We start from the raw sequence: 57,671 nt of genomic DNA on the forward strand, positions 1-57,671 counted from the left end.
CCCTCGACGGCGACCTGAAGCCCACGGTGGTGGTGACCGGACAGGACTTGGCGCAGGCCGGCCTCAAGGGCCCGCCCTTCTATGCCGGCGACCTCCTGTGCCCGGTGGGCACCACCCCGCTCTATCTCGGCCAGCCGGCGGCGCTGCTGCTGTTCGAGCGCTTCGACGCCTTCGACCGCGCCCGCGTCCTGTTGCGCGAGAAGAGCCCGCTCGTCTTCGGCGCCGAGACCGGGGCGCTGGCCCGGCCCAATTATGCCGCCATGCGCTTCACCCGCGTCGCCGGCCCGACGCCCGACGCGCCGGACGTCTATTCCCCGCTGATGGAGGGCTGGATCAGCCCCGGCGTCTTCGAGGCCGGAGGGCGGCCGGTCTGGCAGCCTCTGCCCATCGCGGAAGGCGGACAGTACAAGAAGGGCGCCACCTACGGCGAGGCGATCCGCGCCGGCATCGCCGCCGCCGATCCGGCCGCTCTGGTGCTCGACCGCAGCTTCCGCACCCAGTCCATCGACCCCATGTTCCTGGAGCCGGAATGCGGCCTCGCCTGGTACGATCCCAAGGCGAGGGCGCTCCGGCTGGCGCTCGGCGTGCAGTCGCCGCTGGAGGCGGCGGAGGCGCTGGGCGACATGTTCGGCGCCGCCAAGGAGGGGGTCCGGCCGAAGAGCATCGACACGCGCTTCGCCCATCTCGGCGGCGGCTTCGGCGGGCGCGACCACACCCCCTTCCCGCTCTATGTGGCGCTCGCCGCCATTTTCCTGCCGAACCGCCCGATCCGGCTCGCCCATGACCGGTTCCAGCAGTTCCAGGGCGGCATCAAGCGCCACGCCTTCGACATCCGCTCCAAGGTGGCGTTCGAGCGCGCCACGGGGCGCATCCGCGCCTTCGCCGCCGACCACGTGCTCGACGGCGGCGGGCTCGCCAACTATTCGGCCAGCGTCGCGGTGGTCTCCGCCACCTCCGCCATCGGCGCCTACGACGTGCCCAAGGTGGACGTCACCACGGTGGCCGAGCACACGCGCGGCGTCACCGCCGGCTCCATGCGCGGCTACGGCGTGGTGCAGACCACCGTCGCGCTCGAAACGCTGATGGACGAGGCGGCGGCCGCGCTCGGCATCGACCCCGTCACCCTGCGCCGGCGCAACCTGCTGAAGACGGGCGGGCGCTCCATGGCCGGCAATCCCTGGACGGTCTCGGTGCGCACCCCGGAGCTGCTCGACAAGATGGAGGCCCACGCGCTGTGGCGCGGCCGCGCCGCGGCGAAGGCGGCGGCGCCCGCCGGAACCCTCGTCGGCACCGGCCTTGCTCTGTGCGTGAAGGACTACGGCACCGGCGCCGACTGCGCGCTCGGCCGGGTGGAGCTGGAGCCGGACGGGCGCGTGCGCATCGTCTGCGACGCGGTGGAGATGGGCAACGGCATCGGCACCGCCATGGCGAACCGGGTGGCGCAGTATCTCGGCCGGGTGGCGGACGAGGTCTCGGTGGCGCGCATCGACGCGTTCGGCGCGCTCGGCCTCGTCACCTCGGGCGATCCCTACACCATCACCCAGGCGGCGCAGGACAAGGCGGCGAAGAACCCGCGCTGGGTGCCGGCCATCTCCTCCGCCACCAGCGCCTCCATCGGCGCCCATGTGGGCACCCAGGCGGCCGGCGAGGCGGCGCGCATCCTCCTGCGCTTCGGCCTGTGGCCGGCGGCGCTGGCGATGTGGGGCATCCGGAAGAACGACCCGCGCCGCTTCCTGTGGGAGGAGGCCTACTGGCAGGACGGCATGCTCATCATGTCCGGCCTGCCGCCTCTGGCGCAGCCGGACCTTGCCGCCAAGGCCCACGCCATGGGCGCGCTCACCGGCACCATGGCCCACGCCTTCTCGCGCTGGGCCTGGGCGCAGGCGGCGTTCCCGCTCGACGGCTTCAACTGGGCGGCCGACCTCGACGCGCTCGCGGTGCGCCGCGGCAAGGGGCCGTTCAAGGTGCTCGACCGCAGCTTCGTCGCCTTCCCGCCGGCGAGCTACAACCGCATCGGCACCGCCTTCGTCTCGGGCTGCGGCACGCTGGTCAGGGTCGAGATCGACCGGGCGAGCGGCGCCGTACGGGTTGCGCGCGGCTACAGCGTGCTCGAATGCGGCCACGCTTTGGCGCCCGAAGTGGTGCGCGGCCAGGCCCATGGCGGCTTCGCCATGGGGCTCGGCCAGGCGCTGCTGGAGAACCTGCCGCCGTTCGAGGACGGCCCCGGCAACGGCCGCTGGAACCTCGGCGACTATGTGGTCGCCCGCGGCTCGGACCTGCCGGTCCATGCCCTGGAGGTGGAGATCCTGCCGCCGGTCGCGCCCAACGAGCCGCCCAAGGGCATGGCCGAGGTGGTGATGATCCCGGTGGTCCCGGCGATCCTGAACGCCATCGCCGACGCCACCGGAAAGCGCTTTTCCGCATTGCCCGTGACGCCGGACGACGTCCGGCGCGTCCTGTGAGGGGAGGCTGCCTGTGCCCGCGATCTCGCTGACCATCAACGGCCGCGCCCACGGACCCATCGAGGTGCGCGCCGACCTGTCCATGAACGACTTCCTGCGGGAGGTGCTGGGCCTCACCGGCACCAAGTTCGGCTGCGGCGCCGCCCAGTGCCTGAGCTGCGCGGTGATCGTCGATGCCGGCGACGGCACCAGCGCCACCATGCCCACCTGCGTGATCGCCGCCACCGACTTTGACGGCAAGGCGATCCGCACCGTGGAGGGGCACGCCAAGGACGGCGCGCTGACGCCGCTCCAGCAGAGCTTCATCAGCCATTTCGCGTTCCAGTGCGGCTATTGCACGCCCGGCTTCCTCAATGAGGGGCAGGTGCTGCTGGAGCGGCTGGAGAAGGCGCCGATCCCGCGCGCCGAGCTGGAGCGCACCGTCACCGAGGCGCTCGACGGGCACCTGTGCCGATGTTCGGGCTATGTGAAGTACCACGAGGCGGTGCGCGACGTGATCCTGGCCGATCCCGGCCGGTTCCTGACCTGAGGGGCGGCGCATGACACCCCTCCTGCGCATGGCGCTTCTCGCACTGGCCGCCGCCCTGCTGCTCCCGGCGCAGGGCCGCGCCGCCTCTCCGCCCGGCGGCACGCTGGCCGCGCCGGAGGCGTTCGCCGGCATCGCCGACCCCGAAGCGCGCTCGGCCGCCTATTTCAGCGAGCTGAGCAAGGTGCTCACCAGCCCGCGCTGCACCAACTGTCATCCCGCCACCGACCGGCCGCGCCAGGGCGACGCTGCCCGCCTGCACCAGCCGCCGGTGTTCCGCGGGCCGGACGGGCAGGGCCTCGCCAGCCTCCGGTGCTCCATGTGCCATCGCGAGAGCGGCTTCAAGCCGGCCGGCATGCCGGGTCATCCGCACTGGCAGCTCGCCCCCGCCTCCATGGCCTGGGAGGGCAAGACCGTCCGCGAGATCTGCCTCCAGATCAAGGACCCCGCGCGCAATGGCGGGCGCTCGGTCGACGATTTGATCGCCCATATCGGCGACGACACGCTGGTGGGCTGGGCCTGGGCGCCGGGCGGCGACCGCACGCCCGCCCCCGGCACGCAGGAAGAGGCCAAGGCCCTGGTCAAGGCGTGGGCGCAGACCGGGGCCGCCTGCCCGAACTGATCGAGACGAGGAGGAAACGATGACACGCTTACCTGTCGCGCTGGCGCTCGCTACGGCGCTCGCCGCGGCGCCCTTCGCCGGCGCCAAAGCCGCCGAGCTGCCGGCCTACATGAAGCCGATCTCCGGGCAGCTGAAGCCGCCCACGGCGCAGGAGCTCGCCAACCGCGACGTGCTCCAGCTGAACATCTCCATGTTCGAGCTTTACGCCAATGCGGGGAAGATCTTCCGCTCGAACATCCTCGACCAGCACCCGGTGATCCTGGCCCTGTTCTCGGGCGCGGGCGGGCGGATGATCCTCTACCGGCCCGGCAAGCCGCCGCTGGAGGCGCCCTCGGTGCCGAAGGTGTACCAGGTGATGAAGTCGCTGGGCCACAGCACCATGGCGGTGTCCGAGGTGGTGCTGCCGTTCATCGACAATCCGCAGGACAAGAGCTGGGTCGCGCCCATGCGCGCCTACCTCACCGAGATGAAGAGCGCGCTCGACGGCATCGGCGCGGCCGAGATGCCGGACGAGTGGCGCGCCAATTCGCGCGCCATCCTGGAGAACAATATCGCCTTCATGGAGGACCGCATCGCCAAGGGCGTGATCACGCTCGATGCGGTCCAGGCGTTCGCCAAGAAGCAGGCGCCGGTGCTCGGCCACGCCATCTCCTGGGCGGCGCAGACGCAGGTGAAGCACTGGATGGGCGTGCTCGACGGCTGGAAGCAGGAGCTGGGCGGCAATTTCGACAACGTCTATGCCGCGAGCAACACCATCTACGTGGCGCGCCAGAACAACGTGCTGTTCAGCGTGCTGGCCCAGTATTTCGGGCCGGAGGCGATCAACGACCGGCTGATGCTGATCGAGACCATCTCCTTCACCACCACGCCGGACGACATGCTCACCTCCCTGGTGCGCATCATCTCCGACCGCACGGTGGGCGGCCTGTTCTTCAACAGCGACCGGCTGATGGACTACGAGCTGATGGGAGGCGACGCGCGCAAGACCATCATCTCGGAAATGAAGGCGCGCGGCAGGGAGCCGTTCCTGCCCCCCGCGGTGCCGTTCGGCTCCAAGCAGTGGCCGACGCTGATCTCCGGCGGCTCCGGCCCCGCCTCGCTCGACGACCTGCGCTGACCGTTCCGCCCGGGGGTCGCGCGCTCCCGGGCATTCCCCCCCGTGCCGAGGCCTGACCCATGCGCCTGCGCACCCTCGCTCTCCTCCTCGCCGCTCTGCTGGCGCCCGCCTCCGCCTGCGCCCAGAGCGGGCCGGACTGGATCACCGGCCTGCCGCGCCAGGACATCGCCGTCGCCTCCTGGCCCGGCGGCAAGAAGGTGGCGGTGGTGTTCGTGCTCTATGTGGAGGTGTGGGGCCAGGGCCAGGGGCCGAACTTCCGGCCCGACATGACCTCCCGCAAGCCCGACCTCGTGGACGAAGGCTTCCGGCAGTACGCGATCAATTTCGGCCTGCCGCGCGCCGGCCGGTTGTTCCAGGAGATGGGGGTTCCGCTCAGCCTGGCGCTGAACGCCCAGTTCCCCACCGCCCAGCCGCAGACCTGGAAGACGCTGCGCGCGCTGGTGCCGCAGGCGCCGATCCTCGCCCACGGGCTCAACAATTCCACCGATTTGCTGCCGCTCGCCGAGGGCCCGGCCGCCCAGCGCGCTTATATCCGCAAGACCCTCGACATGATCGAGGCGGCGACCGGCGTGCGCGCCATGGGCTGGTCGAGCCCGAGCGTCTATCCCGACGCCGAGACGTTCGCCGCCACCGCCGCCGAGGGCATCCGCTACACGCTCGACGGCATGGATTCGGACCTGCTCTCCCGGCTCGACACCAGGCCGGCGCCGCTGGTGCTCATCCCCTACCCGCCGAGCGTCGTGGACATGGGCCAGTACCTCTCGCGCTTCAAGGAGGCGAGCGATCTGGAGCGGCTGTGGATCGACTATGTGGGCGAGATGGCACGCGAGGCGAAGGCCGATCCCGGCCGCCCGGCGACCATCGTCGCCATCGGCCTGCATCCGTTCGTGATCGGCACGCCGGCGGGCGCCGCCGCCATGCGCCGGGTGCTGGAGGCGCTCAAGGGGATGGATCAGGTCTGGCTCGCCGACACCGAGGCGGTGATGCGGGCCGCCGGCCAGCCGTTTTAGGCGCCGGCCGGCCGAACCCAGGAGAACATAGCCCATGGCATCCCGCACGATGATGGCCGCCTTTATGGCGACGGCGCTCTGGTCGCCGCCGCTGCACGCGCAGCTGATCGTCCACAAGGACCTTTCGCTCGCGGCGGCGCTGACCATCGCCACCACCGCCGCCGAGCGCTGCTCGACGCAGGGCTACAAGGTCGCTGTCGCCGTGGTGGGGCGCGACGGACAGATCCTGGTGCATCTTCGCGGCGACGGCGCGCCGCCGCACGCGATCGAGAACAGCTACCGGCGCGCGTTCACGGCGCTGACTTACCGCCGGCCCTCGGCCGCCGTCGAGCAGCGGGTGCGCAAGGACTCCGGCGACATGCTGGTGCTGCTCACGCACATCATGCCGGCGCAAGGCGGCCTTCCGATCATGTTGGACGGCGACGCGCTGGGTGCGGTGGCGGTGTCCGGCTCGCCCGGCGGCGCGACCGACGAGGCCTGCGCCCAGGCGGGCCTCGACGCCGCCGCCGCGTTGCTGAAATAGGGATCGTCAACAGGCATCGGCGCCGGCGCGCCGCGGCTCAGTTCGCGAAGCCGTGGCTCTGCTGCTGGGCGAGGCCGTGGGCCGAGATGAAGTCCAGCAGCGCTTCCTCGGTCATGGGGCGGCCGAGGAAGAAGCCCTGCACCTCGTCGCACTCGTCGTTGCGCAGGCATTCGAGCTGACTCTCGGTCTCGACGCCCTCCGCCACCACCTGCATGCCGAGCGCCCGGCCGAGCCCGACGATGGCCTGGACAATGGCGAGCGCGCCGCGGCTCTGGTCGAGGTCGCCGACGAAGCGGCGGTCGATCTTGAGCGCGTCGAACGGGAAGGTGCGCAGATAGCCGAGCGAGGAATAGCCGGTGCCGAAATCGTCCATGGACAGGCGCACGCCCAGGCCCTTGAGGCGGATCAGGATGTCCAGCGCCTTGTCGGTGTTCTCGATCAGGACGCTCTCGGTGATTTCGAGCTCCAGCCGGTGGGCCGGCAGGTCGAACGCCTTGAGCGCGGCTTCCACCGCGCCGACCAGCTCGCCGCCGCGGAACTGCACCACCGAGACGTTCACCGAGACATTGAGCTGAGGCAGGCGCGAAATCGTGTCGCAGGCCTTGCGCAGCACCCATTCGCCGAGCGGGACCACCAGCCCGCTCTTTTCGGCCAGTGGTACGAACTCGTCCGGCGCGAGCCGGCCGAGCTGGGGATGGTCCCAGCGGATCAGCGCCTCGACGCCGAGGATTTCCAGGGTCTTCGTGTTCCAGCGCGGCTGGAACAGCAGCACGAACTGGTCCGAGGTGATGGCGCGCCGCAGGTCGCCCTCCAGCGAGCGCAGGCCGCTCGCCTCGTCGTTCATGTCGGCGGAATAGAAGCGCCAGACGCCCGGCCCGTCGGACTTGGCGCGCTCCAACGCCCGCTCGGCGCTGCGCACCAGCTCGTCCGCATCGAGCCCGTCCAGCGGCGCGAGCGAGATGCCGATGGCCACCTGGGGATAGGAGGTACCCTCGGACAGGTTCACCGGCACGTTGATGGCGTCCTGGAGCCGGCGGCACAGGCCTTCGATGGTCTTCAGGCCGGTCACGCCGGTAGCGATGAGCACGAACTCGTCCGGGCCGGTGCGCGCCACCAGGTCGTTGTCGCGCACGCAGCGGCGCAGGCGCCGCGCGATCTCGGACAGGATGGCGTCGCCGGCATTGAGGCCGAAGCTCTCATTGATGGCGCGGAAATTGTCGAGGTCGATGGCGAGCACCGCGACCGTCCGATCGCCCTCGCTGGCCGTGCCGAGGGCGCCCGAAAGGAACTCCATCATCAGGAGCCGGTTCGGCAGGTTGGTCAGGGGGTCGTGCAGGGCCAGATATTCCGACCGCCACGGTCCTCCCAGCTGCTCTGTGGCCTCGGTCGCCATTCTCCTCGCTCGATCCGTTTGTTGGGCCGCCATGCCGATCGTCCGGCGGCTCGCTTGCTCGACGGTGTGGCCGCCGGTCCTGATCCTGCGGCCGGACGTCGGCGCTCCACGCTCCTGGACAGCGCCAAGTATCGAGCCCAAGACTTCCGTCAATGATTCGAGCCCGGGACTCGAACCGACGCACACCGACCTAATTGTCCCATGGTGGGCTGTGGCCGTCCATGTGGCAAGCGCGGATATCGGTCGCGCCGGTGCCGAGGTCAAGCCTCATGCCCGCCCTGCGCCGGGCTCAAATTCCGGTGCGCTTTCTTAACAGGTTGTTACCGGGCGGCTTTTCGCGTCTCCGGCGGCGGTGCCGGCCGGGATTGGGCCGCGCGAGTGCGGCCGCTTTTTGTGCAGGGCTACCCCCGAATGTCACCGGTGGCCGGCTGCCGCCGGTGGCGCAAGGTCGATCGCGACCCGCATGATGGAGGGGTCCTCGCTGCCCGGCCGCATCCGGAAGCCGAGGTCCTCGGCCATGTGCAGCATGGGCAGATTCTCCCGCATCACGTCGCCGAACACGCGCTTCAGGCCGCGCTTGCGCGCATGGTCGAGGATCTCGGTCATGAGGCGGTAGCCGAGGCCGCGGCCCTTCATGTCCGAGCGCACCATGATGGCGTATTCGGCCTCCTCATTGTCCGGATCGGCGATGATGCGCACCACGCCGCAGATCTCGCCCGACGGCTCGATCGCCACGTAGGCCATCTCCCGGTCGTAATCGATCTGCGACAGGCGCGCCGCCATCAGGTGCGGGAAGTCCTTCACCGAGCCGAGGAAGCGCATGCGCACGTCCTGCGGGTCGGAGCGGCGCACCACGTCCACGAGGCCCGGCTCGTCCTCCGGCCGGATCGGCCGCAGCGCCAGGACCTGCCCGTCGGCCAGCACGATCTGGCGCTGCTGGCCCGCCGGATAGGGGCGGATGGCGAAGCGGTCGGTGCCGTTCACCTTCGCCTCGTGCACGACGATGCGCGCGTCCAGGGCGATCACGCCGTGCTCGTCGGCGAGCAGCGGGTTGATGTCCAGCTCGGCGATCTGCGGCAGGTCGGCGAGCAGCTCGCCGACCTTGATGAGCGTGCCGGCGATGGCGTCGATGTCGGCGGGGGGATGGTCGCGGTAGCCGGCCAGCAGCTTGGCGACGCGGGTGCGCTCGATCATCTCGCGGGCCAGCACGCCGTTCAGCGGCGGCAGCGCCACCGCCCGGTCGGCGATCACCTCCACCGCGGTTCCGCCCTGGCCGAACAGGACCACCGGACCGAAGGTGGGGTCGTTGGCGATGCCGGCGATCAGCTCCTGCGCGTTCGGCCGGCGGATCATCTGCTGCACCGTGAAGCCCTCCACCCGCGCGCCGGGCTTCCTCTCCTCCACCGAGGCGAGGATGGCGCGGCAGGCGTCCTCCACGGCGGCGGGGCTGTGCAGATCGAGCCGCACGCCGCCCACGTCGGACTTGTGGGTGATGTCGTGCGAGATCACCTTCACCACCACCGGCCAGCCGATCTCCTCGGCGAGCCGCCCGGCCTCCTCGGGCGTGGCCGCGATGCGGGTGTCCACCACCGGAATGTCGTAGGCGGCGAGCACCGCCTTGGCCTCGAACTCGGTGAGCGCGCTGCGGCCCGTGGCGAGCACCGCGTCCACCACCTGGCGCGCCCGGCCCCGGTCCGGCTCCTCGAACGTGCGGGCCGGGGGCGTCTCCATCAGCAGGGTCTGGTTGCGCTGGTAGGAGACGAGGTGGGCGAAGGCGCGCACCGCCTCGTCCGGGGTCTCGTAGGTGGGGATCTTCCGGGCCGCGAACTTGCGCCGCACCTGCGCCACCGTCTGTTCGCCGAGCCAGCAGGTGAGCACCGGCGCGCGCGGGCGCGTCTCCAGCAGGCCCATCACCGCCTCCGCGGCCGCACCGCTGTCGGTCACCGCGGTGGGGCAGTGGAGCACCAGGATGGCGTCCGATCCCTTGTCCGCCAGGAGCGCCGCCAGCGCGTCGCGATAGCGCACGCCCGGTCCGTCGCCGCCGATGTCGACCGGGTTGGCGTGCGACCAGCCCGCCGGGAGCACCGTGTCGAGCGCCTCCATGGTGGCGGGGGAGAGGCTGCCGAGGCGCCCCGGCGTGCCCTCCAGCGCGTCCACCGCCAGCACTCCGGCGCCGCCGCCATTGGTGAGCACCGCCAGCCGGTCGCCGGCGAGGCGGATGCCGCAGGAGAGCGTCGTCACCGCCTCGAACAGCTCGCGCAGCTCGCTCACGCGCAGCATGCCGGCGCGCCGGAAGGCGGCGTCGTAGACCGCATCCGCGCCGGCCAGCGCGCCGGTGTGGGACTGCGCCGCCTTGGCGCCGGCGGCGGTGCGCCCGGCCTTGATGACGATCACCGGCTTGGCGCGCGCGGCGATCCGCCCGGCGGACATGAACTTGCGGGCATCGGTGATGCTCTCGACATAGAGCAGGATGGCGCGGGTGGAATTGTCGAGCGCGAGGAAATCGAGCAGGTCGCCGAAATCCACGTCCGCCTTGTCGCCCAGCGAGACGATGTGGGAGAAGCCGAACCCGCGCGCGCTCGCCCAGTCGAGCACCGAGGTGGCCATGGCGCCGGACTGGGAGACGAAGGCCACGTCGCCCTTCGCCGGCATCAGGTGGGCGAAGCTGGCATTGATGCGCGGGCCGGTGGAGATGAAGCCGAGGCAGTTCGGGCCGACGATGCGCAGCAGGTGCGGCCGTGCCGCATCGAGCATTCTCTGGCGCAGGCCCGGTCCATCGGCCGGCGCGCCTTCACCGAAATCGGCGGTGATGACCACCGCGGCGCGGCAGCCCTTCTCGCCGAGATGGGCGATCACGCCCGGCACCGTCTCCGGCGGCGTCGCCACCACCGCGAGATCCACCGCGATGGGCAGGTCCGCCACCGAGGCATAGTTCAGCGACGAGCGGATCGCCCGTTCCTTGGGATTGACCGTGAGGATCGGCCCCTGGAACCCCGCTTCGAACAGGTTCCGGGCGATCACCGCGCCGATGGATCCGGGCCGGTTGCTGCCGCCCACCAGGGCGATGGCGCCCGGATGGAACAAGGCGTCGAGATTGCGCGTGGTCATGTCTCGCCTCGCTGGTGCGGCGGCGCGGCCGCCGGCATTGGCGCTCGGACTATGCCCCAAAGGTAAGACGGCCGTGCGTGCGTGTCCGCACGATTTGCCCTTGAGGAAGCTCAAGGGCCGGCAGCGACCGCCTGCGCGGCAGTACGGCGGCGGCGTTTCCTGGACTTCGGCTTCTGGGCAGCGCGTTCTCGGGGCGCGCTTTGGTTGAACCCGGGTTTCCTGCCGGCGGCGCTAGCAGGGGCGCGAGCGGCAATAGCTGTCGCGCACCGCCTCGCTGAGCTGGTTGCCGAGCAGGGGTTTCTCGATGATCGCGACACCCTGGTGGTCGGCGCGGCGCCGCACATGGGCGGCCGGATTCGAAGTGATGAGGAAGCTCGGCAGCTTCACGTCGCGCCGGTCCAGCTCGTTGAGAAGGTCGAGCCCGTTCAGACCCGGGAGATTGTAGTCGACGATCATGCAGCCGCGGCACGAAATCTCGGCGTCGAGCAGCTCCCGCGAGCTGGCATAGGTGCGCACGCAGAAGCCTTCGATCTCCAGGGCGAACTTCAGGGAACTGCAGACCGCCATGTCATCGTCCACCACGTGGACAATCCAGCACTTCGCCTCGCCGGTCATCGCCTCTCATCCCTTCCCACGACCCGCTCGTAGGGTTGCACGTGGCCGGTGAAGGCAAACAGGTAGCGTCCGGCAAAACCGCGCGCCTTGCGGCAGATCAACGGGGTTCACGCGCCGCGCGGGACGATGCCGGCGAGCAGCGCCATGCGCACCAGTTCCGACAGGCTCTGCGCCTTCATCTTGGTCATCACGTTGGCGCGGTAGACCTCGACGGTGCGCGGGCTGATGCCGAGGTCGTAGGCGATCATCTTGTTGGCCTGGCCGGCGACCAGCAATTCCAGCACCTGGCGCTCGCGCTGGGACAAGGCGGCGATCCGCTCGGCCGCCTCGCCGCGCAAGGCGTCGTGCTGGTGGGTCTTCTCGCGCCGGGCGAGCGCCGACTTCACCACGTCGATGATCGCCACGTCGTCGAACGGCTTCTCCAGGAAGTCGGCGGCGCCGAGCTTCATGGCCGTCACCGCCAGCGGCACGTCGCCATGCCCGGTGATGACCACCACCGGCACGGCGGAGCCCTTGTCCTTTAGGTGCTGCAGCAGGTCGATGCCGGTCATGTCCGGCATGCGCACGTCGGTGATGATGCAGCCGGCGGCGGGGTCCACCGCCGGCAGGCCGGCGTCCACGAACGCGCGCGCCGAGGGATGCTCGCGCACCTCGTAGCCGACGGTCGCGAGCAGGAAGGCGAGGGATTGGCGCACCGCGTCGTCGTCATCGATCACATGGATGACCGCCGTCTCAGTCATCGACCGTCGCCTCCTCGTCCACGGCGCGCAGGGTGAAGCGGAACACGGAGCCGCCCTCCGGGTTGGGATCGGCCCAGATGCGCCCGCCATGGGCCTCGATGATGGTGCGCGAGATGGACAGCCCGACCCCCATGCCGTGGCGCTTGGTTGTAAGGAACGGCGTGAACAATTGCGCGCTCACCTCCGGACTGATCCCGTGGCCGGTGTCGGACACGCTGATGAGAACCATGTCGTCCTCCGCCGGTTCGGTCCGGACCATGAGCTCGCGGCGCGGCGTCTCCATCATCGCCTCCACCGCGTTGCGCATCAAGTTGAGTAATACCTGCTGCACCTGGACCTTGTCCGCAAGCACGAGGTCGCATTTCTGGCCGAACTGAAACCGGACCTGGATACCGTGTTCCTTGGCGCCCACCAAGGCCAGGGCGCTGGCCTCCTCCACCAGCTTGGAGAGGCTCTCCAGCCGCCGCTCGCTCTCCCCGCGGGAGACGAAGTCCCTGAGCCGGCGGATGATCTGGCCCGCGCGCAGCGCCTGCTCGCCGGCCTTCTCCAGCGCGTCCTGCATCATCTCCACGCGCGGCGGGTCGCTCTCCAGCAGCCGGCGCGAGCCCTTGATGTAGTTGGCGATGGCCGACAGCGGCTGGTTCAGCTCGTGGGCCAGCGTCGAGGCCATCTCGCCCATGGCGGTGAGGCGCGAGATGTGGACCAGCTCCGCCTGCAGCTCCTGGAGTCGCGCCTCGGTCTCCTGGCGCTCGGTGAGGTCGCGGATGAAGCCGGTGAAGAAGCGTTCGGAGGCGGACTTCATCTCGCCGACGGACAGCTCCATGGGGAAGGTGGTGCCATCCTTGCGCTCGCCCACCACCACGCGGCCGATGCCGATGATGCGCCGCTCGCCGGTGGTCAGGTAGCGCTGGATGTAGCCGTCATGGGCGGTGCGGTAGGGTTCGGGCATGAGCGCGGAGACGTTGCGCCCCACCGCCTCTGCGGCGACGAGGCCGAACAGGCGCTCCGCGGCGGACGAGAAGGAGCGGATCACGCCCCGCGCGTCGATCACCACCATGGCGTCGGGCACGGTGTCGAGGATCGAGGAGAGATGTGCCTCCCGCGCCATCAGGTCGCGATTGTGCGCCACCGCGTCGGAGGTGGAGCGGCGCAGCCGCTCGCCCATGGCGCAGATGCCGAGGCCGCAGGCGGCGAACAGAGCGGCGGCGGCCGGGTCGAAGGCGGCATCCGGCACGAGGGCGGCCGTGATCGCCGCGCCGGCGATGCCGGCGATGAGCGCCGCGATGCCGGCCGGAAGGCCGCGCGCGCTCACCGCCACCACGGCGCCGAGCAGCACCGGCAGGCCGTGGGCGCCGAGCGGGGGCACCGCGAACAGCCGGCACGCCACAAGCGCCGCCGCGGCCACCGCCACGCCGGCGACCGCCTGCCGCGCCGAGGCCCATGCCGCCGCGCCTGTTGCCGACCCTGCCTTGGTCTCGCTCACGTTTGCACCTCGTTCACGGGGTCCCGATCCGGTTTAGGCGCGTCCGAGCGCCTCCGTAATTCTACCTAAGGGGACGGACTTAAGTGTAAGAGCCGAATTTATCGTTTTCCGGCAAGCGCCTATCCAAAACGGGCCTCCCGAGCGAGGCGCATTGCAGGAGGTAACGATGCCGACCCCCGCCGCCGCGATCGCCACCAGAGCTTATGCGCCGCTCCCGCCCTCGGGGAAGTGGAAGGATGACGCGGACACCCACCGGCCTGTCAGCATCCTCTCGGCGCTGGGCGCCGTGGTCGGCTACGACCGCAATGCGGAAATCTACGGCGAGGACGCCAGCGCCGAGCACGTGTTCGTGGTTCTCTCCGGCGCGGTGCGCATCTGCAAGCTTATGGGCGACGGCCGCCGCCAGATCGAGGCGTTCTGCCTGCCGGGCGACGTGTTCGGCTGGGAGGCTTCCGGCCGGCACCGCTTCTCGGCCGAATCGGTTTGCGACACCAAGGTGGTGCGCATCAAGCGCTCGATCCTGTTCGCCCGCGCCTCGGACGACGCCGAGCTGGCCCACGCTCTGTGGTCGCTGACCGTCGCCGAGCTGCACCGCGCACAGAACCATCTGCTGGTGCTCGGCCGCAAGAATGCCCAGGAGCGCGTCGCGACCTTCCTGGTCGACATCGCCGCCCGTTCCGGCACCGGCACCGACGAGGTGCTGCTGCCCATGTCGCGCCAGGACATCGCCGACTATCTCGGCCTCACCATCGAGACGGTCTCGCGCACCCTGACCCATCTGGAGGAGCGCGGCGCCATCGCTTTGCCGTCCTCGCGGCGGGTGGTCCTGCGCGACCGCCATGCGCTGCGCCAGCTGAATTCCTGATCGATCCTTCTCCCGGAGTCCGGCGGTCTGGTTCCCCCGCCGGCGCTCTCCGCCTCGGCACGCGTGATGGCCCTCGTCAGACGGCCGCCGCGTGCCGCATTTTTTGTGCCCCCTCGGCGGCCTCTGCCGCCCTCTGGGCGACGAGGCGCGCATCGAAGCGGGCGCAGGCGACGCGGGTGAAGGCGCGCGCCGGTTCCGGAATCCGCACCACCGCGCCGTCCACCTCGGCGAGCCCATCGGCGACGAGGTCCGCCATGCCGGCAAGCTCGGCGGCGAAGGTGCCGCGCGCGAAGCCGTGGCGCGCGCATGCGGCGTCGAGGTCCACCTCCAGGTCGCACATCAAGCGCTCGATCACGTCGCGGCGCAGGCGGTCCTCGGCCGTGACGGCGATGCCGCGCGCCACCGGCAGCCGGCCTTCCGCCACCGCCTTGTGCCAGAGCGGCGTCGACGCAATGTTCTGCACGTAGCCCTGGGGCAGGGCGCCGATGGCCGAGGTGCCGAAGCCGAGCAGCAGCGGCGCGTCGTCGGTGGTGTAGCCCTGGAAGTTGCGCTTGAGGGTGCCGGCGCGGGCGCGCGCCGCCATGGCGTCGGCGGCCTTGGCGAAATGATCGAGCCCGACCGCCGCATAGCCGTGGCCGGCCAGCAGCGCCGCCACCGCCTCGGCCTGGGCGAGGCGCGCCTCGGGGCCGGGCAGGTGGGCCTCGGGGAGGAGCGCCTGGTGCTTCTTCATCCACGGCACGTGGGCGTAGCCGAACACGGCGATGCGGCTCGGATCGAGCGTCAGCGCGGCCTCCACCGTGCGCTGCACGGAGGCGACGTCCTGGTGCGGCAGGCCGTACATGAGGTCGAGATTGATGGCGCCGATGCCCGCGCGCCTGAGCCCCTCGGCCACCGCGCGCGTGGTCTCGAACGACTGGACGCGGCCGATGGCGGCCTGCACCTTCGGCTCGAAATCCTGCACCCCGAGGCTGGCGCGGTTGAAGCCCTCGCGCGCCAGCACGCGGACCTTCTGCGCGTCCATCACGCGCGGATCGATCTCGATGGCGATCTCGGCGTCGCGCGCGAAGTCGAAGGCCCCCCGCAAGGCGCCCATGACCGCTGCGAAGTCCGCGTCCGCCAGCATGGTGGGCGTGCCGCCGCCGAAGTGCAGGTGGGTGAGCCGCCGCCGGCCCGGCACGCGCGCGGCGACGAGGCGGATTTCCTCCACCAGCCGGCGGGCATAGGCCTCCACCGGCACGCGCGCGCGCGCCACCTGGGTGTGGCAGCCGCAATAAAGGCACAGCTCGGCGCAGAACGGCACGTGGACATAGGCCGAGACGGCGGCATCCGCGGGCGCTGCGGCGAGCCAGCGTTCATAGGTCTCGCTGTCCAGGGCGCCGAAGTGGGGCGCGGTGGGATAGCTGGTGTAGCGCGGCACCGGGCGGGAATAGCGGGCGAGCAGGTCCTGTCTCATGTCCGATGCATCGCGCCGCCCGGCCGCGCGCGCCTTGACGTGGCGCAACGCCGGCCCGCGGCATGCGGGCCGGCGTCGATGAAATCCCTGCGCCCCCGGTCAGTAGGACAGGAAGGCGCCGGCGAAGATGCCCTCGGCGCGGTCGTCGCCGGCGAGCTTGAAGCGGTACTGGAGCGTGAGGTCGAGATACGACATGGGCGCCGTGTACTCGTCCTCGCGGAACCAGTAGCGCAGGGTCGCTCCGGGTCCGGCGCCGAGCGCGAACGGGGTGTCCACGCTGTTGTCGTAGCTGCCGCCGATGGCGAGGAAGGGCCACAGCACCAGCCGGTTGCTGATGGCGTCGAGGCGGAACGATTCGCCGTACCGCGCCTCGAAGCTCGACACCGTCTGACCCGACATGGCGAAGTAGTTGTAGTCGGCGTAGATCTGCCAGGTCCGCCAGTGCGGCACGTCCACCCGAAGGTCGGTGCCCTCGCCCTTGGAGTAGGCGGCGCGCAGCAGCCAGTCCTGGCGGGCGGCCTGTCCCACCGGGAACAGGTAGGCGGTCTCGAAGATCAGGTTCTGGTCCTTGATCGGCTTCCAGCGCGCGCCGACGCTGCCCTGGACGGTGTCCCAGCCGGCGCCGCCGCCCTCCGAATAGGCCGTGCCGTAGCCGCGCACGAACAGCTCGAAGATCGCGCCGTCGCGGTAGCCGATGCCCGGCGGCCGCCAGTAGATCTCGCCGCCGATGCCCAGCGCGCGATTGGCGCTGATCGGCAGCGGCGCGAGCGGCGAGGACGGCGCGATGCCAGCCGAGGAGCCATAGCTCGCCGACAGATAGGCGCCCCAGGTGCGGCTCAGCTCCGCCACCTCGCGGCGCAGGCCGAACAGGTATTGCGGGTCCATCGGCAGCTTGCCCTCGCGGTGCTCGTCGATGGCGCGCTTGAAATAGCCGATGGCCTCGTTGTTGTGGTAGGTGCGCCGGGCGTTGTAGGCGGCGTCGATCAGCGTCGTGCCGCGCAGCTGCCACTTGGCGTCGGCCTCGGTGAAGTAGTCGTAGGCGATCTGGTCCTCGCCCACTTGGCCGGCGAGCACGGCAAGGTCGACCGCCTTCATGCCGCGCAACTCGCCGCGATTGTAGGCCTCGAGGAAGATCTGCTTCGCCTCGTCCTTGCGGCCGAGCTGCACCAGCACGCCGATCCGGGCGGAGAGCATGGTGCGCCGCTGCTGCGCCGTGGTGGCGTAGACCGCGGCCTCGGAGAAGGCGGCGAGCGCGCTCTCCTTGTCTTCGAGCGCCAGATAGGCGTAGCCCAGCCGCGCCTGGACGTCGTAGCTGCGCTCGTTGGCCATGGGCTTCAACGTGGCGAGCGCGATCTCCGGCTGCTTGGCGGCGAGCGCCGCGTCGGCGAGCGACAGGCGCACCGCGCGATACTGCGACACCGGCAGGTTTCCGGAGGCGAGCGCCGCGCGATAGTCGCGGATGGCGCCGGTATAGTCCTTGGCGCTGAGGCGCAGGCCGCCGCGCTGGACCAGCAGCGTCGCGTCGCGCGGGCTGCGGGCGAGCAGATAGCTGGCGATCTGCTCGGCCTCGGCATACTTGCCGCGCGCGGTGAGCACCTGCATGAGCAGCAGGCGGTAGCCGCGATTGTCGGGATCGGCCGCCACCGCGCGGCGGGCGGCCGCCTCGGCGCGGGGATAGTCGCGCTTGGCCAGCGCCGCATAGGCCTCGGTGCCGTCGGCATAGCCGGGGGCGCTGGCATCGCCGCCCCCGCCGCCGCCCTGGTTCGCGAACACCGAGCAGATGACGCCATAGGTGGTGGGCTGGCAGAACACCTGCGGCGCCTGCAGCGCGGGGCGCTTCGCGGTGGCGCTCTTCAGCATGGCCTGGGCGGCCTTGCGGACCTCGTCGATCTCGCGGTTCTTCGGGTCCTCGATCGGCTCGATGAGGCTGAGCGCCTCCTCCGCCTGGCCGTTGGCGAGCGCCGCATTGGCGGCGATCAGGCGGTAATTGACGTTTTCGAGGTCGGTGAGGATGTTCGACCCGATCACCGCGTCGAAATCCTTGCGCGCCTGGAGCGTCTTGCCGGTCTTCTGGAGCAGATAGCCGCGCACCATGCGGGGCAGCGGATCGTTCTCGTCCATCTGCACCGCGGCGTTGGCGGCGGCGAGCGCCTCCTCGGTCTGGTCGGCGGCAAGCAGCGCCTGGAGCTGCACGACGCGGTAGACCATGGCGTCGGGCGCGCGGTCCACCGCGCGCTTGGCGGCGGCGACGGCGGCCTTGGTCTTGCCGGCGGCCACGTCCTTGATCGCCTGCACCGCGTCGGGCTCGGCAAGGCGCTTGTCGGTCACGGCCTTGCGGGCGACCAGAGCGGGATCGGTGTCGCCGAGCGCGATCGCCTCGCGGATCGCGGTGGCGAGGTCTTCGAGCTTGTTGGCGCGGTCGAGCGTGTCGATCAGCAGCCGGCGCCAGGCGAGGTTGCCCGGGCTCGCCTGGAGCGCCTCGCGGATGCGCGTCTCGGCGAGCTTATTGTCGCCGTCGCGATAGGCGTTGAACGCCTCCAGCGCCTCGATGTAGCCGGGCGTGTCGGAGACGCCGGCGCCGGGCGGCGTGGTGGCGGGCACCAGGCTGCACACCGGGCCATAGGGCGTGTCGATGCACTTCTGGTAGGGCACCGGCAGCGTCTGGTTGGCATTGTCCGGGACGATCTGTGGCTTGTCCTTCTGGGCATTGGCCACCTGGCGCCGGGCGGCGACGCCGGGCTCCTTGGCGTCCAGCCCCTCCAGCACCCGCAAAGCGCGCTCGGGATGGCCGGCGGCGATCGCCGCGTCGGCGATGACGATGCGCACGTCGCGATTGGTGTCGCCGGTGAGCACCTCGTCCTTGAGCGCCTCGTCGAAATCGGCCTCCGCCGCCTCGATCTGGCCGAGCCGCTCGCGCAGATAGCCGCGCATGGTGCGGGGCAGGAACGAGCGCGGGTCGGCCTCGATGGCCTGGGATGCCGCCTTCTCCGCCGCCTCGATCTGGCCGTCCGCGATCAGCGAATAGACCAGCAGCATGCGGTAGCTGAGATCGTCCGGCACCAGCGCGATGGCGCGGCTCGCCGCCTCGATGGCGGCCTTGGGATTGTGGTCGGCGAGCGCCTTGTTGGCGGCCAATGACGGACCCTGGGCGAGGATACGGCTCTGGGCGCGCAGGCGCGCGATCACGGTCGGGTCCTTGATGCCGGCGGCGACCGCCTCGGACGCCGCCGCCACCGATTCGGCGAGGCGGTTCTGCGCCTCCAGCGAATCCATCAGCAGCAGCCAGAGCCGCGGCACGTCGGGGCGCAGCTTCAGCGCCTCGCGGGCGAGCGCGGACGCCTGGGCGTAGTTCTTGTCGCGATGGGCCTTGTAGGCCATGTCGGCGGTGCGCCAGGCCTCGCCGGTCAGCTCCGGCGGCTCGATCACGGGGGGCGGCGCCGGCTGGGCGGAGAGCGCCGGCGGGGGTGCGGCGGCCGGACCGCCGGGCAGCGGCGGCGCGGCCGCAGGCGGGGCGACCACCGAGGTCGTGGGCTGGGGCGGCGCCACGGAGGGCAGCGACGGCATCGACTGCGCCAGCCGCGGCGGCGCCGCAAGGCGCGGCGGCTCGGAGGGCTGCGCCGGCGCCCCGCCCGAGAACGCGAGGGACATCGCGCCTGCGGAGGCGGCCACCATCAGGCCCAAGGCGATCCGCCTCAGGAGCTTCGTCCGCGGCCGGAGACGGGCGGAGGACACGGTTCGGAGATCGAGCGCGGTGGTCATGGCGTCACCGTCGCCGGAAATGCTTAAATAGCAGTTAACCTTAACATGGCGACAACTTGGTTGTTCCAAGTATTCATGTTTCGTTTACTATTATGACGCGATTGCATTTGCGGTAGCGGGATGCGCCCGGGTTTCAGCGAAGGCGACGCGGCCGAGGAAAAAATCATTTTATTACAATATATTGATGCGGGGGCCGCCGGCGGTGCAGGCGCCGGTTTGGCGTGTGGAGCCCGGCGCGCGCCCGCCGTTTCCGGCGCAAGCCCCTGCCGGGCTTGGGCTCGCAGTGTGGCGCCGGGGCCACCAAGTATTCATGGTTTGTTTACTATCGGAGCGCGCTGCGCGCGACCGCCCGGACGCGCCCGCGCGCCCGCGCGCCGGAAAATGAAAAAGGCCGGGGCTCCGGGCCTTTTCGCCCCGGAGCCCCGGCCTTTCGCTCACCTCAAGACTGAGAACGCGGTCCGATCCGCCTGCGGTGCACGCTGATCTGCACGTTCTCTAGCGCCGGACGCCCTGCTGCATGCGGTCGCGGAAGGTCTGCGGGCTCATCAGCGAGGCGGTGTCCCATTGATCCGGCGATTCGGGGCCGGAATGGAACGGCCCCTCGTTGAACTGCCAGATCACGATCTGCGGCGGGGCGCGCTGGAAGTCGGGCGTCGCCAGGAACTGGAGCAGGGTGGCATACGGCCCCACATTGCCCGGCTGCCAGGTGAGGGAGACCGGCCGGTCGATCACGCTGGAGAGCTTCTGCGGGAAGCCGAGATAGGGCTGCACGAAGCTGTTGCCCACCACGTGCACCGGCGCCGGGCCGGAGCCGAGCAGGCCGCCGCCGCTCTGGCCGGAGGCGCGCACCGTGAACAGGTCCGGTCCCACCTGGCGCTGCTGCTCGGGGGTGAGGAAGCGCTGGGCGAGGTCGCCGAGATTGCGCTGGGTGATCCACTGGCCGAGCTTGTCGCCGGTGCCCGGCTGGCCGCCGAGGCGCGGGAACTTCTGCTTGATGAGCTGGCCCACCGCGTCCGCGGCCGCCTCGGCGGCCCAGGCGGTCCAGTGGTAGTCGGCCCGGTAGAAGGCGGTCTGCTTGCCGGTCTCCACCGACTTCAGCGCCGGGCGCAGGTCCAGCGTCTCAATGCCCGCCTGGCGGAGCTGGCCGAGGATATAGTCGTACTGGCCCTCGATCTCGGGCGAGAGGCGCGTGCCGTCCGGCAGGTTGGCGGCGTAGGAGCGCGCCTTGAGTGGCACCACCGGCACGATCAGGGCGATGTTGCGCCCGGCGAGCGCGGCCTTGGTGTCGGCGATCAGGCCGACCACCTTGTCGATGCCGGGCTTGTCGAGCGTGGTCAGGCTCTCCCAGCCGGGGAACAGCCATCCGCCCTTGCCGATGATGACGGTGTTCTGCGCCTGCGCCGGCGCGGCGAAGGACGCGGCGACCAGGAGGCTCGCGGCGGCGGCGCCCAAGGCGCGCCGGGTGAGGGCGCCGGGGCGCAGGGGGGGCAGCGTCATTTCTCGTCTCCCAGGAAGCGGCGCTCGGCCTCGGTCAGGGGGTAGGTCAGCGTGCGGACCGGCAGCTCCCACACCACGAGGCGCGTGCCGTCCAGGACATGGGGATTGTTGAGCAGGATCTCCAGCATGGCGCCGGCGAACGCGCCGCCCTCGCGGCTCTTCTGGCCCACCTCGCGCGAGAGCGCGGCGGCGAGGAAGTCGGGGAAGCCCGAGCGCAGCGAGAAGGACGTGCCGATCAGCACCACGCTCGGCGGCGGCACGTCGTCCAGCAGGCCGCCGGAGCGGATGATGCGGCTCGACACCTCGCCTTGCATGTCCGGCGCCGGGCCGGACCAGGTGTAGGACCGGTTGAGGCCGGACAGGGTCATCAGGTCGCCGATGCGCGGCTGGGGCGCGCCGACCGTGACCTCCACCTTCTCGCTGCCCGGCCCGAGCCGGGCGGTGATGGCGGCGGCGAGCTTCTCGGCGGCGTAGCGCGCGCCCGCGGAATTCCAGTGGGTGTCGGTGCGCAGATAGCCGTCGGCCGGGAAGCCGGTGATGACGTCCACCTGCTGGAGGCCGAGGTCGGCGGTTCCCGCGCGCCAGGCGGCGAGGCGCCCCTGCGCCTGGCGCGACACCGGCAGGCCGCAGCTGCCGTCGCGCGAGACCGAGATCTTGTCGGGAACCGGCATCACCAGCATCTCGACGCCGCGCGCCTTCATCACGTCGCGGACCTTGGCGGCGATCTTCAGCCGCGCCGCGAGGTTGGCGTCGCCGCCCTTCTGGAAGGCGATCTCCTCGGTGATGAAGAGCCAGCCCGGGCAGCCGGCGCGCACCTGCGGGCCGGCGTCGTCGAGGACCAGATAGGTGAGGCCCGCCATCAGCCCGTCGAGGGCCGGCGTGCCCGGAAGGGCGCCCACCACCTGCTTGTCCACCACGGCGGTGACGCGGCCGTCGATCAGGTTCTTGCCGTGGGCGGCGGCGACGATCGGCTCCTTGGCGGGACCGGCCAGGTGCGCCACCACGAAGCCGAAGCCGGGAAAGATCAGCGCGAAGAAGCCGAGGGTGGCGATGGTGCGGAACAGGTCTGCCATGCGCTCCCCCTAGAACTGGAAATAGAGGAAGGGGACGACCGTGCGCCCCTGCAGCACCCAGACCGCGAACAGGAACAGCGGCAGGGCGGAAACGGCGCGCACCGTGTGGCCCGGCTCGGGGGCGGACGGGTCGATGCGCATCAGCTTCGGCAGGTAGATGAGGGCGATGCCGACGACGAATGTCATCATCTCCACCGGCCGCAGAACCGCGCCCATGCCGGGGGAGAGGCCGAAGCCGTGCTCGCCGAGCAGGCCGCTGGTCATCAGCCCGGCCTCGGCCCAGCTCTGCGAGCGGAACAGGATCCAGCCGAGATTGATGAAGACGATCGCCAGGATGTGGCCGACCAGCGGCGGCACCTTGGGCCAGCCCGAGACGTCCCACAGTTTCTCGAACACCAAAGCCGCGCCGTGCCACAGGCCCCAGACCATGTAGGTCCAGCTCGCCCCGTGCCACAGGCCGCCCAGCCCCATGGTGATGAGCAGGTTCGCGCACACCCGCGGCAGCTTCGCCCGGCTGCCGCCGAGCGGGATGAACAGATAGTCGCGCAGCCAGGACGACAGCGAGATGTGCCAGCGTCGCCAGAAGTCGCCGATCGACGTGCACAGATAGGGATTGTCGAAGTTCTCGGGAAACTTCAGGCCCACCATCAGGCCGAGGCCGATGGCCATGGCGCTGTAGCCGGCGAAGTCGAAATAGAGCTGGAGCGAATAGCCGACGATGGAGACGACCACGTCCACGGTCGAGGGGTCGGGCAGGTGATAGCCGGCATCCACCACCGGGGCGAGGGTGTCGGCGATGAGCACCTTCATCGCGAAGCCCATCATGAAGCGCTCGACGCCGAACATGAATTCGGCGCGGTGGAAGGTGCGCTCCTTGAGCCGCTCCGCCACCCACTTGTAGCGCACCACCGGGCCGGCCACGAGGTGGCCGAACATGGACTGGTAGGTGGCGTAGTTGATGAACGAGGGCTCCGCCGGCACGGTGCGGCGGTAGACGTCCATCGAATAGGAGATGGCGCCGAACACGAAGAAGCTGAGCCCGATGGGCAGCAGCACCTCGGCCCACCACCACGTCACGTCGGTGCCCACCACTTCGGTCGTGTGCACCAGCATGTTGGCGTACTTGAACCAGATCAGCGAGGCGAGCGGCCAGGCGATGCCCACCAGCAGCGCGCGGTGGCGCTCCGGCTCCTCGGCGCGCGCGATCCACAGGCCGGTGAGCCAGGACCAGACCGCGATCGACACGATGAGCGGCAGGAAGTCCACCCGCCACCAGGCATAGAACAGCCAGGAGAAGGAGAGGATGCAGAGGTTCCGCAGCGCCGCCGGGCTCAGCGCATAGGCGATGAGGAAGGCGGGCAGGAACAGGAACAGGAAGCTGTCCGAAGCGAAGACCATGTGGGCGCCGTCAGTTCGCGGTGCCGCGATAGGGTTCCGTCTCGTCCCGCTGCCCCATCAGGGCAAGGCCCGAAGGCCCCGGCACCAGGAACAGGCTGAAATTGTCCCCCGCCTTCAGCGGCGGCAGCTTGAGCGCCGCCGTCGTGGCCCCGCCGCAGCGGCCGGAAAGGCTCGCCTCGATGGGGTTGATGACCCGCTGGCGGGTGCCGAAGGTGGCGACGTCCTCGAACACGGTCGGGCCGTCGACCACCGCCACGGCGCCGGCGCAGCCGGGCGCGAAATTGTAGAAGCGCAGCTGCGCCTTCAGGTCGTTTCGGCCCTCGGTGGAGTCGGAAATGATGAGCGCCGGCGCGCCGCCGGGCGGGATCACCACCGTGGAGAAGCCGTCCGCGGCGGGGACCAGGTCTCCGGCGACCGGCTTGCCGTCCCGCGTCAGCGCGAGCGGAACGCCGCCCTTCACGATGCGGAACAGGGTCGCCACCTCGCCGTCGGCCACCTTGGCGGCGGGGCCGGTGCCGAAGCTGAAGCTCGCGGGCGTTCCGGAGAGGTCGACCACCCGCACGAAGGCCGATCCCGGCGGGGGCTTGGGGGCGTAGAGGCGGGCCACCTCGCCCGCCGCATGGGCGCCGGTCGTCAGCGTCGATGCCGCAACGGCAAGGGCGGCGAGTATGAGGGCGAATCGTCCGGTCGAGCGCATCGGTGAACCTTAAGGACGGCGCGCCGGGGAGCGGCCCGTCGCGCATGGCGGCCTGGCTCCCCTCCTCGGCGGCGCGCGGCCCGAAGCTGGCGCTCCGCCGCCGGCCTGATCGGCGCACCATGGAATGGGAGAACGCTGAACAAGGTCGAGGCGCCGCTCGCGCCTGCAATCCGTGCTCTAGGGCGCAAACGCGGGCATTGCAACAGCCGCGGCCATCACAGCGCCGCCAGAACCGCTGATTGAGCCGTATTCCGGTCGCCCGACGCGCCCGCCGGAGCCGGTCCGCGCCATCGGCGGCGCGGCCCCGGCCGGCCCGCGAACGCGGTTCCGGCGGCGTGTTGCACCGCCCGCGCGGGGATTCACGTCGCGTTAAGCATGATTGCAGGTCTGTCGCCCCGCCGCCGTATGTTTCTTTGTTTGCGGCCGGGGCGTGGGCGGTGCCTGCGTCAGGATGCCGGCTTGGCGTCGCGGAACGGCTTGAGGAAGTCGCTGCCCCGCAGCGAGGGATGGCAGCGCTCATACGGGTGGGGGAAATAGACGTTGGCGCCGAGCGCCTCCGCCGCATGCCAGGCCCAGCGGGGGTTGTAGAGCATGCCGCGGCCGAGGGCGACGAGGTCGGCCTTGCCCCCGCTCACGATGTCCTCCGCCTGGCCGGGCTCGGTGATGAGGCCCACCGCGATGGTCGCAATGCCGGCCTCGGTGCGGATGCGCTCGGCGAGCGGCACCTGGTAGCCCGGCCCGATCGGGATCTTCTGTTCCGGCGTGCTGCCGCCGCTCGACGCGCAGACATAGTCACAGCCGCGCGCCTTCAGCTGCTGCGCGAACACCACCGATTCCTCGATCGTCCAGCCGCCGTCCGCCCAGTCGGTGGATGTGATTCGCACCCCGAGCGGCCGGTCCGCCGGCCACGCGGCGCGCACCGCGTCGAACACTTCGAGCGGGAAGCGCATGCGCCCTTCGAGCGCGCCGCCATAGGCATCGGTGCGGGCATTGGCGAGCGGCGTCAGGAAGGAATGCAGCAGGTAGCCGTGGGCGTTGTGGATCTCGAGCAGGTCGAAGTCGAGCGCTGCCGCCCGGCGCGCCGCCGCCGCGAAGGCGTCGCGGATCTCGGCCAGTTCGTCGACGCTCAAGGCATGGGGCACCGGCCGGCCCGGATAGGCGATGGGCGATGCGCTCTTGAGCTGCCACCCGCCATTGGTCGCGTCGAGGGCGACCTGCTTCTCCCACGGCACCGAGACCGAGCCCTTGCGTCCGGCATGGGCGAGCTGCATGCCCATCGAGGCTCCGCCATGGCGCCGGCAGAAGGCCAGGGCCGCCCGCAGCGGGGCGATGTGGTCGTCGGACCAGATGCCGAGGCAGGCGCTGGAAACGCGCCCTGCCGGCTCCACCGCTGTCGCCTCGGTGATGACGAGGCCGGCGCCGGACACGGCAAGATGGCCGAGATGCATCAGGTGCCAGTCGGTGGCGAACCCTTCCGGCGTGGCGGAATACTGCCCCATGGGCGACACCACGATGCGGTTCGGCAGTTCCAGGCCGCGCATTCGGAAGGGCGAGAAGAGAACCGGCTCGGTCATGGGCGTCCCTTGGGGCTGTTGTGGTCCGTGCGCAGAGGCCCCTCCCGCGCGCGGCGTTTCGGCGCTTCAGGCGTCAAGCGTGAGATCGGATGTGGGCACCGCGCGGCAGGTGAAGCACAGGCCCTCCTCCAGGCCGGCGACCTCGGACAGATGGGCGATCCGGCCCGAGACGACGCCGACCGCGCAGCTCTCGCACTGGCCGACGCGGCAGCCGTTCGGCAGATCGAGCCCGCCGGCCTCGGCGCAGGCGAGGATGGTTCCCTTCTCCGGCGTCCAGTCCATGGAGCGGCCGGAACGGGCGAAGACGATGCGGTGGGTGCCGCCGGGCATGGCGCCGATGGCCTCCCCGCTCCAGAAGCGCTCCTGGAAGATCTCGAAGCGCGGCACGCCGCGCGCCAGCAGCCCGTGCGTCACCTGCCGCATCATGGCGTCCGGCCCGCACAGATAGAATCGGGCGCGGGCGGCGATCAGCGCGTCGTCGATGGCCGCGTCCGTGATCCGGCCCACGGCATCGGGTTTGTCTCCCGGCGTCGGGCGGGAGAGATGCCGGCGCACGGCGAGGTTGGGCAGCCGCGCCGCCAGCGCCCTCAGCTCCGCTCCGAATGCCTCGGATGCCCCATCCCGGCTGCCGTAGTGGAGAACCACGCGCGGCTCGCCGGGGGCGCCGGAGAGCGTCCGCAGATAGGAGATGAAGGGCGTGATGCCGACGCCGGCGGCTACCAGCACCACCGGGAACTCGTTCTGCAACGGCAGCGCGAACAGGCCGCCGGGCGCCTGGCACTCGACCTCGCCGCCGGGCGCGAGGTCCGTCACCAGGGGCGAGAACGCGCCGCCTTCGAGCCGCCGCACCGTCACCTCGTAGGCGACGGGTGCCGGATCGGCCGCCGAGGACAGCGAATAGGAGCGCGCAAGGCCGCCGCGATGGAGCGTGAGGTGTTGGCCTGGCCGGAAACCGGGCAGGCTCCCGCCGTCGCAGGGCGCGAGCCGCAGGGTGACGACGCCGTCGCACTCTTCCCGGCGCGCCGCCACGCGGAACTTGCGTCTACCGATCCAGGCGCCGGCGCTCTCGCGCGCCACCTCGCAGGCGAAGGAGCGCAGGCCCGGCGCGCCGCTCACCGGGTCGCCGTCGGCATTGGCGATCAGGTTGTTGTAGTTGAAGCCGTCCGGATCGCCTGCCACGCTCCCCGGCAGACCGAGGTCCGGGCAGGCCTGCCACCAGCCATAGTCCGCCACCACGGTTCCCGGCTGCACCGAGGCGTCGATCCGCGCCTTGAGGCGCGCGCTGCCGACGCGGCTCATCAGCCGCACCCGGTCGCCGCCGGAAATGCCGCGGTCGGCGGCCGTCTCGGGGTTGAGGCTTGCTTCCGGCTCCGGCGCCCGCCGGCGCAGGGCGACGATGTCGCGGTGCTGGGAGTGGCAGAAATTGCCCCGGTTGCCGGTGGTGAGCACCAGCGGGAACGACGCCGTGGTGCGCTCGGCCGGGGGGGTGAAGCCGGGCACCGGGTCATAGCCGTGCCGCAGCAGCAGCTCGGAATAGATCTCCACCCGCTTCGTCTGCGTGGCGAAGCCCGTCTCCCGATACTTGTGCGGGCGCCATGCCAGCGGGGGGCGGATGCCTTCCGGACGCTTGCGCAGGTCGTCGACGGTAAGCCCGATGGGCTCCAGCACGTGGTTCCATCCCGCCTCGACGCTGCCGCCGAAGAAGGCCTCTCCCAGGCCGAGGCGGGTGGCGAGGTCGAACACGATGTCGAGGTCCGAGCGCGCGCTTCCCAGGGGCTCGACCATGCGCGGGCGCAGTTGGACCAGTTCCTCGGCCGCCTGCGTGATCTCGAACCCGACGCGCAGGCTCTCGCGCTCCCACGCGCTTGCCACCGGCAGGACGATGTCGGCGAAGTCCGCGGTCGGGTTCAGGAACAGGTCGCAATGGACCTGGAATTCCAGCGCCGCGAGCGCCGCCCGCGAGCGCGCGGGATCGGGGTGCGAGACCAGGATGTTGGAGCCGAAGCCGACCAGCGCCCGCACGCGGTAGGGCTCGCCCTCCAGGATCGCCCGGTGCAGGTCGCGCGAGGTGATCCAGCCGTTGCGCTGCGGGCCGAGCGGATGCGCGGCGAGGCCGAGCGCCTTGGCGCGCTGCTCCGGCGCGAGCAGCGCCGGCGGATTGATGCCGCGCACCGGGTGCTTGGCGAACAGCACGTTGCCCCCGGGGGCGTCGAAGCACCCCGTCAGCGCATGGAGCGTGGCGACGGCGCGGTCGGTCTGCGTGGCGTTGGTGTGCTGGCCGATGCCGGTCCAGCCGTAATAGCTCACCGCCCTGGCGCTGGCGAAGGCGCCCGCGATCGCCTCCAGGAGAGCGGGCGAAACCCCGGTCTCGGCCGCGACGCGGTCCGGTGTGAAGGGGTCGAGCGCGGCGCGGTAGTGGGCGAAGGCGGTGCGGCAGGCGCGGGTTCCGCCGGGCGTCTTTACCGCGGTCGCGGCTTCGAGGTCCGCCGCCGCGACCTGGTCGGCCGGAGCCGGGGCGCCGGATCCGGCATCGACCGCGACGTAGCATTCCGCATCGGCCCAGCCGAGGTCGGCGCCGCGCAAGAAATGGCCGGTGTCGTTCCGCACCAGGAACGGGGCGTTGGTCCAGCGGGCGACGAAATCCCGGTCGAACGCGCCGCGCGCCACCAGCAGCCGGGCGATGCCCAGCGCCAGCGCGCCGTCGGTTCCCGGCCGCACGGGGCACCAGATGTCGGCGCCCGAGGCGCTGCCGGAACGGTGGGGGTCGACCACGATGAGCTTCGCGCCGCGCGCCTGCGCATCGCCGATGGCCTGGGCCTGCGCGAGCCAGGAATTGGCGGGATCGTGCCCCCAGAGGACGATCAGGTCGCTGTTGCGATAGTCGGGCGTGGGCAGGCCGACGCCGAAGGTGAAGGCGTGGCCGTAATCCTTGTGCCAGTTGCACATCTCCACGGCGAAGCAGTTGTTCGGGCTGCCGAACAGACGCACGAAGCGCTGCAGCCAGTCGGTGCTGTCGGAGATCGGGCTGGAGCTTTGGGAGGTGATGGCGAAGGCGACGCTCTCTGGCCCGCTCTCCGCCCGCATCGCATCGAGGCGCCCGGCGATCTCGGCCATGGCCTCGTCCCAGCCGATGGCGCGCCAGCCCGGATCGGCAGCGCCCTTCGGCGCGGTGCGGCGCAGCGGCACGGTGAGGCGGCGCGCGTGATGGGCGATCTCCGGAGCCGCCCGCCCCTTCGGGCAGATCGCCTGCCCGGTGGGGTGGGTGCGGTCCGGCCGCACCTCGATGAGGCGCCCGTTCTCCACCACGTTGAGCGTGCCGCAGCGTGAGCGGCACAGCGCACAGAAGCCCGGCTTCACCTCCATGGCGCCGCCCCGCCGGCCGCGCGCCGGCTCCTACGCATCCACATAGGCGACGCCTTCCATGATGCGGCGGGCGGTGCGCCCGAATGCGGCGCGGGTGACGCGCGGCGCGCCATTGGAATGGGCCACCTCCGCTTCCGCCTCCACCACGCCGGCGGGATGGCCGATGCGGATCGGCGCGCCCGGCGCCACGGCGCGCACCACCTCGGCGGCGATGCTGCCCGGGAGCCGGGCGGCGACGCCGGTGCAGGCGATGGAGGTGGCGGCGTAACTGGGATGAACCCGCTCCAGGAAGATCAGCCGGGCGGCGAGGTCCATCTCCTGCGCGGCGATTTCGCGCCCGTCCGGCGCGGCGCGGTAGGGCGCGGGCAGGCCGGCGATCACCACCATGGGCGTGACGCGGCTTTCGGTGCGGGCCTTCGCCGGGTCGTCCACCAGCCCGAAGCGGAAGGCCGCCTCGCCGCGCACCTGCTCCAATTGCTCCACGAGCCCGGGCCGGCTGTGGATCGCCTCAAGGCTCTCGGTGCCCGAAAGGCCGAAATCGGCGGCCCGCACGATGACATGCGGATTGGCGATGTCGACGAGCGAGACCTCGATCGTCCCGAGCCCCGGAACCGCCATCTCCTCCCGCACGTGCCCGGTGGGGAGGAGGGCGCCGCTGGCGGCACCCGCGGTGTCGGAGAAATCCACCAGGATCCTGGCACCGGACCCGGGAACGCCGGGAATTGCGTAGTCGCCCGCTTCCACGGCCCGTCCATCGACCACCGGCACCTCGACGGTGATCACCCGACGCAGATTGGTGTTGAAGATACGCACGGGGGTGAAGGGCGTCGCCGCCCGGACGAGGCCGCGCTGCACCGCATGCAGCCCCACCGCCGAGACGATGTTGCCGCACGGGCTCGCATAGTCGATGGCCGCGCGCTCCAGCTCCACCTGTCCGAATGTGTATGTGACGTCGGCGCCCTCGGGGCCGCCGGGCGCGATCAGCGCCAGCTTGCTGGTGAGCGGGTCGCCGCCGCCGAGCCCGTTCACCTGGCGCCGGTCGGGCGAGCCGAACACCGCGAGAATGACGCGCCGGCGCTCGTCCTCGTCGGCGGGCAGGTCGGCCGCATCGAGGAACACGCCCTTGCTCGTGCCGCCCCGCATCAGCGCGCAGCGAAGCTCGCGAAACATCGTTTCTTCCTCCCCGCGCGCTTCCCGCCCTGGTCGCGATCGGCTATCGTCCGTTTTCATAGAACATAGTTCTGCAATATAGAACAGTCGAGAGGGAACGATGCGCAGGAGAGAATTCCTTTTGGGAGCCGCCGCCGTATGCGCCCTGCCGGGACCCGGCCTCGCCGCGGCCTATCCCGATCGCCCGGTCCGGGTGGTGGTGGCCTTCGCCGCGGGCGGCGGCACGGACCTCATCGGGCGCACCGTGGCGCAGCGCCTGCAGGCGGTGCTGGGGCAGCCGTTCGTGGTGGAGAACCGGGGCGGGGCAGGCGGCAACATCGGCACCGACCTCATCGCCAAGGCACCGGCGGACGGCTATTCGCTGCTGCTGGGATACAGCTCCAACTTCGTCATCAGCCCGTTCCTCTACGACGACCTCGCCTACAAGCCGCTGAAGGACTTCGCGCCGATCTCGCTGGTGGCGACCGCCACCAACATCCTCGCCGCGCATCCCTCTTTGCCGGCGAGCAACCTGAAGGAGCTGCAGGCCTACGCCAAGGCCAACCCGCGCAAGGCCTATTTCGGCACCGCCGGGGTCGGCACGCTCGGCCATCTCACCGGCGAGCTGTTCGGCTCGGTGGCCGGGGTGGAGATCGTCCACGCGCCCTACAAGGGCAACAGCGCCGCCCTCACCGATCTTCTGGCAGGACGGGTACAGCTGTTCGCCGGGTCGCCGGCGGTGGTCATGGAGTTCGTCCGCAACGGCCGACTCAAGGCGCTCGCGGTCGCCAGCCCGCAGCGCGAGCCGGGCATGCCCGAGATTCCCACCTTCATCGAGCAGGGGTTCGCCGTGGAGGCGCTCGCCTGGTTCGGCCTGCTCGCGCCCGCCGGCACCCCGGCGGGCGTGATCGACACGCTCAACAAGGCGGTGGTCACCGCCCTCGACGACAAGGAGGTGAAGGAGAGCTTCGCCAAGCTCGGCTACGAGGTGACGACAAGCACGCCCGCCGTCTTCGCCGACTTCATCCGCACCGACTACGACCGGTGGCAGAAGGTGATCAAGGCGGCCGGCATCAAGGCCGAATAGCGGTTCAGCTCCCCGTCGCCGCGGCGGATGACGGGGAGCCGACGCCCCAGTCGGCCAGCACATCGGCCGCATCGCAGCCGAGCGGACCCATGGCGCGGGCCACGCGGCCCGGCGTCGCCGAAAGGCGGATCGGCGACGCCAGGAGCGACCATGCGTCCCCCAGCGGCGAGGTTCCCGCGGCGACGAGGCCGCGCGTGCGCGTGCGCTCGCTCTCTGCCACCTCGCTGACGCTCAGCACGGGCGCCGCGCGAAATCCCATGGCCTCCAGCTTGGACACGGCCTGCGCGCGCGCAAGGTCCCGCACGCTGTCCGCCGGAAGCGGCCGTCCCGCGCGGTCGACGGCGATGAAGCCGTCGGCGCAGGCGAGCACGGCCGTGGCCGGCGCCGAGGCGCCGTTCCAGTCGAGGCGGGTCATCCAGGCGGCAGCGTCCAGCATGGAGAGGTCGATGAACTGGCCCTCGCCGGTGCGCTCGCGATGGTCGAGCGCGGCGAGGATGAACAGCAGGCTGAGCTGGCCGCCCACCAGATCGATCAGCGAAATGCCGGCCTTGTAGGGGACGTCCTCGTGCCGGATCGCGTCCATGATGCCGGCGGCGCTCTGGATGGTGGTGTCCATGGCGCCGCGCGCGCGATCTGGCGCATCGGCGCCGAACCCGCTGACGGCGCAATAGACGAGGCGCGGATTGATGCGGTTGAGCGCGTCCGGCGAGAAGCCGAACCGGCCGAGCGCACCCGGCTTCATGTTCTCCACCAGCACGTCCGCCCGGCCGACGAGGTCGGCGAACATGGCGGCGTCCGCCTTGTCGCGCAGGTCCACGGTCACGCCGCGCTTGTCGGAATTGCTCATGGTGAAGAAGTAGCCCTGGCCCTCGCGCAGCGGCGGCAGCAGGCGCGCCGGCTCGCCGCCCGGCGGCTCGATCTTCACCACGTCGGCGCCGAATGCGCCGAGCTGGCGCGCGCACAGAGGCGCCGTGGTGTACTGGCCGATCTCCAGCACCCGGAGCCCGTCCAGCGGCCGCTCCGGTGCGCTTGCGGCCGCGGCGCGGCGCGGCCCGGCCCGGCGGGCGAGAAGGTCGCGCACGAAATCGCTGTCGCGGCCCGGAGCCGGCACCGCCGCCGGCGCCCGGCCGCGCGTCCGGGAGCCGCGGAACAGCGCGCCCGGCACCCGCGCATGCGTGCCGTCGGGCAGCGCCGCCGTCCGGGTCATATCGCGGTGGCGCAGGTTGCGCTCCTCGAACAGATCCGCGATCCGCGCCACCGGGCCGGCGGGGATCGCGCCGGCGTCGAGCTGGTCCATGCATTCGGCCACCGACAGGCGGGCGGTCCATTCCTCCATCAGCCGGTCGACCTCGGGATTGTGGGTCACGCGGCCCGAGGGCGTGGTGAAGCGCGGATCGTCCGCGAGGTCGGGCCGGCCGATGATCCGGCAGATGCGCACCCACTGGTCGTTGGAGCCGGAGCAGACCATCACCCAGCCGTCGCGGGCGCGGTAGGCATTCCATGGCGACATGGAGGGATGGTGGTTGCCGATGCGGTTCGGCGTCCCGCCGGCGAAATGCCGGGGCAGGAAGGTGGTGAGCATGCTGAAGGCGCAGTCGTACATGGCGACCGCGGTGTGCTGGGGCGGCGCGCCGCGCGCGCCGGCGCGCAGCGCGAGCAGCACCGACGAGGCGGCATAGAAGCCGGAGGTGAATTCGAGGATCGGCGTGCTGGAGGGGATCGGCGGCCCGTCCGGGTCGCCGGTGACGTCCATGACCCCCGAGAGCGCCTGCACGAGGCCGTCCGGCAGGGGCTCTGCCTCCGCCGCGGCGCCCAGCGCGGTGACATCGCAGACGAGGCGGGCCCGTCCCAGCGCCGCCGCGATCGGCTCCGGCCAGTCCCGGTCGAGGTCGCGCGAGACCAGGACCGCGTCCGCCTTGGATATGACCGCGGCGACCTCGGCCACCGCCTCCGGCCCATCGAGCGTCAGGCTGTGCTTGCCTGCGGCAAGGCTGGCGCGGTGGGGCGCCTTGGTGCCCCCGTCCCCCGGCGCAGCGGGCTCGATCATCACCACCGTGGCGCCGAGTTCCGCGAACAGGGCGCCGCAGACCGCAACGGCGATCCGCTCTCCAAGCTCGACAATCAGAAGGTCGTGCGAAAGGGGGGTCTTCATTTCGGGCTCGGCTCCCCTGGGCTGGCGGTTGTTGGCGTCCGGCGGGTTGGCGCTCACGTCTCCTCCTCGAAGGCCAGCTCGCGGGTCTTGCGCACGTTGGGCAGGATCACGATCACCAGCAGGCACACGGCAAGCACCAACAGCACCGCGCTGATGGGACGGGTGACGAACACGCTCGGGTCGCCCGACGACAGCAGCATAGCGCGCCGCAGGTTCTCTTCCAGCAGCGGGCCGAGGACGAACGCCAGCAGCAGGGGCGCCGGCTCGCACCGCCATTTGGTGAGCGCATAGCCGAGCACGCCGAACACGATCAGCAGCAGCACCTCGAAGGACGAGTTGTTGACGCTGTAGACGCCGATGCAGGACACCACCAGCAGCACCGGATGGAACATGCGATAGGGCACCTTGAGCAGCGCCACCCACACGCTGATCAGCGGCAGGTTGATGATGACCAGCATGATGTTGCCGATCAGCATCGAGGCGATGACGCCCCAGAACAGTTCCGGGTTCTTGGTCATCACCTGCGGGCCCGGCTGGATGCCGTGGATCATCATCGCCCCCGCCATCAGCGCGATCACGGCATTGGACGGGATGCCCAGCGTGAGCAGCGGGATGAACGAGGTCTGCGCGCCGGCATTGTTGGCCGCCTCGGGCGCCGCGACGCCCTCGATCGCGCCCTTGCCGAAGCGGTCGGGATTCTTGGCGATGCGCTTCTCGAACGCGTAGGCGGCGAAGGCGGAGAGCGTTGCGCCGCCGCCCGGCAGGAGGCCGAGAATGGCGCCGAGGATGGTGCCGCGGATCGCGGCCGGCGTCGCCTCGCGGAAGTCCTGGCGGCTCGGCATCAGGCTGCCGATCTTGGCCTGAACCAGCGAGCGGTACTCCGGACTTTCGAGGTTGCGGAGCGTCTCGGCGATGGCGAACAGGCCCATGGCGAGCGGCACGAAGCCGATGCCGTCATTGAGCTCGGGAATGCCGAGGGTCATGCGCGGCTGGCCGGTATTGATGTCGGTGCCGATCATCGAGAGGAAGAAGCCCAGCACGATCATCCCGAGCGCCGAGAGGATCGAGCCGCGCGCCAGCACGATGGCGGCGATCATGCCGAGCACCATCAGCGAGCAGTATTCCGCCGGCCCGAACATCAGCGCGACCTCGGCCAGCGGCGGCGCGAACAAAGCGATGAAGAAGGTGGCGAACAGGCCCGCGAACAGCGAGGCCAGCGCGGCGATCGCGAGCGCCGGTCCGGCGCGGCCCTGCCGCGCCATCTGGTAGCCGTCGAGGCAGGTGACGACGGACGAGTTCTCCCCTGGCAGGTTCACCAGGATGGCGGTGGTGGAGCCGCCATAGGAGGCGCCGTAATAGATGCCGGCGAGCATGATCAGGGCCGAGACCGGCTCCAGATAGAACGTCACCGGCAGCAGCATGGCGACGGTGGCCACCGGCCCGAGGCCGGGCAGGACGCCGATCAGCGTGCCGATGAGCGCGCCGATCAGGCAGTAGAGGAGGTTCGCCGGCTGCGCGGCGGTGGCGAAGCCGGACAGGAACTGACTGAACAGATCGAACATCAGAAGAGCTCCGGCCACAGCGGCATGGGAAGGCCCAGGCCATCCACGAAGATGAGGCTGGCGGCGACCGCGAGCCCGATGGCGAGGACGATCGTTTCGCGCCAGCGGGTCTCAGCGTCGGCAAGGCCGGCGATGATGACCACGCCGCAGATGGTGATCGGCAGGCCCAATCGATCGAGCGCCACGGAAAAGAAGGCGACGGCGGCGCAGATCAGGATCAGCGGGCGCGGATACCAGCGCGCCAGCTTCTCCTCGTCCGCGAACAGGCTGCGCACCATGATGGCGAGGCCAAGCGCGATCAGCACGTAGGCGCTGGCGGTGGGCAGCCAGCCGGGCCCCATCCGCACCGCCGTGCCGACCCTCAGGTTCTGCGCGAGCCACAACCCCCAGCCGGCGATGCCGATGAAGGTGGCTCCGGTCAGAACATCGTTCCAGTTCCTTATATGCGGGATATGGCGTGCCGATCCGGGACGGCCCGTCTCGGCGACTGCATCCTTGAGCTTCGCGTCCATGCTTTCCTCCCTCTCGCGGCATCTTCGGCCGTCAGGATCGGTTTCCGATCGCGCTCTTGTAGGTCTCGATTCGTTGTTTCAGGCCGGGGCGCGCGACGGAGGCGGCGAGGTCGGCCATGTCCTGCGCCCGCGTGTCGGGGCGCAGGCAGCGGGAGATGGCTTCGTGGGTCTGCGGCGCGAGCAGGCCGAGGTTGGCGAAGATCGCCGACTGGCGCTCCGGCCAGGCGGCTGGCGCGGCGATCTCGCTCGCGAAGCCATTGGCGATGGCGGTGTCGGCATCCAGCTCGATGCCATCCAGAATCAGGCGGCGCGCCGCCTGCAGGCCGACGATGGCGCCCAGCCTGCGGGTGCCGAGAACCACGCCGAAGCGCACCCCGGGAAAGCGGAACGTGGTCCCGGGGGCGGCAATGCGCCGGGCGCACGCGCCGAACAGGTCCGCGCCGGCGCCGAACACGCGGCCGTGCGCGAGCGCCAGCGTCTCGCCGGGGAAGTGATGGACCGCCTGCAGCATCTCTTCCGCCTGCAGGAAGCGCAGCGCCAGGTCGCCGTCGCTCTGCCGGTCGAGGCCGCCGAGGTCGAAACCGGAGCAGAAGCTTGCTCCACCGCCCGTGAGGACCAGCAGCCGCGTGCCGTCGCGCGCCGCGTCGGCGACCGCGTCCCGCAGGTTAAGGACCAGCCCTGCACTGAGGGCGTTGCCGCGGGCCGGACGGTTGAGCTGAAGGCGCGTCACCGGCCCTTCCCGCTCGACGATCAGTTCGCTGGCGTCTTGAGCCACGTTCATCGGACTATCCGTCTCCCCAATTCCCTTGCGACATGGCTCCCTGGCGACAGGGATGAGGCCCGCCGCCGATCGGTGACGGGGGTCAACGCGACGAAATGGAACGTTGTTTCGTAAAATGTCAACGGCGATCCGCGCGATGGATCACGGCGCGATGTCCTCGGGAGGAACGAAGTAGGGGGTCGGCTCCAGTTCGGCCTCGCGGAACCGGCGCATGCTTTGCCGGTAGGTTCCGAAGTCGGCGACGAACAGCTCACGGGCGATTGCGGCGGCGGCACGGGTGGTGGTCGCGCGCACTGCCGGCAGGTCGCCCGCAAGCGCACCGTGGCTGAGGCTTGCGCCGAAGCTCAGCAAATAGAGGTTTGCCACCTCCGGCGCGTGGACGCCGGCCTTCGCCGTCAGCTGGAAGTCTGGGGTCAGATAGGGCAGGCGCGCGAGCGCCGGAAAGCGGGCCGCCTCTTCCGGCGCCACGCGCTCCCCCCACGTCTCGATGTGCGGCAGAATCGTTTCCAGATAGGGCACGTCGGCGAGGTCCACGTTGAAGCCGGTGGCGAAGATGACGGCATCGAAGCGGTGGCGCCCCTTCGCGGTGACGATGTCGATCCCGTCGTCGTCCGGGATCACGTCGACCCAGGGCTCGGCAAACCGCAGATCGAAGCCGGCATGCCGCGTGCAGCGCAGAACCGATTCGTGGGGCGGCGGCATCTGCACGCTGGCGACGTGGCTCATGAATTCCCAGCGCGCGGCGTCGTCCATCGCCGGAAAGCCGTGCTGGAAACCGGGAAAGACCATCCAGCGCGACTTGTTCACCTGCGGCAGCGTCGGCCGGCGGCAGAACATCACCGCAGCGGCGGCGCCGCCCTCCAGCGCCGTGCCGGCATTGTCCAGGGCCGAGGCGTTGGCGCCGAGGATCGCCACGCGCTTCCCCCGGAGCGGGCCGAAGTCGATGGCATCGGCGGAGTGATGGATGTGCGGATGGCGGTCGCCGCGCGCCATGTCGAACGAGGGAAAGGCGGGCACCTGCCGCCCGCCCGCGCCCTCGCGGCCGGTGGCCAGGATCACCTTCCGGGAAAAGACAACTTCGCGCCCGCGCGGGCCCTCGATTTCGGTGCGCAGCAATCCGTCCGCGGGTTCGAGCGCGCGGAGACTGGTCTCGTTCTCGACAGGCAGTTCGAGCACTCGCCGCAGCCACAGGAGATAGGCGAGCCAGTCGAGCCGGTGGACCTTGTAGAGTTCATCCCAGCTTCGTCCCTGGGCCTCATGCCAGGCGCGGTAGGTGAGCGAGGGCACGCCGAGATCCGGGCCGCATTGGCGTTTCGGCGAGCGCAGGATGTCCATGCGGGCGTATGTGCCCCACGGCCCCTCTTCGCCCTCGCGGGCGCGATCGATGACCCGCACGTTGCGAATGCCCTCGCGATAGAGCGCGAAAGCCATGGTCTGGCCATACATTCCGCCGCCGATCACCAGCGCGTCGAGCGCCGTCGACCCGTCGGGCGCCGGCTTCGGCACCGGCCAGGCGCGCGGCGGGTAGTTCAGTCGGTCCAGATCGCGCTTCACTTCGCGCTCGAGCCCGGCAAGGGACCCGCTGTCCGGGGCGTTGCGCCCCTGATCGACGCGATCCAGCATGATGTCCATCCCTCGCCCTCCCTGCCCGGCGCGCCTGCGCACGGGATTTTTGTTCTGATAATTAGATCATAAGATCACAATTCAGAACAAACGAAAATCTCGCGCCCCGCCTGCCCCTGGGAGAGCCTCGCGCGTGACTCGCCTTGACAGGGTGCGCCGAACACGTGCCATATATCGAACCCTATGCTCATAATATGAGACAGAAGGCACGCCAGGTCCGACATACGGGCCGGATACCAAGCCGGAGGGGAGGAAAAAATGAAGCTCATCGTGAACCTTATGCGCGGCGCGGCGCTGGCCGCCGTGCTCGGCCTGTCGGGCGCGCCCGCGCGCGCCGATGATGCCGCCGCCAACTACCCGAGCAAGCCGATCCGCCTCATCGCGCCGTTCGCGCCGGGCGCTCTGACGGACACGCTGGCGCGGCTCATCGGCAACAAGATGTCGGTCGCCTGGGGGCAGCCCGTGGTGGTGGAGAACCGACCCGGGGCCGCCGGCGCCATCGGCACCGCCGCGGTCGCCAATTCCCCGCCCGACGGCTACACGCTCGTGGTCATCACGAGCGGCCATGTGATCAATCCCAACTTCACCCAGCTGCCTTACGACCCGGTGAAGAGCTTCGAGCCTGTCATCCTTCTCACCGAGATTCCGAACCTCGTCGCGGTCCATCCGTCGGTGCCGGTGAAGACGCTCGACGAATACGTGAAGCTGGTGAAGGCCAATCCCAAGGACTACGCCTACGCCACGTCGGGCGCCGGCGGCAGCAGCCACATCACCATGGAGTGGTTCAAGACCGTCGCCAAGCTCGACAACGCCCACGTCTCCTACAAGGGGGGCTCGCTGGCGATCACCGATCTCGCGGCGGGCCATATCAAGACGGCCATGAGCACGGTGCCGACCGGATTTCCCTACGTGGATTCCGGCCGCGTGCGCGCCATCGCGGTGTCCAGCAAGAAGCGCTCGCCGGTGCTGCCGGACGTGCCGACGCTGGAGGAGAGCGGCTATCCCGTGGTCTCGGTGGAGTGGTGGGGCGTGCTCGCGCCCGCCGGCACGCCGCTCGCCATCCGCGAGAAGCTCAACGCCGAGATCGCCCGCATCATGAAGATGCCGGACGTGGAGCAGAAGCTCTCCCAGATCGGTGTCGCCTTCACCGGGGGCTCCATCGCCCAGTTCGACGAGTTCCTGAAGGACGAGATGGTCAAGTGGGCGCGCGTCATCAAGGAAGCCAACGTCAAGAACGAATAGGCGGCCGTGCCGGCGCCTGCCGACGGCGCCGGACGCCGACCACGCCGGCCGCGGCGGAACGCGGCCGGCAAGGACCTGATCGAGGACGCATGCCTTCCATGACCAGCGCCGCCGCCTCCGCCGTTGCCGAGCCCGCTCCCAGCCATGTCCGCGACGGCCTCGCCGCCATCGCCACCGAGATCCGCTTCGAGGATCTGCCGCACAAGGTGGTGGCCAAGGCGAAGATGCTCATCCTCGACACCGTCGGCTGCGCGCTGGGCGGGCTGTCCGGCGCTCCAACCCGGGCGGTCCACGCCATGGTCGAGGCCTTGGGCGGGCGGCCCGAGGCAACGATCATCGGAGCGCAGGCCCGCACCTCCTGCGCGCTCGCCACCTTCGCCAACGGCACGGCGCTGCGCTATCTCGACGTGAACGACTATTATTTCGGCCGAGACCCCGCCCATGCCAGCGGCAACCTTGCCGCCATCCTGGCCGTGGGCGAAAAGTCGGGCGCCTCCGGGCGCGACATCATCGCGGCATTGGTGGCAGCCTACGAGGTCCAGTTCCGCCTGTGCGACCATGCGGGCACGCCGAGCCTGTGGGACCGCGGCTGGCACCACGCCACCAACATGTCCTATGCCAGCGCGGCCGCCGCCGCCCGGCTGATGGGCCTCGATGCCGCGCGGACCGCCGAGGCGCTCGCCATCGCCGGGACCCACGGCAACATCCTCACCGAATCCATGCGCGGGCGCATGGCCACCATCAAGGCCACCATCGAGGCTGTGGCCGCCAAGGGCGGCGTCGAGGCGGCGCTGATGGCGGCGCATGGCCTCACGGGGCCGGAGACCATCTTCGAGGGCGCCTATGGCTGGGACCGGGCGGTGGCGGGCGGCTCGGACCTCCCCGCCCTCGCCGCGCCGCTCGACGGCACGTTCCGCATCATGCAGGCGCGCATCAAGCCGTTCGAGGCGTTCTCGCCCGCCCAGGGCCTGGTCCAGGCGGCGCTCGATCTGCGCGCCCGGCTGTCGCCCCAGCCCGAGGACATCGTCGCCATCGAGGGCCGCTTTCCGCAGCAGATCCTCGACTGGCCGACCTCGGACGGGCAGAAGGCCGCCCCCACCACCAAGGAGCTGGCCGACCACAGCCCCTATTACCTGATGGCCGTGGCGCTCATGGATGGCGCCTGCGGGCCGGCGCAGTTCACGCCGGAGCGGCTCGCCGATCCGGTGCTGCGCACCCTCCTGGCGAAGGCGACGCTGGTGGCGGACGCCGCGTTCACGCGCGACTATCACCTCGGAACCGGCGCAGCCGTCACCGTGACCCTCAGGGACGGCAGCAAAGCGGAGGCGGTATGCCCGCTGCCGCCGGGCCACCCAGACAATCCGCTCGACGATGCCGCCATGGCGCGCAAGTTCAACGAGCATGCGGATCCGGCGGTGGGTGCCGAGCGCGCCCGTGCCATCCGCGACGCGATCGCCGGGCTCGATCGCGCGCGCGACATCCGCCATCTGATGGGGCTGCTCGCAGCCCCGGCGGCGAACGCCGGCTGAGGCGAGGATCCGCCATGCTGCCGACGCCCCGGCGACCCACCGTGACCACCCATTGGGGCATCTACCGCGCCGCCATGGCGGACGGGCGTGCGATCGCGCTCGATCCCTTTGAGGGCGACCCCGATCCCTCGCCGATTGCCCAGTCCATGCTCGGCGCGCTCGATCATCCCTGCCGCATCCTGCGGCCCGCGGTGCGGCGCTCGTTCCTGGAGCGCGGCGCTGCGGCCACCGGGGCCGGGCGCGGGGCGGAGCCCTTCGTGGAGGTGGACTGGCCGCAGGCGCTCGATCTGGTCGCCCGCGAGCTCGACCGGGTGCGCCATGACTTCGGCAATTCAGCGATCTTCGGCGGCTCCTACGGCTGGGCGAGTGCCGGCCGCTTCCACCATGCCCAAAGCCAGATCCACCGCTTCCTCAACACCATCGGCGGCTACACCCGCTCGTTCTCGAACTACAGCCACGGCGCCGCGGACGTGATCGTTCCGCACGTGGTGGGCGAGCGCCTCGGCCTGCATGTGGAGCACACGCCGTGGCGCCTCATCGCCGGCCACGCGGAGCTGATCGTCATGTTCGGCGGCATCGGCGCGAAGAACGCGCAGGTCTCATCGGGCGGTATCGTGCGCCACGGCGTCCGCGCGGCGCTGCGGGCCTGCCGGGAGGGCGGTGCGGAACTGGTCTCCATCAGCCCCATCCGCGACGACACGGCCGCCGAGGCCGAGGCCGAATGGATGGCGCCGCGGCCCGGCACCGACGTCGCCCTCATGCTGGCGCTGGCGCACACGCTCCTGGTCGAGGACCTGTGCGACACCGGCTTCATCGAGCGCTACACCATTGGGTTCGAGCGGTTCGGCGCCTACCTCGTCGGCCGGACCGACGGCGTGCCGAAGACGGCCGAGTGGGCGCAGGAGATCACGCAGGTTCCGGCCGAGGACATCCGCGCCCTGGCGCGCCGCATGGCGGCCAAGCGCACATTCCTGATGATGTCCTGGTCGCTCCAGCGCGCGGACCACGGGGAGCAGCCCTATTGGATGGCGATCGTGCTCGCCGCCATGCTGGGGCAGATCGGCCTGCCCGGCGGGGGATACGGCTTCGGCTTCGGCTCGGTGAACGGCATCGGCAATCCGATCCACGATTTCGCCTGGCCGTCGCTGCCGCAGGGCGACAATCCGGTGCCGGATTTCATCCCGGTGGCGCGGATCGCCGACATGCTGCTCGACCCGGGCGGAAGCTTCGATTTCAACGGGCGTCGTCTCGTCTATCCCGACATCCGCCTCGTCTACTGGGCGGGGGGCAATCCGTTCCACCACCACCAGGACCTCAACCGCCTGCTGCGCGCCTGGCGCCGGCCAGAGACGGTGATCGTCCACGAATCCTGGTGGAACGGCCTTGCGCGGCATGCCGACATCGTGCTGCCGGCGGCGACCCAGCTGGAACGGAACGATGTCGCCTGCTCGTCGCGCGACCGCATGATCTCCGCCTCCCACAAGGTGGCGGAACCGGCGGGGGAAGCGCGCGCCGATTTCGCCATCTTCGCCGCCATCGCCGAACGTCTGGGCGCGAGGGAGGCCTTCACCGAAGGCCGCGACGAGGAGGCGTGGCTGCGCCAGCTCTATGGCGTGGCGCGCCAGCGCACGGCGGCGAAGGGCCTCGATCTGCCCGACTTCGACACCTTCTGGCGCGAGGGCATCGCCCTCCTGCCCGAGGCCGAGCATAGCGAACCGACGCTCGCCGCCTTCCGCCGCGATCCGGCCGGCAACGCCCTGCGCACGCCCTCGGGGCGGATCGAGATTTTTTCGCAGTCCATCGCGGCCTTCGGCTACGACGACTGCCCCGGCCATCCGGCCTGGATCGCGCCGAAGGAATGGCTCGGCGCGCCCGAGGCCGAGCGCTATCCGCTGCACCTCATCTCCAGCCAGCCGGCGACCAAGCTGCACAGCCAGTACGATCTCGGCGCGGTGGCGCAGGCGGCGAAGATCAAGGGGCGCGAGCCGGTGCGCATCCATCCCGACGACGCGGCGGCACGCGGCATCGGCGATGGCGACATCGTGCGCATCTTCAACGGGCGCGGGGCCTGCCTGGCGGCAGCGGTGCTGTCGGCCGAACTGCGGCCCGGCGTGGTGCAGCTGGCCACGGGCGCCTGGTTCGATCCGGTCGAGCCCGGCGTCGAAGGCGTGCTGGAGAAGCACGGAAACCCGAACGTCCTCACCGCCGACCGGGGCACGTCGCGCCTGGGACAGGGCTGCGCGGCCCATTCCTGTCTGGTGGAGATGGAGCGGTTCGACGGCGCGGCGCCGCCGGTGACCTGCTTCGATCCGCCCGCCTTCGCGGCCGGGCGCTCCGGCTGAACGGACCGCCCGGCTCCGGCCTCAAGGCTTGAGCAGGATCTTGCCGGCATGCCCGGCGCTTTCCATCAGGCTGTGGGCCTGCGGCGCTTCGGCGAGCGGGAAGATCTTGAACGTGGCCGGACGGATCGCGCCTGCCGCGATCCGGGGCCAGACCTTCTCCACCAGGTCGCGCGCCACCTGCGCCTTGTAGGCGTCGGGGCGCGTGCGCAGGGTCGAGCCGGAATAGCTCAGGCGCTTCAGCATGACGGGCATCAGGTCGATCTCGACCTTGCTGCCGAGTGCGAAGGCGATCTGGACGATGCGGGCATCATGGCGCGTCGCCTTGATGTTGCGCTCCACATAGGGGCCGCCGACCACGTCGAGGATGACGTCGGCGCCGCCCGCCGCGCGCAGCACCTCGACGAAGTCCTCGGTGCGGTAGTCGATCGCGGCGTCGGCGCCGAGCTCGCGGCAGAAGTCGCAGCGGGCCTGCGGGCTCTCGGTGGCGAACACCTTGGCGCCGAACGCCTTTCCGAGCTGGATCGCGGTGGCGCCGATGCCGCCCGCGCCGCCATGGACGAGGAAGTTCTCGCCGGACTTGAGCCCCGCGCCGAGAAAGATGTTGCTCCAGACGGTGAAGAAGGTTTCCGGCAGGCCGGCGGCGTCCTCCAGCGAGACGCCTTCGGGGACGGGCATGCAGTGGCGCGCGTCGACCACACAATATTCCGCATAGCCGCCGCCGTTGGTCAGCGCGCAGACGGCATCGCCGACACGCCACGCATCGACCCCTTCGCCGACCGCGGCCACGTGGCCGGAGATTTCCAGGCCGAGCAAATCGGAGGCGCCCTTGGGCGCCGGATAGAGCCCGCGACGCTGCATCAGGTCTGGCCCGTTGACGCCGGCCGCGGCGATCTTCACGAGCACGAAGCCCGCGGGGACGGCGGGCAGGGGGCGCGTGCCGGAAACCAAGAACTCCGGCCCGCCCGGCTGCGACAAAACGATCACCTTCATGTGGTCCGGAAGCTTCGTCATGGCCTTGCGTTTCCCCTCGTCTCCGTCGCGTTATGAGCAGGCTGGAGATGCCGCCGTCAAGACGGCCTCCGATCGCGCCGCGCGCGGATCAGAATGTGGAACGGACACCTTTTCCGGTCGTGTCCTGGGTTGACATTCCGCGGCGGATTTCCTTAAGTAATGAAACATTGTTCTAAAAAACAGCACAAAGCGCATCGCGCTCCGGCGCTCCACCTCGTCCCCCGGCCTTGCCCCAATGGCGCGGTCCGGGACACCGGACGGCGAACCTCAACGGAGAGAAGAGTGCTGCCCCTCAGCGGTGTGAAGGTGATCGAGTTCTGCGAGGTCGCATCCGGCCCCTTCTGCGGCATGCTGCTGGCCGACATGGGCGCCGAGGTGATCAAGGTGGAGCGCGAGGGCGTGGGCGATTCGCTGCGCCAGTGGCCGCCGCTGAGCAACGGCTACAGCGAGAACTTCGCCTCGCTCAATCGCGGCAAGAAGTCGGTCACCCTCAATCTCAAGGATCCGGCAGAGCGCGATATCGCCCGCAGGCTCATCCTGTCCGCCGACGCCGTGGTCGAGAACTATCGGCCCGGCGTGATGGACAAGAACGGCCTCGGCTATGCCGCCATGTCGAAGGACAAGCCGTCTTTGGTCTACTGCTCCATCTCCGCCTACGGCCAGAGCGGACCGCGCTCGCACGAGGGCGGCTTCGATCTCACCATCCAGGCGGTGGGCGGGGTGATGAGCGTGACCGGCGAGGCGGACGGGCCGCCGGTGAAGTGCGGCGTTCCGATCTCCGACTTCGGCGCCGGCCTCTACGCCGCCTTCTCCATCGCCTCCGCGCTGCGCAAGGCGCAGGTGAGCGGCGAGGGCGACCATATCGACATCTCCATGCTGGGCGCGACGCTCGCCATGGCGGCGCTGCAGACCAGCGAATATTTCGGCACCGGCGTCGATCCGAAGAAGCTCGGCTCGGCCCACCCGCGCAACGCGCCCTATCAGGCCTTCAAGGCCAAGGACGGCTACTTCGCCATGGCGGCCGGCAATGACCGGCTCTGGCGCTCGGTCTGCGAACTGGTGGGACGCGCCGACCTCGTCGAGGACCCGCGTTTCCTCAACACCGCGAGCCGCACCCGCAACCAGACCGAGCTGCGCATTCTGCTGGAGGAGATCTTCGCCGAGCGCAGCACCGCCGCATGGATCGAGGGCTTCACCGGCGTCGGTGTTCCGTGCGGTCCCATCAACAGCTATTCTGAGATTCTCGCCGATCCGCAGGTGGCCCACATGGGCTGGGTGCGGGAGACCGATCTGCCGTCGGGCATCACCACCAGGACGTTCGCTTGCCCGGTCATGCTTTCCGGCAAGGGAATTGAGATCCGTTCGCCGCCGCCGGCGCTCGGCGAACACCGCGAGGACGTCATCCGTGCGCTCGACAGCGCCGCGGCGCTGAAGGCGATCGCGGGCTGAGGCGCAGCAGGGAAAGGCAAGGCCCATGTCGACCGATATCAGCCGCCTGAGGGATTTCATCGTCCGCGCCACCGAGATCGTCGGCGCGACGAAGGACGAGGCCGCAGTGCTCGATCAGATGCGCCCGCTGCTCCAGGACCTCGTCAGCCACGACGACTGGCTTCCGGAGGAATACACCCGGCCGCATCCGCAGTATTACCAGCAGTATCTCCTGCACTGCGATCCGCTGGAGCGGATCAGCGTGGTCAGCTTCGTGTGGGGGCCGGGCCAGTCGACGCCGGTCCACGACCATACGGTGTGGGGGCTCGTCGGCATGCTGCGCGGGGCCGAGACCAGCGAGAGCTTCGAGCGCGACGCGGCGGGCAAGCTCACCAAGACCGACGAGGAAATCCTGCGGCCGGGCGAGATCTGCGCCGTCAGCCCGATCGTCGGCGACATCCACAAGGTGTCGAACGCGGTGCCGGACAAGCCGTCCATCTCGATCCACGTCTACGGCGCCAATATCGGCGCGGTGAAGCGGCACGTCTTCGTGCCGGACACCGGCGAGGTGAAGAGCTTCGTGTCCGGATACGCGAATGCGACGACGCCCAACCTGTGGGACCGCTCGCGCGAGGCAAGGGGCGCCTGACCTTGGCCGCCTGACCTGACCCCCTCGTCCGGTCGCTCGATCTTCGGCGCCGGCACCTGGAGTCCGGGCACCTGCGGCTGCGGCCGGGAGGGGTCCCTTTTGCGTTCCGAAACCTATTTCGCCGCCGCTTTGGTCGCCGCCTTGGCGGCCGGCGCCTTGCGCGGCGCGCGCTTCTTCGGCTCCGGCAATGGCAGGGGTTCCGGGGCGCTCGGCAGGTAGCCGAGTTCGCGCGAGATGGTCTCGGCGCAGGCGATCACCGGGGGTGCGAAGCGCTCGAGCGTGTCGGGCTTCAGCCGCTCGGCGGGGCCGGAAATGCCGACGGCCGCCACCACCTGCCCGCTCCAGTCGCGGATCGGCGCGGCGACACCGCATACGCTCTCGCGCCACTCGCCGCGATTTTCGCTGAAGCCGCGCTTGCGGATCGCCTCCAGCTCCTTGCGCAGCACCCGGGCGTTGGTGATGGTGCGCGTGGTGTATTTCGCCAGGCCCTGCTCCAGGCGCTTCTCCAGCGCCTCCTCGGGCAGATAGGCGAGCAGCACCTTGCCGGTCGCGACGCAGTGGGCCGGCGGCCGGTCGCCCACCCGCGAATAGGCGCGCACGGCCTGCTCGCTCTCGATCTTCTCGATATAGGTGACCTCGCCGCCCACCAGGATCGACAGATGGACCGATTCGGTGGTGGTCCGCATCAGGTCCTCGATGTGCGCCGCGGCGGCCTTCTTCACGTCGAGCCGCGAGAGCACCATCATGCCGAGGTGCCAGACCTTGAGGGTCAGCTCGTACTGTCCCGCGTCCTCGTGGCGGCGGACATAGCCGCGCCGCGCCATGGTGTTGAGCAGCCGGAACACGTTGCTCTTGGTGAGGCCGAGCTCCTGCGCGAGCGCGGTGATTCCGGTCGGCTTGTCCATTCCCGCGAGGGTTTCGAGCAGCTCGAACGCCTTGACGACCGTCTTTTCCATCTTGGCCCCAACCTTTCGACGGAAGCTCCTACCATAGCGTGCGGTCGCCTTCCATAGAGGCGGACCGCGAGCGCAGCTTGCGGAACGCCGTTTCGTTAATCAACCCGCGCCGGTCAGGAATTCAGCAGGATGACGACGCCAACCACCACCAGGACGATGCCGATCGCGTCCCGGGGGCTGGTTTTCTGTCGGAACATGTTGCGGGAGACGATCTGGGCGAACAGGATTTCGACCAGCGCCAGGGTGCGCACCCGCGCGGCGCTCTCCAGCGCGAACGCGAGATACCAGAAGGCCGATGCGACTGCGCCGAGGAAGCCGGCGCCCAGCGATGGGCGCCAGGCTTGGATGATCTCGCGCAGCGCCCGCCGATCCCTGAGCGCCAGCCAGGCGGTGAGCATGGCGGTCTGCATGAGAAGGCCGATGGCGAGTGTGGTGATCGCCGCAAGGATGTAGTTCTCCGCCTGGAGCGCCAGGATGCCGCCGCGAAAGCTGATCGCGGCCATGGCGAAGAAGGCGCCCGAAGCCATGCCGAGCAGAGCCGGCTTCAGCCGGTGGCGGTCCATGCCCGGAACCTGGCGCGCCGGCCAGCCCATGATCATCACGCCCGAGGTGGCGATGAGGATGGCGGCGATGAGCGGCAGCGTCAGCTTTTCCGAGAGCATGACGATGCCGAACAGCGCAACCTGCACCGGCTCGGTCTTGGTGTAGGCGATGGTCACCACGAACGAGCGCTCGCTCATGGCCGAGAGCATCAGCGCGGTGCCGAGGATCTGCATCAGCGAGCCGGACAGCATCCAGCCGAGCGCAACGAGCGAGGGGCGCGGCGGCATCTGGCCGGTCAGCAGGAGAAGCGCCGCGAGGAAGGCGAGGCCGAACGGCAGGCCGAACAGGAAGCGCACATGGGCCGCGGCCGTGGCGCCGAGACCGGCGATCAGCCCGCGCTGCGTCGCATTGCGCAGCGTCTGCGCGAGCGCCGCCGCCAGGGTGAAGATCACCCAGAGCCAATCGGAATGTATCAGCACGGCGCGAGCCCTGTGGTGGCGGGCGGTGAGCGCGCCGCCATGGAGGCGCTGCGCCGGGAACCGCGTCCCATCCGGCCGCGTCAGCGCCGCCGGTGGTCTGGGGTGGGAATGCACGGCCGGCGCGGGGGACGCCGGCCGTGGTCCCTTCTCGACAAGCAGGCGAGGGCGACCCCGCCGTTGCGCTCAGCCCTCGCGGACCTTGCGCTTGCGGAAGGCGCGGAAGTTCGCCTTGCGCTTGTCGAGCCAGGCGGTGGGGCCCTCGATGAACTCGTCGCTGTCGATGTGCATCGAGAGCAGCTCGGCGCCAGCGAACATGCCCGCCCACAGGCTCTGGTCGGATTCCTGATTGAAGGCGAGCTTGGCGATGCGCAGCGACTGCGGGCTCTTGTCCAGCAGTTCCTGGCACCACTCTTCGGTGGTGGCGCGCAGCTCCGACATGGGCACCACGTGGTTCACGAGGCCCATCTCCAGCGCCTGCTGGGCGGTGTACTGGCGGCAGAAGAACAGGATTTCGCGCGCCTTCTTCTCGCCCACCACGCGGTGCAGCAGTGTGGTCGCGCCCCACACCGGCACGCTGCCCATCTTCGGGCCGGTCTGGCCGAACTTGGCATGATCGGCCGCGATGGTGATGTCGCACATGACATGCAGCTCGTGGCCGAGGCCGATGGCATAGCCGTTCACCGCGGCGATGGTCGGCTTGGCCGCCGTGCGCAGCATGAGGGCGAGCTGCGCCATGACGCGCAGATGGTTGCGCTTGTGGGAGGAGGTGCGCTCGGCGATGGCCTGCATGTTGCCGCCGGAGCAGAACGCCTTCTCGCCCGCGCCGGTGAGCACGATGACGCCGATCTCGTCGTCCTCCGCCGCGTCGCGCAGGGCCGCGATCATCTCCTCGGCGGTGAACTGGGTGATGGAATTGTAGGTCTGCGGGCGGTTGATGGTGACGGTGGCGATGCCGTCCCGCTTCTCATAGAGAATGTCCTGGAACGGCGCCTTGGTGTGCTGGTTCATGCTCGGCTCCTGTACGTTTCCTGCGGGCATTACTCGCCCTTGAATTCCGGCGTGCGCTTCTCGAGGAAGGCGGCCATGCCCTCCTTCTTGTCGGCGGTGGCGAACAGCCCGGTGGTGAGCTGGCGCTCGTAGGCGAGCGCCGACTGCAGGTCCATCTGCAGGCCGTTGTTCACCGCGAGCTTCGCATAATAGACGCTCAGCGGCGCGCGCCGGGCATAGGCCTCGATGCGCGCCTTCGCGGCGGGCACCACGGCGTCCGGCTCCACCACCTCGCTCACGAGGCCGATGCGCAGCGCCGTCTCGGCGTCGATGAAATCGCCGCTGAACAGCAGGTGCTTGGTCCATTCCGGCCCGATGAGGCGGGCGAGGCGCTGCGTCGCCCCCGCCCCCGCCACCGTGCCGATGCGGCTCGACGTGACGCCGAACTGCGCATTGGCGGCGGCGATGCGGATGTCGCAGCACAAGGCAAGCTCAAGCCCGCCCGTGAGGCAGAAGCCGTGGATGGCCGCCACCACCGGCTTGGTCAGGCCCTCGATCCGGGCATTGGTGGCCGCGAACCGGTCGAGCCAGAACTTGGTCTGGAGGATGGTGTTGATCTCCAGCGCCTGCTTCAGGTCGCCGCCGGTGGAGAACACCTTGGGATTGCCCGTGAGCACCACGCCGCGGATGTCCGTCTCGCGGTCGAGCGCGTCGAAGGCGGCATCGAGCGCGTCGAACATCTCGATGCTCAGCGCGTTCTGCTTCTCCGGCCGATTGAGCGTGACAAGGGCGGTGGGAGGTGTCCGGTCGATGGTGAGGATGTCGGTCATGCGTCGTCCTCAGCCCGGCATGGCGAAGCCGCCATTCACGCTGACGATCTGTCCGGTGATGTGGCGGGCGAGGTCGGAGGCGAGGAACACGACGGCATTGGCCACGTCCTCGGATTCGCCGATGCGGCGCAGCGGGTACATGCGGCGCACCTTCTCCTCGCGCTCCTTGGCCTTCTCCTCGCCGATCTTGGTGGTGAGCTGGCGCAGCATCTCCATGCGGATGGGCGAGTTGGTGGCGCCGGGGGAGACGGCGTTGACGTTGATGTTGTGCGGGCCGACCTCCTTCGCCAGCGACTTGGTGAAGGAGATCACCCCGCCCTTGGCCGCGGAATAGTTGGCCTGGCGCTCCTGGCCCACGCGGGCGGCGTCGGTGACGATGTTGATGATCTTGCCGAAGCGCCGCTCGATCATCCCCGCGAGCACCGCCCGGGTGCAGTTCAGGGTGCCGTAGAGGACGACCTTGATCTCCTTGTCGCAATCCTCGGGCCGGGTCTCGACGAACAGCTCGTGGGCGACGATGAGGGCGGCGTTGTTGACCAGCGCGTCGATGCGGCCGAGTTCGCCCTCCACCTTCCTCACCGTTTCCTGCACCGCCGAAAGATCGGTAATGTCGCAGCGGGCCGGAACCGCCTTGCCGCCGGCCGCGCGGATCATGTCGATGGTCTCTGCGATGCCCTTTTCGGAGACGTCGTTCACGGCAATCTGCGCGCCCTCGCGCGCGAAGCCCAGCGCCATGGTCCGGCCGATGCCGCCGCCGCTGCCGGTGATCATCACCACGCGGCCTTCAAGCCCAGTATCCACCCTCAACCTCCCTATTTCACAATTTATAACATTGTTTCGTATATTAGACGATTAACACAGCTCCCCGGGCTGTCAACACGGCGCGGGCGCGCCGCCCGCCGCCGCGGATGCCCCGATCACCGCTGGGCGACTCCTTCCCCCAGCAAGGCGCAAAGCCCTCGGACATCCGCCGCCGTGCCGAGCGCGAACGTCGCATCGAGAATGGCGTCGGCCCGCGCCGGCTGCACGATGCCATCCGTCAGCGCACGGAACTTTCCGGTGATGCCGGCGCGATCCACAGGCTTCTCCGGCGTGCCGAACGAATCCAGCAGGGTCTTCTCGATCGTCCGCCCGTCCTTGAGCCGCGCCGTGAAGCCGCCCGGATACTTGGCGGGGAAGTAGGTCTCCAGTTCCGCGCTCACGCCGGCCGACACCCGGTCGGCGAGCGCGAGCACGTCGGCGCGGGCCATGGTCTCGGCGTTGAACGAGCGCGGGTCGCGGGGATCGAGCATCACGGCGGCGGAGACAGTGTAGGGCAGGGAATATTGCGCCGACATCACCGAGCGCGGACGATACTCCATGTGCCCGTCGGACATGATGCGCGGGCCGGCGGTGGTCATGTCGATGACGTCGTCGGCGCTCCAGCCGGCCTCGTCCCGGCTCTCGCGGATCGCGTCCACCAATGCGTGGAACATGCGGCAGCAGGCGTAGAACTTGATGCTGATGCGGTCGACCGCGAACTCCGTGCCGAGGTGCTGCGTCAGCCGCCAGTCCTCGGGGTGCGGGCTGAAGACGTGCACGAAGCCCGCCTGTCCGTCGAGCGCGCCGCGCGGACCCCGGAAGCCGCGCCCGGCGAGCATGGCGGCGAGCACGCCGTTGTGGGCCGGGATGCCCGCATGCAGGCGCTTCACCATGGTGCCGAGCGGGTCCTGGGTGAACTGCATCACCCCCGAGGCCATGGAGACGCCGAGCCCCCAGGCAGACTGGAGCTGAGCCGAGGTGAGGCCGAGCAGCCGCCCCGCCGCGGTGGCGGCGCCGAACACGCCCGAGAGCGCGGTCGGGTGGAAGCCGCGGCTCATCAGATCGCCGGTGAGCGCCGCGCCGGCGCGGGTCTGCGCCTCGTAGCCGGCGACGATGGCCGCGATCAGGTCGCGCCCCGAGGCGCCGGTCATCTCCGCCACCGCGAGCGCGGCCGGGATCACCACCGCGCCGGGATGGGAGCAGGACTGGTCGTGCGTGTCGTCGAGCTCGATGCCGTGCGCCATGGTTCCGTTGACGAGCGCGGCGGTGCGCGCCGGCAGCCGGCCGCGGCCATAGACCGTCGCGTCCGGGCGACCGCCCTCCTCGGTGCCGAACTCGGCGATGATGCGCGACCACGGCAGATCGAGCCCGTGGAGCGCGACGCCGAGATGATCGACGACAAGATCCATGGTGCGCTCGAAGGTGGCGCGCGGAAGCGCGGCGGGGTCGAGGACCGCGAGGACGTCGGCCAGCGCCGCCGTCCTGTCCGCGGCCTCGGCCGCCCCGCGCGTGATGTGGGCCTGTGCGTGTGCCATTGCGTTCTCCCGCGCGTTCATTCGCTCTTGATGCCGGCCGCCTTGGCGACCTTGCTCCAGCGCTCGGATTCCGTGACGATGAAGGTCGCGAATTCCGCCGGCGTGCTGGCGACGATCTGCGCGCCCTGCGCCGCGAGCTTCTCCTTCACGTCCGGCAGCTGGAGGATCGCGACGATCTCCTTGTTGAGCCGCGCGATGATCTCGGGCGGTGTGCCGGCGGGAACCAGGATGCCGTTCAGCTCTCCCGCCTCGAAGTTCGGGAACCCGGCCTCCGTCATGGTGGGCACGTCCGGCAGCAGCGGCGAGCGCTGGTCGGAGGTGATGGCGAGCGGGCGTACCCGGCCGCCGCGGATCAGCTCCAGGATCGAGGTGATATGCGCGAAGGCGAGATCGATCCGCCCGGCGATCAGGTCGACATTCATGGGCGCCGCGCCGCGATAGGGCACGTGGGTCATCTTCACGCCGGCCATCTGGTTGAACAGCTCGCCGGCGATGTGCCCGCCGCCGCCGGTGCTCGACGAGCCGAACTTGAGGCTCGCAGGCGTTGCGGCCAGCGCCTTCATCTCCATCACCGTCTTCGCCGGCACGTCGGGATAGACCACGAGAACGCACGGGAACTTCGCCACCAGGATCACCGGCGCGAGGTCCTTGACGATGTCGAAGTCGATGTCGGGGAACAGCACCGGCAGGGTGAGATAGTTGAACGAGGCGGCGACCAGCGTGTAGCCGTCCGGCGCGGACTTGGCGCCGGAGCGCGTGCCGGTGAGCCCGCCGGCACCGGAACGGTTGTCGACGATCACCTGCTGGCCGAGCCGCGCGGAGAGCTTCTCGGCGATGATGCGCGCCAGCGTGTCGACGCCGCCGCCGGGCGGGAATGGAACCACGTACTTGATGGGGCGGCTGGGATAGGTGTCGGCGGCGGCCGGCAGCGGGGCGAAGGCCGCCGCGGCGACCATGGCGGCTAAGGCGAGGCCGATGCGTCGTTTCGAGATCATGTGTTCCTCCCTCGTTATTGTTTCATATTGTGGAACAATGTTTCTTATAATTGGCGTGCTTATCCCTTGGCGATCGAACTGCCGGAGCGCGTGCGCCCCTGCCGCCGCCGCCTCGGGGCGGCGGCTCGCGCCCGCTCAGAACGGGATGCGCAGCGCCTCGATGCGGTCGTCGTCCAGTTCCAGGCCGAAGCCCGGACGGTCGGAGACCCGCAGGAACCGGCCGTCCATCACCGCAGGCTCGGTCACCACGTCGGCGCCGATCAGCCCGCAGATGCCCACGGCGAACGGCCCTTCCAGCAGCGGCCCCGGCCAGGCGGTGGCGAGGTGCGCCACGGCGGTGGCGACGATGCTGGTGCCCGGGTGGTTGCCGGGATAGATGCGCATCCCGGCGGCGCGGGCGATGGTCCAGAGCTGCCGGCAGCGCCAGATGCCGCCGTTCTTGGGGCTCTTGGTCTGCATCACGGTCGCCGCCCGGCGCTGGATCACGTCGAGCAGGTCATGGTCGGTGGCGATGCATTCGTCGGCCATGAGCGGGATCGGCGTCTTGCGGGCAAGCTCCGCCATGCCGGCGATATCCCAGGGCTGGACCATCTGCTCCGCGGCGTCGATGCCGAGCGGCTCCAGGCGCTTCAGCACCGACACGGCGGTGTCGAAATCCATGCCGGCATTGGCGTCAACGCGGATCAGCGCGTCGTCCGGCAGATGTGCGCGGATCGCCTCCACCGCCTTCACGTCCTTGACCGCATCGTTGCCGATCTTGACGGTGAAGCTGCGGAAGCCCTTGTCGTAGAAGTTCTGCGCGTCATCCAGCATGCGCTTGAAGTCGGCCTTGATGCCGATCACCGCGCAGGCGCCGACGCCGTCTCGGCACTTGCCGCCGAGCAGCTGGTAGACGGGTACGCCGAGCAGCTTGCCCTGCAGGTCCATCAGCGCGTCGGCGATGCCGGCCTGGGCGTAGTTGGAATGCCAGATCGCGTCGTCCATGTCCGCCAGGATGGCGCCGATGTCGAACGGCGAGCGCCCCACCACCAGCGGGGTGAAGTGGTCGCGGATCAGCGTGGTGATCGACGCCACCGTGTCGTTGCTCCCCTGGCGCCGCCAGGCCGGCGTCTCGCCGATGCCGGTGACGCCGGCATCGGTGTGGAGGCGCACCAGGATCACGTCCACGCCGGGGCGGATGCCCCCGGTCGCGATCTTGAATTCGATCGCGAACGGGATGTGGGCGGCGATGATCTCGACCCTGGTGATGCGCACGCCCGCCCGCACGTCGGGCGGGGCGGCCGGGGTCGGCTTGTGTTCTGCCAACATGGACGTGTCCTCCGTTTTCTTCGTCTCGGATGGTCCTCCGCTCCGCCGCCGTCCGTCAGCCGCCCGCCGCGCCGCGGAAGGCCTCGAAGCCGGTGATTTCGCGGCCGTGGATCAGCGCCAGGATCTCGTTGGTGCCGTCCGGAATCGGCAGCATGCGGATGTCGCGGTACATCTCCTCGAGCCCCGCCTCGCGCGAGAGGCCCATGGCGCCGAGCACGTTCATGGCCTGCCAGACCGCCTCGGTGCAGTTCATCTGCGCGAAGCGCTTGGCCATGGCGGAGGCGCCGCCCGCCTCCTCGCCCGCATCCATCATCCACAGCGCGCGGTAGCAGAGCATGCGGCTCGCGGTGATGGCGGTGACCATGTCGGAGAAGTTCTTCTGCACCAGCTGGTGCGCCGCGATGGGCTTGCCGAACTGCCGGCGCACGCGGGCATAGTCGAGCGCGGCGAGATACGCGCGCTCGGCGAGGTGCACCGCCTGGAGCCCGACCATGCAGCGGTTCACATACCAGGAGCGGTTGAGGACGCGGGTGCCGCTGTCGCTCTCGACGATGTTCTCGATCGGCACCTCGCAATCGTCGAACACCGCCTCGCCGAGATAGCCCTGGTTGAGGCCGATGGCGTCGATCTCGCGCGCCTCGAATGGCGAGGCCTCGCGCTCCACCACCACCTTGATGATGACCGGCCGCCCGTCCTTGCTGCGCCCCTCGTCGATGCAGGTGACGAGGATCAGGTCGCAGGCACTGACATTGGTGATCCACATCTTGCGACCGTTCAGCACCGCCTTGTCGCCCTTGCGGGAAAGCCGGGTCTTGATGCCGCGCGGATCGGAGCCGGTGTCCGGCTCGGTGGAGCCGGTGCAGGCGAGCTTGTGGCCGGCGACGAGGTCGGGAAGGAAGCGCGCCTTCTGCTCGGCGGTGCATTCGGCGTTGAGGCGGGTGATGCAGCTGTCCTGCGAGAGCATGGACATGGAGACGGTGGGCGGGATCTGCTCGAACATGATGCCGTAGTCGAGCATGGAGATGCCGGGGCCGCCGGCCTCCTCGGGCAGGCGCGGACACAGGAGGCCATACTCGGCGATGCGCTCGAACAGCTTGACCATCTCGGCCTTGGGCAAGGCGCGGTCGCGCGGGTTGGCGGCCAGCACCGGCCGCACCTCGCGCTCCACCAGCCGCGCAATCCCGTCCCGCATCCGCTCCTGATCGTCCGTCAATGCGAAATCCACGTCCTCGCTCCCTTCCGGTTTCCGTTCTGAATGATGTTGCGACGTTTCCTCTTGCCGTCACCCCGCCAGGTGTCCGCCGTCCACCACCACCACCGAGCCGGTCGCATAGGGGCTCTCCATCAGGAACAGCACGGCGCGGGCGAGGTCATCCGGCGCGCCAACCCGGTGCAATGGAAGCTTCGCGGCGACCTCCGCCAGCACCTTCTCGCGCGCCGCGTCGCGGTGGCCGTCGGTGTCCACGAAGCCGGGGCTGACCGCATTCACCCGCACCGGGGCGAGCGCCATGGCGAGCGAGCGGCACAGGGCGTCGACCGCCCCGTTGATCGCGCTCGCCACTACCAGGCTCGCGAAGCCGCGCTGGCTGGAGATGCCGGAGAACAGGGTGATGCTGCCGCCGGGACGAATGAATGGCGCCCCCAGGCGCGCCACGTTGAACTGCGACCAGAACTTGGTCTCGAACGCCTGGTGCGCCTCCTTCAGCGTGATCTCGGCGAGGGGCTTGCGGTTGACCACGGCGGCGGTGACGACGACATGGTCGAGCGGGCCGGCGCGCGCGAACAGCGCGCGCACCTGATCCTCGTCGGCCGCGTCGGCGGCAAGCGTCTCCACGGGCGCGGGAAAGCGGGCGCGGGCGGCGGCAAGGCGCGCCTCGGACCGCGACGACAGCACCACCTCGGCGCCCGCCTTCTGCGCCATCAGCGCCGTGGCAAGGCCCATGCCCGAGCTGCCGCCGACCACCAGGATCTTCTTGCCGGTTAGGGACATCTCCCGCTCGCCGCCCTGCAACAAAAATGAAGGGCCCCGCCGGGCGGCGGGGCGGTTCCGGCTCACTCGGCGGTAATGCCCGAGCCCTTGAACACCTCGGCCCACTTGGCGCTCTCGGTGCGCAGATAGTCCGCGAACTCCGCCGGTGTGCCCGCCACCGGCGTGGCGCCGAGATTGACCAGGCGGTCCCTCACCTCGGGCAGGTTGAGGATGCGCACGATCTCGCGGTTCAGCTTGTCGACGATCGGCTTGGGCATGCCGGCCGGCCCGATGATGCCTTGCATCTCCTCGGTCACGAATCCGGGCACGCCGGATTCCGCCACCGTGGGCAGGTCCGGGAACAGCGGGAAGCGGGTCGCCGAGGTCACGGCGATGGGCCGCACCTTGTTGGCGCGGATCGCCTCGACGATGGAGGTGGTGGTGGCGAACGAGGTCTGGACGTGGCCGCCGATCAGGTCGGCGGTGGCCGGTCCGCCGCCCTTGTAGGGGATATGGGTCATCTCGACCCCGGTCATTTTCTTGAACAGCTCGCCGGCCACGTGCCCGCCGGTGCCGACGCCGCCGCCGGAGGCAAAGCCGATCTTGCCGGGGCTCGCCTTCGCCGCGCGGATCAGGTCCTCCACCGAATTCACCGGCATGGCCGGCGTGACCACCAGGATCGACGGGATGCGGGCCACCAGCGTGATGGGGGTGAAGTCTTTCTGGATGTTGAAAGGGAAGCTCGGATAGAGGAACGGGTACATGGTGAAGTTCAGCGAGATGCCGCCGATCGTGTAGCCGTCCGGCGCGGCACGGGCGATCAGCTCTGTGGCGAGCGTGCCGCCCGCGCCGGGCTTGTTTTCGACGACAACCGGCTGGCCCCACGCCTCCTGCATCTTCTGCCCGACCACGCGGGCGACGAT

General features: G+C 70.1%; 44 protein-coding genes (2 of these 44 running past the window's edge). 13 read left to right on the top strand and 31 right to left on the bottom strand.

The window, feature by feature from the left end; all coding sequences use genetic code 11:
- The 6 genes in view from D9R14_RS17865 to D9R14_RS17890 are tightly spaced (at most 59 nt apart) and all read left to right on the top strand, a layout consistent with a single transcriptional unit that may run on beyond the window.
- A protein-coding gene (locus tag D9R14_RS17865; RefSeq protein WP_121624705.1) for a xanthine dehydrogenase family protein molybdopterin-binding subunit crosses the window boundary here: on the top strand, positions 1-2,462 show its 3' portion. The gene continues 379 nt to the left of window position 1, outside the view; the window shows 2,462 of its 2,841 coding nt (coding positions 380-2,841); the start codon falls outside the window, past its left edge; it ends in the stop codon at positions 2,460-2,462.
- Between the two features lie 13 nt (positions 2,463-2,475).
- Positions 2,476-2,991, top strand: coding sequence for a (2Fe-2S)-binding protein (locus D9R14_RS17870; RefSeq protein WP_121624706.1), 516 nt, complete (start codon positions 2,476-2,478; stop codon positions 2,989-2,991).
- 10 nt (positions 2,992-3,001) lie between these two features.
- Positions 3,002-3,610: an Isoquinoline 1-oxidoreductase subunit gene (locus D9R14_RS17875; RefSeq protein WP_121624707.1), complete on the top strand. Its 609-nt coding sequence runs from the start codon at positions 3,002-3,004 to the stop codon at positions 3,608-3,610.
- 19 nt (positions 3,611-3,629) lie between these two features.
- Positions 3,630-4,727, top strand: coding sequence for a hypothetical protein (locus D9R14_RS17880; protein ID WP_121624708.1), 1,098 nt, complete (start codon positions 3,630-3,632; stop codon positions 4,725-4,727).
- A gap of 59 nt (positions 4,728-4,786) precedes the next feature.
- Complete coding sequence (locus D9R14_RS17885; RefSeq protein ID WP_121624709.1) at positions 4,787-5,737, top strand: polysaccharide deacetylase family protein; 951 nt, start codon at positions 4,787-4,789, stop codon at positions 5,735-5,737.
- 34 nt (positions 5,738-5,771) lie between these two features.
- Positions 5,772-6,260 carry a GlcG/HbpS family heme-binding protein gene (locus D9R14_RS17890; protein ID WP_121624710.1) on the top strand — a complete coding sequence of 163 codons (489 nt, stop codon included), beginning with the start codon at positions 5,772-5,774 and terminating at the stop codon, positions 6,258-6,260.
- Positions 6,261-6,297: 37 nt separating this feature from the next.
- Here D9R14_RS17890 and D9R14_RS17895 read toward each other — a convergent pair whose 3' ends face one another.
- From D9R14_RS17895 to D9R14_RS17915, 5 genes are all read right to left on the bottom strand, one after another.
- Positions 6,298-7,653, bottom strand: coding sequence for a putative bifunctional diguanylate cyclase/phosphodiesterase (locus tag D9R14_RS17895; RefSeq protein ID WP_170168663.1), 1,356 nt, complete (start codon positions 7,651-7,653; stop codon positions 6,298-6,300).
- A gap of 414 nt (positions 7,654-8,067) precedes the next feature.
- Positions 8,068-10,761, bottom strand: coding sequence for a bifunctional acetate--CoA ligase family protein/GNAT family N-acetyltransferase (locus D9R14_RS17900; protein WP_121624712.1), 2,694 nt, complete (start codon positions 10,759-10,761; stop codon positions 8,068-8,070).
- 231 nt (positions 10,762-10,992) lie between these two features.
- Positions 10,993-11,376, bottom strand: a complete 384-nt coding sequence (locus D9R14_RS17905) for a response regulator transcription factor (protein WP_121624713.1) — start codon at positions 11,374-11,376, stop codon at positions 10,993-10,995.
- A 107-nt stretch (positions 11,377-11,483) separates the two neighbouring features.
- Complete coding sequence (gene fixJ, locus D9R14_RS17910; RefSeq protein WP_121624714.1) at positions 11,484-12,116, bottom strand: response regulator FixJ; 633 nt, start codon at positions 12,114-12,116, stop codon at positions 11,484-11,486.
- Positions 12,109-13,599 (bottom strand): sensor histidine kinase, encoded by a 1,491-nt coding sequence (locus tag D9R14_RS17915; RefSeq protein ID WP_121624715.1) that lies wholly within the window; start codon positions 13,597-13,599, stop codon positions 12,109-12,111. Before D9R14_RS17915 ends, fixJ begins: the two co-directional genes overlap by 8 nt.
- A 166-nt stretch (positions 13,600-13,765) precedes the next feature.
- Here D9R14_RS17915 and D9R14_RS17920 point away from each other — a divergent pair, with 166 nt between their 5' ends.
- Positions 13,766-14,464 (top strand): helix-turn-helix domain-containing protein, encoded by a 699-nt coding sequence (locus D9R14_RS17920; RefSeq protein ID WP_121624716.1) that lies wholly within the window; start codon positions 13,766-13,768, stop codon positions 14,462-14,464.
- 76 nt (positions 14,465-14,540) lie between these two features.
- On the opposite strand, the gene hemN is transcribed toward D9R14_RS17920, so the two are convergent.
- The 9 genes from hemN to D9R14_RS17965 all read right to left on the bottom strand — a co-directional run bounded on the left by hemN (position 14,541) and on the right by D9R14_RS17965 (position 30,448).
- Positions 14,541-15,917 (bottom strand): oxygen-independent coproporphyrinogen III oxidase, encoded by a 1,377-nt coding sequence (gene hemN / locus D9R14_RS17925; RefSeq protein WP_121624717.1) that lies wholly within the window; start codon positions 15,915-15,917, stop codon positions 14,541-14,543.
- Positions 15,918-16,016: 99 nt separating this feature from the next.
- Positions 16,017-19,565 carry a bacteriophage N4 adsorption protein A gene (locus tag D9R14_RS17930; RefSeq protein ID WP_170168664.1) on the bottom strand — a complete coding sequence of 1,183 codons (3,549 nt, stop codon included), beginning with the start codon at positions 19,563-19,565 and terminating at the stop codon, positions 16,017-16,019.
- A 606-nt stretch (positions 19,566-20,171) separates the two neighbouring features.
- Complete coding sequence (locus tag D9R14_RS17935; protein WP_245420873.1) at positions 20,172-21,173, bottom strand: alginate O-acetyltransferase AlgX-related protein; 1,002 nt, start codon at positions 21,171-21,173, stop codon at positions 20,172-20,174.
- Entirely contained in the window at positions 21,170-22,246 is a 1,077-nt protein-coding gene (locus D9R14_RS17940; RefSeq protein WP_121624719.1) for an alginate O-acetyltransferase AlgX-related protein, read from the bottom strand. The genes D9R14_RS17935 and D9R14_RS17940 overlap by 4 nt, the downstream gene beginning before the upstream one ends.
- A 9-nt stretch (positions 22,247-22,255) precedes the next feature.
- Positions 22,256-23,644, bottom strand: coding sequence for an MBOAT family O-acyltransferase (locus D9R14_RS17945; RefSeq protein WP_121624720.1), 1,389 nt, complete (start codon positions 23,642-23,644; stop codon positions 22,256-22,258).
- A gap of 10 nt (positions 23,645-23,654) precedes the next feature.
- A complete protein-coding gene (locus D9R14_RS17950; RefSeq protein WP_121624721.1) occupies positions 23,655-24,341 on the bottom strand; it encodes an alginate O-acetyltransferase AlgF in 687 nt (228 codons plus the stop codon).
- Positions 24,342-24,787: 446 nt separating this feature from the next.
- On the bottom strand, positions 24,788-25,915 hold the full coding sequence (locus D9R14_RS17955; protein ID WP_121624722.1) for an NADH:flavin oxidoreductase/NADH oxidase: 1,128 nt from the start codon (positions 25,913-25,915) through the stop codon (positions 24,788-24,790).
- Between the two features lie 66 nt (positions 25,916-25,981).
- Positions 25,982-29,278: a molybdopterin-dependent oxidoreductase gene (locus D9R14_RS17960; RefSeq protein WP_121624723.1), complete on the bottom strand. Its 3,297-nt coding sequence runs from the start codon at positions 29,276-29,278 to the stop codon at positions 25,982-25,984.
- 30 nt (positions 29,279-29,308) lie between these two features.
- Positions 29,309-30,448 (bottom strand): PrpF domain-containing protein, encoded by a 1,140-nt coding sequence (locus tag D9R14_RS17965; protein ID WP_170168665.1) that lies wholly within the window; start codon positions 30,446-30,448, stop codon positions 29,309-29,311.
- Positions 30,449-30,569: 121 nt separating this feature from the next.
- Here D9R14_RS17965 and D9R14_RS17970 point away from each other — a divergent pair, with 121 nt between their 5' ends.
- On the top strand, positions 30,570-31,514 hold the full coding sequence (locus D9R14_RS17970) for a Bug family tripartite tricarboxylate transporter substrate binding protein (protein WP_170168666.1): 945 nt from the start codon (positions 30,570-30,572) through the stop codon (positions 31,512-31,514).
- A 4-nt stretch (positions 31,515-31,518) separates the two neighbouring features.
- On the opposite strand, the gene D9R14_RS17975 is transcribed toward D9R14_RS17970, so the two are convergent.
- The 5 genes from D9R14_RS17975 to D9R14_RS17995 all read right to left on the bottom strand — a co-directional run bounded on the left by D9R14_RS17975 (position 31,519) and on the right by D9R14_RS17995 (position 38,153).
- Positions 31,519-33,723: a CaiB/BaiF CoA transferase family protein gene (locus tag D9R14_RS17975; RefSeq protein WP_121624726.1), complete on the bottom strand. Its 2,205-nt coding sequence runs from the start codon at positions 33,721-33,723 to the stop codon at positions 31,519-31,521.
- On the bottom strand, positions 33,720-35,228 hold the full coding sequence (locus D9R14_RS17980) for a tripartite tricarboxylate transporter permease (RefSeq protein WP_121624727.1): 1,509 nt from the start codon (positions 35,226-35,228) through the stop codon (positions 33,720-33,722). Before D9R14_RS17980 ends, D9R14_RS17975 begins: the two co-directional genes overlap by 4 nt.
- Positions 35,228-35,740 (bottom strand): tripartite tricarboxylate transporter TctB family protein, encoded by a 513-nt coding sequence (locus tag D9R14_RS17985; RefSeq protein ID WP_121624728.1) that lies wholly within the window; start codon positions 35,738-35,740, stop codon positions 35,228-35,230. The genes D9R14_RS17980 and D9R14_RS17985 overlap by 1 nt, the downstream gene beginning before the upstream one ends.
- 31 nt (positions 35,741-35,771) lie before the next feature.
- Entirely contained in the window at positions 35,772-36,521 is a 750-nt protein-coding gene (locus D9R14_RS17990; protein ID WP_121624729.1) for an enoyl-CoA hydratase/isomerase family protein, read from the bottom strand.
- 141 nt (positions 36,522-36,662) lie between these two features.
- The gene (locus tag D9R14_RS17995; RefSeq protein ID WP_121624730.1) at positions 36,663-38,153 is read right to left on the bottom strand and encodes an NAD(P)-binding domain-containing protein; all 1,491 of its coding nucleotides are present in this window, start codon (positions 38,151-38,153) and stop codon (positions 36,663-36,665) included.
- 249 nt (positions 38,154-38,402) lie between these two features.
- Here D9R14_RS17995 and D9R14_RS18000 point away from each other — a divergent pair, with 249 nt between their 5' ends.
- The 3 genes from D9R14_RS18000 (at position 38,403) to D9R14_RS18010 (ending at position 43,257) form a co-directional block, all read left to right on the top strand.
- Positions 38,403-39,386: a tripartite tricarboxylate transporter substrate binding protein gene (locus D9R14_RS18000; protein ID WP_121624731.1), complete on the top strand. Its 984-nt coding sequence runs from the start codon at positions 38,403-38,405 to the stop codon at positions 39,384-39,386.
- Between the two features lie 98 nt (positions 39,387-39,484).
- Positions 39,485-40,915 carry an MmgE/PrpD family protein gene (locus tag D9R14_RS18005; RefSeq protein ID WP_170168667.1) on the top strand — a complete coding sequence of 477 codons (1,431 nt, stop codon included), beginning with the start codon at positions 39,485-39,487 and terminating at the stop codon, positions 40,913-40,915.
- Positions 40,916-40,929: 14 nt separating this feature from the next.
- Positions 40,930-43,257: a molybdopterin-dependent oxidoreductase gene (locus D9R14_RS18010; protein ID WP_121624733.1), complete on the top strand. Its 2,328-nt coding sequence runs from the start codon at positions 40,930-40,932 to the stop codon at positions 43,255-43,257.
- Positions 43,258-43,278: 21 nt separating this feature from the next.
- Here D9R14_RS18010 and D9R14_RS18015 read toward each other — a convergent pair whose 3' ends face one another.
- Positions 43,279-44,268, bottom strand: a complete 990-nt coding sequence (locus D9R14_RS18015; RefSeq protein WP_121624734.1) for an NAD(P)H-quinone oxidoreductase — start codon at positions 44,266-44,268, stop codon at positions 43,279-43,281.
- A 282-nt stretch (positions 44,269-44,550) separates the two neighbouring features.
- Between D9R14_RS18015 and D9R14_RS18020 the strand changes: the two genes are divergently transcribed.
- Both D9R14_RS18020 and D9R14_RS18025 read left to right on the top strand, forming a co-directional pair.
- On the top strand, positions 44,551-45,717 hold the full coding sequence (locus tag D9R14_RS18020) for a CaiB/BaiF CoA transferase family protein (protein ID WP_245420874.1): 1,167 nt from the start codon (positions 44,551-44,553) through the stop codon (positions 45,715-45,717).
- Between the two features lie 25 nt (positions 45,718-45,742).
- Positions 45,743-46,345 (top strand): cysteine dioxygenase family protein, encoded by a 603-nt coding sequence (locus tag D9R14_RS18025; protein WP_121624736.1) that lies wholly within the window; start codon positions 45,743-45,745, stop codon positions 46,343-46,345.
- A gap of 113 nt (positions 46,346-46,458) precedes the next feature.
- On the opposite strand, the gene D9R14_RS18030 is transcribed toward D9R14_RS18025, so the two are convergent.
- The 11 genes from D9R14_RS18030 to D9R14_RS18080 all read right to left on the bottom strand — a co-directional run.
- Positions 46,459-47,301 carry an IclR family transcriptional regulator gene (locus tag D9R14_RS18030; RefSeq protein ID WP_121624737.1) on the bottom strand — a complete coding sequence of 281 codons (843 nt, stop codon included), beginning with the start codon at positions 47,299-47,301 and terminating at the stop codon, positions 46,459-46,461.
- Positions 47,302-47,414: 113 nt separating this feature from the next.
- Positions 47,415-48,323 (bottom strand): EamA family transporter, encoded by a 909-nt coding sequence (locus D9R14_RS18035; RefSeq protein ID WP_342634797.1) that lies wholly within the window; start codon positions 48,321-48,323, stop codon positions 47,415-47,417.
- 183 nt (positions 48,324-48,506) lie between these two features.
- A complete protein-coding gene (locus D9R14_RS18040) occupies positions 48,507-49,331 on the bottom strand; it encodes an enoyl-CoA hydratase-related protein (protein WP_121624738.1) in 825 nt (274 codons plus the stop codon).
- Positions 49,332-49,360: 29 nt separating this feature from the next.
- The gene (locus D9R14_RS18045) at positions 49,361-50,140 is read right to left on the bottom strand and encodes an enoyl-CoA hydratase/isomerase family protein (RefSeq protein ID WP_121624739.1); all 780 of its coding nucleotides are present in this window, start codon (positions 50,138-50,140) and stop codon (positions 49,361-49,363) included.
- A gap of 9 nt (positions 50,141-50,149) precedes the next feature.
- Positions 50,150-50,941, bottom strand: a complete 792-nt coding sequence (locus tag D9R14_RS18050) for an SDR family NAD(P)-dependent oxidoreductase (RefSeq protein WP_147453059.1) — start codon at positions 50,939-50,941, stop codon at positions 50,150-50,152.
- 116 nt (positions 50,942-51,057) lie between these two features.
- Positions 51,058-52,476 carry an MmgE/PrpD family protein gene (locus tag D9R14_RS18055; RefSeq protein WP_170168668.1) on the bottom strand — a complete coding sequence of 473 codons (1,419 nt, stop codon included), beginning with the start codon at positions 52,474-52,476 and terminating at the stop codon, positions 51,058-51,060.
- Positions 52,477-52,493: 17 nt separating this feature from the next.
- Entirely contained in the window at positions 52,494-53,471 is a 978-nt protein-coding gene (locus D9R14_RS18060) for a Bug family tripartite tricarboxylate transporter substrate binding protein (protein WP_121624742.1), read from the bottom strand.
- 135 nt (positions 53,472-53,606) lie between these two features.
- Positions 53,607-54,779, bottom strand: coding sequence for a mandelate racemase/muconate lactonizing enzyme family protein (locus D9R14_RS18065; RefSeq protein ID WP_121624743.1), 1,173 nt, complete (start codon positions 54,777-54,779; stop codon positions 53,607-53,609).
- 55 nt (positions 54,780-54,834) lie between these two features.
- A complete protein-coding gene (locus D9R14_RS18070; RefSeq protein ID WP_147453060.1) occupies positions 54,835-56,004 on the bottom strand; it encodes an acyl-CoA dehydrogenase family protein in 1,170 nt (389 codons plus the stop codon).
- A 57-nt stretch (positions 56,005-56,061) separates the two neighbouring features.
- Complete coding sequence (locus tag D9R14_RS18075; protein WP_121624745.1) at positions 56,062-56,769, bottom strand: SDR family oxidoreductase; 708 nt, start codon at positions 56,767-56,769, stop codon at positions 56,062-56,064.
- 62 nt (positions 56,770-56,831) lie between these two features.
- A protein-coding gene (locus D9R14_RS18080; protein ID WP_121624746.1) for a Bug family tripartite tricarboxylate transporter substrate binding protein crosses the window boundary here: on the bottom strand, positions 56,832-57,671 show its 3' portion. The gene runs 144 nt beyond the window's last position; only the last 840 of its 984 coding nucleotides appear in the window; its start codon lies off the right edge, out of view — the gene reads right to left on this strand; its stop codon occupies positions 56,832-56,834.

The sequence above is a fragment of the Xanthobacter tagetidis genome (assembly GCF_003667445.1).
Lineage (GTDB): Bacteria > Pseudomonadota > Alphaproteobacteria > Rhizobiales > Xanthobacteraceae > Xanthobacter > Xanthobacter tagetidis.

Bases quoted from the DNA above. Each gene is read 5' to 3' on its own strand.
- D9R14_RS17875 (WP_121624707.1), top strand. From the start codon at position 3,002: ATGACACCCCTCCTGCGCATGGCGCTTCTCGCACTGGCCGCCGCCCTG.
- D9R14_RS17880 (WP_121624708.1), top strand. From the start codon at position 3,630: ATGACACGCTTACCTGTCGCGCTGGCGCTCGCTACGGCGCTCGCCGCG.
- D9R14_RS17885 (WP_121624709.1), top strand. From the start codon at position 4,787: ATGCGCCTGCGCACCCTCGCTCTCCTCCTCGCCGCTCTGCTGGCGCCC.
- D9R14_RS17890 (WP_121624710.1), top strand. From the start codon at position 5,772: ATGGCATCCCGCACGATGATGGCCGCCTTTATGGCGACGGCGCTCTGG.
- D9R14_RS17895 (WP_170168663.1), bottom strand. From the start codon at position 7,653: ATGGCGACCGAGGCCACAGAGCAGCTGGGAGGACCGTGGCGGTCGGAA.
- D9R14_RS17900 (WP_121624712.1), bottom strand. From the start codon at position 10,761: ATGACCACGCGCAATCTCGACGCCTTGTTCCATCCGGGCGCCATCGCC.
- D9R14_RS17905 (WP_121624713.1), bottom strand. From the start codon at position 11,376: ATGACCGGCGAGGCGAAGTGCTGGATTGTCCACGTGGTGGACGATGAC.
- fixJ (WP_121624714.1), bottom strand. From the start codon at position 12,116: ATGACTGAGACGGCGGTCATCCATGTGATCGATGACGACGACGCGGTG.
- D9R14_RS17920 (WP_121624716.1), top strand. From the start codon at position 13,766: ATGCCGACCCCCGCCGCCGCGATCGCCACCAGAGCTTATGCGCCGCTC.
- hemN (WP_121624717.1), bottom strand. From the start codon at position 15,917: ATGAGACAGGACCTGCTCGCCCGCTATTCCCGCCCGGTGCCGCGCTAC.
- D9R14_RS17930 (WP_170168664.1), bottom strand. From the start codon at position 19,565: ATGTCCCTCGCGTTCTCGGGCGGGGCGCCGGCGCAGCCCTCCGAGCCG.
- D9R14_RS17935 (WP_245420873.1), bottom strand. From the start codon at position 21,173: ATGACGCTGCCCCCCCTGCGCCCCGGCGCCCTCACCCGGCGCGCCTTG.
- D9R14_RS17940 (WP_121624719.1), bottom strand. From the start codon at position 22,246: ATGGCAGACCTGTTCCGCACCATCGCCACCCTCGGCTTCTTCGCGCTG.
- D9R14_RS17945 (WP_121624720.1), bottom strand. From the start codon at position 23,644: ATGGTCTTCGCTTCGGACAGCTTCCTGTTCCTGTTCCTGCCCGCCTTC.
- D9R14_RS17950 (WP_121624721.1), bottom strand. From the start codon at position 24,341: ATGCGCTCGACCGGACGATTCGCCCTCATACTCGCCGCCCTTGCCGTT.
- D9R14_RS17955 (WP_121624722.1), bottom strand. From the start codon at position 25,915: ATGACCGAGCCGGTTCTCTTCTCGCCCTTCCGAATGCGCGGCCTGGAA.
- D9R14_RS17960 (WP_121624723.1), bottom strand. From the start codon at position 29,278: ATGGAGGTGAAGCCGGGCTTCTGTGCGCTGTGCCGCTCACGCTGCGGC.
- D9R14_RS17965 (WP_170168665.1), bottom strand. From the start codon at position 30,448: ATGTTTCGCGAGCTTCGCTGCGCGCTGATGCGGGGCGGCACGAGCAAG.
- D9R14_RS17980 (WP_121624727.1), bottom strand. From the start codon at position 35,228: ATGTTCGATCTGTTCAGTCAGTTCCTGTCCGGCTTCGCCACCGCCGCG.
- D9R14_RS17985 (WP_121624728.1), bottom strand. From the start codon at position 35,740: ATGGACGCGAAGCTCAAGGATGCAGTCGCCGAGACGGGCCGTCCCGGA.
- D9R14_RS17990 (WP_121624729.1), bottom strand. From the start codon at position 36,521: ATGAACGTGGCTCAAGACGCCAGCGAACTGATCGTCGAGCGGGAAGGG.
- D9R14_RS17995 (WP_121624730.1), bottom strand. From the start codon at position 38,153: ATGGACATCATGCTGGATCGCGTCGATCAGGGGCGCAACGCCCCGGAC.
- D9R14_RS18000 (WP_121624731.1), top strand. From the start codon at position 38,403: ATGAAGCTCATCGTGAACCTTATGCGCGGCGCGGCGCTGGCCGCCGTG.
- D9R14_RS18005 (WP_170168667.1), top strand. From the start codon at position 39,485: ATGACCAGCGCCGCCGCCTCCGCCGTTGCCGAGCCCGCTCCCAGCCAT.
- D9R14_RS18010 (WP_121624733.1), top strand. From the start codon at position 40,930: ATGCTGCCGACGCCCCGGCGACCCACCGTGACCACCCATTGGGGCATC.
- D9R14_RS18015 (WP_121624734.1), bottom strand. From the start codon at position 44,268: ATGACGAAGCTTCCGGACCACATGAAGGTGATCGTTTTGTCGCAGCCG.
- D9R14_RS18025 (WP_121624736.1), top strand. From the start codon at position 45,743: ATGTCGACCGATATCAGCCGCCTGAGGGATTTCATCGTCCGCGCCACC.
- D9R14_RS18030 (WP_121624737.1), bottom strand. From the start codon at position 47,301: ATGGAAAAGACGGTCGTCAAGGCGTTCGAGCTGCTCGAAACCCTCGCG.
- D9R14_RS18040 (WP_121624738.1), bottom strand. From the start codon at position 49,331: ATGAACCAGCACACCAAGGCGCCGTTCCAGGACATTCTCTATGAGAAG.
- D9R14_RS18045 (WP_121624739.1), bottom strand. From the start codon at position 50,140: ATGACCGACATCCTCACCATCGACCGGACACCTCCCACCGCCCTTGTC.
- D9R14_RS18055 (WP_170168668.1), bottom strand. From the start codon at position 52,476: ATGGCACACGCACAGGCCCACATCACGCGCGGGGCGGCCGAGGCCGCG.
- D9R14_RS18060 (WP_121624742.1), bottom strand. From the start codon at position 53,471: ATGATCTCGAAACGACGCATCGGCCTCGCCTTAGCCGCCATGGTCGCC.
- D9R14_RS18065 (WP_121624743.1), bottom strand. From the start codon at position 54,779: ATGTTGGCAGAACACAAGCCGACCCCGGCCGCCCCGCCCGACGTGCGG.
- D9R14_RS18075 (WP_121624745.1), bottom strand. From the start codon at position 56,769: ATGTCCCTAACCGGCAAGAAGATCCTGGTGGTCGGCGGCAGCTCGGGC.